The organism is Mesorhizobium sp. YIM 152430, from assembly GCF_029210365.1.
GTDB lineage: Bacteria > Pseudomonadota > Alphaproteobacteria > Rhizobiales > Rhizobiaceae > Aliihoeflea.
Window position 1 is genome coordinate 112058 of the sequence record NZ_JARGES010000055.1, and the last position, 57671, is coordinate 169728.

At 63.8% G+C, this 57671-nt stretch carries 51 protein-coding genes, 1 tRNA gene and 1 pseudogene (2 of these 53 running past the window's edge); 27 read left to right on the plus strand and 26 right to left on the minus strand.

The genetic code is table 11. The annotated features are described in order from the left end of the window. The 7 genes from PZ895_RS17105 to PZ895_RS17135 form a co-directional block, all read right to left on the minus strand. On the minus strand, positions 1-183 hold the beginning of the coding sequence (locus tag PZ895_RS17105; protein WP_275840193.1) for an SUF system Fe-S cluster assembly protein. It extends 186 nt beyond the left edge of the window; 183 of the gene's 369 nt are visible here — the first part of the coding sequence; the start codon lies at positions 181-183; its stop codon lies off the left edge, out of view. Positions 184-187: 4 nt separating this feature from the next. After that, a complete protein-coding gene (locus PZ895_RS17110; protein ID WP_275840194.1) occupies positions 188-1432 on the minus strand; it encodes a cysteine desulfurase in 1245 nt (414 codons plus the stop codon). A 4-nt stretch (positions 1433-1436) separates the two neighbouring features. Continuing rightward, positions 1437-2702, minus strand: a complete 1266-nt coding sequence (sufD, locus tag PZ895_RS17115) for a Fe-S cluster assembly protein SufD (RefSeq protein WP_275840195.1) — start codon at positions 2700-2702, stop codon at positions 1437-1439. A 14-nt stretch (positions 2703-2716) separates the two neighbouring features. Next, complete coding sequence (gene sufC, locus PZ895_RS17120; protein WP_275840196.1) at positions 2717-3472, minus strand: Fe-S cluster assembly ATPase SufC; 756 nt, start codon at positions 3470-3472, stop codon at positions 2717-2719. A 15-nt stretch (positions 3473-3487) separates the two neighbouring features. Continuing rightward, positions 3488-3865: a DoxX family membrane protein gene (locus PZ895_RS17125; RefSeq protein ID WP_345803536.1), complete on the minus strand. Its 378-nt coding sequence runs from the start codon at positions 3863-3865 to the stop codon at positions 3488-3490. Beyond that, complete coding sequence (gene sufB, locus PZ895_RS17130; RefSeq protein WP_275840197.1) at positions 3862-5370, minus strand: Fe-S cluster assembly protein SufB; 1509 nt, start codon at positions 5368-5370, stop codon at positions 3862-3864. Before sufB ends, PZ895_RS17125 begins: the two co-directional genes overlap by 4 nt. A gap of 146 nt (positions 5371-5516) precedes the next feature. Next, positions 5517-6671: a cysteine desulfurase family protein gene (locus PZ895_RS17135; protein ID WP_275840198.1), complete on the minus strand. Its 1155-nt coding sequence runs from the start codon at positions 6669-6671 to the stop codon at positions 5517-5519. 225 nt (positions 6672-6896) lie between these two features. Here PZ895_RS17135 and PZ895_RS17140 point away from each other — a divergent pair, with 225 nt between their 5' ends. Together PZ895_RS17140 and PZ895_RS17145 are read left to right on the plus strand one after the other, a co-directional pair. Beyond that, positions 6897-7571, plus strand: a complete 675-nt coding sequence (locus PZ895_RS17140) for an alpha/beta hydrolase (protein WP_275840199.1) — start codon at positions 6897-6899, stop codon at positions 7569-7571. A gap of 83 nt (positions 7572-7654) precedes the next feature. Beyond that, positions 7655-7834: pseudogene (locus PZ895_RS17145) on the plus strand (YegP family protein); the annotation flags it as partial. A gap of 97 nt (positions 7835-7931) precedes the next feature. On the opposite strand, the gene PZ895_RS17150 reads toward PZ895_RS17145, so the two are convergent. Further along, positions 7932-9038 (minus strand): anhydro-N-acetylmuramic acid kinase, encoded by a 1107-nt coding sequence (locus tag PZ895_RS17150; RefSeq protein ID WP_275840200.1) that lies wholly within the window; start codon positions 9036-9038, stop codon positions 7932-7934. A gap of 104 nt (positions 9039-9142) precedes the next feature. Here PZ895_RS17150 and tyrS point away from each other — a divergent pair, with 104 nt between their 5' ends. Continuing rightward, positions 9143-10396 carry a tyrosine--tRNA ligase gene (tyrS, locus tag PZ895_RS17155; RefSeq protein ID WP_275840201.1) on the plus strand — a complete coding sequence of 418 codons (1254 nt, stop codon included), beginning with the start codon at positions 9143-9145 and terminating at the stop codon, positions 10394-10396. 2 nt (positions 10397-10398) lie between these two features. On the opposite strand, the gene PZ895_RS17160 is transcribed toward tyrS, so the two are convergent. Beyond that, a complete protein-coding gene (locus PZ895_RS17160) occupies positions 10399-13755 on the minus strand; it encodes a DUF3971 domain-containing protein (RefSeq protein WP_275840202.1) in 3357 nt (1118 codons plus the stop codon). A gap of 98 nt (positions 13756-13853) precedes the next feature. Between PZ895_RS17160 and PZ895_RS17165 the strand changes: the two genes are divergently transcribed. Both PZ895_RS17165 and PZ895_RS17170 read left to right on the plus strand, forming a co-directional pair. Continuing rightward, positions 13854-14321, plus strand: coding sequence for a peroxiredoxin (locus PZ895_RS17165; protein WP_275840203.1), 468 nt, complete (start codon positions 13854-13856; stop codon positions 14319-14321). 282 nt (positions 14322-14603) lie between these two features. After that, positions 14604-15923, plus strand: a complete 1320-nt coding sequence (locus PZ895_RS17170; protein WP_275840204.1) for a M23 family metallopeptidase — start codon at positions 14604-14606, stop codon at positions 15921-15923. Positions 15924-16017: 94 nt separating this feature from the next. On the opposite strand, the gene prfB is transcribed toward PZ895_RS17170, so the two are convergent. The 3 genes from prfB to PZ895_RS17185 all read right to left on the minus strand — a co-directional run bounded on the left by prfB (position 16018) and on the right by PZ895_RS17185 (position 21091). Next, a protein-coding gene (gene prfB / locus PZ895_RS17175) for a peptide chain release factor 2 (protein ID WP_275840205.1) occupies positions 16018-17149 on the minus strand; the annotation gives its coding sequence in 2 pieces (ribosomal slippage) (positions 16018-17082 and positions 17084-17149; 1131 coding nt in all). A gap of 103 nt (positions 17150-17252) precedes the next feature. After that, the gene (locus PZ895_RS17180) at positions 17253-19703 is read right to left on the minus strand and encodes a penicillin-binding protein 1A (RefSeq protein WP_275840206.1); all 2451 of its coding nucleotides are present in this window, start codon (positions 19701-19703) and stop codon (positions 17253-17255) included. 179 nt (positions 19704-19882) lie between these two features. Continuing rightward, positions 19883-21091 carry an N-acetylmuramoyl-L-alanine amidase gene (locus tag PZ895_RS17185; RefSeq protein WP_275840207.1) on the minus strand — a complete coding sequence of 403 codons (1209 nt, stop codon included), beginning with the start codon at positions 21089-21091 and terminating at the stop codon, positions 19883-19885. 602 nt (positions 21092-21693) lie between these two features. On the opposite strand from PZ895_RS17185, the gene PZ895_RS17190 reads away from it, so the two are divergent. Continuing rightward, positions 21694-24498 carry an Rne/Rng family ribonuclease gene (locus PZ895_RS17190; RefSeq protein WP_275840208.1) on the plus strand — a complete coding sequence of 935 codons (2805 nt, stop codon included), beginning with the start codon at positions 21694-21696 and terminating at the stop codon, positions 24496-24498. Positions 24499-24537: 39 nt separating this feature from the next. Here the strand turns inward: PZ895_RS17190 and PZ895_RS17195 are convergent, their stop codons facing one another. Then, positions 24538-25638 carry an aminotransferase class I/II-fold pyridoxal phosphate-dependent enzyme gene (locus tag PZ895_RS17195; protein ID WP_275840285.1) on the minus strand — a complete coding sequence of 367 codons (1101 nt, stop codon included), beginning with the start codon at positions 25636-25638 and terminating at the stop codon, positions 24538-24540. 269 nt (positions 25639-25907) lie between these two features. Between PZ895_RS17195 and PZ895_RS17200 the strand changes: the two genes are divergently transcribed. The 6 genes from PZ895_RS17200 (at position 25908) to aat (ending at position 31073) form a co-directional block, all read left to right on the plus strand. Then, the gene (locus tag PZ895_RS17200) at positions 25908-27206 is read left to right on the plus strand and encodes a M48 family metalloprotease (protein WP_275840286.1); all 1299 of its coding nucleotides are present in this window, start codon (positions 25908-25910) and stop codon (positions 27204-27206) included. A 22-nt stretch (positions 27207-27228) separates the two neighbouring features. Beyond that, positions 27229-28029 (plus strand): DsbA family protein, encoded by an 801-nt coding sequence (locus PZ895_RS17205; protein ID WP_275840209.1) that lies wholly within the window; start codon positions 27229-27231, stop codon positions 28027-28029. 125 nt (positions 28030-28154) lie between these two features. After that, positions 28155-28589 (plus strand): type II 3-dehydroquinate dehydratase, encoded by a 435-nt coding sequence (aroQ, locus tag PZ895_RS17210; protein ID WP_275840210.1) that lies wholly within the window; start codon positions 28155-28157, stop codon positions 28587-28589. A 31-nt stretch (positions 28590-28620) separates the two neighbouring features. Further along, entirely contained in the window at positions 28621-29094 is a 474-nt protein-coding gene (gene accB / locus PZ895_RS17215; protein WP_275840211.1) for an acetyl-CoA carboxylase biotin carboxyl carrier protein, read from the plus strand. 8 nt (positions 29095-29102) lie between these two features. Then, entirely contained in the window at positions 29103-30446 is a 1344-nt protein-coding gene (accC, locus tag PZ895_RS17220) for an acetyl-CoA carboxylase biotin carboxylase subunit (protein WP_275840212.1), read from the plus strand. Positions 30447-30458: 12 nt separating this feature from the next. Then, entirely contained in the window at positions 30459-31073 is a 615-nt protein-coding gene (aat, locus tag PZ895_RS17225) for a leucyl/phenylalanyl-tRNA--protein transferase (protein WP_275840213.1), read from the plus strand. 7 nt (positions 31074-31080) lie between these two features. Here aat and PZ895_RS17230 read toward each other — a convergent pair whose 3' ends face one another. From PZ895_RS17230 to PZ895_RS17255, 6 genes are all read right to left on the minus strand, one after another. Next, positions 31081-31617, minus strand: a complete 537-nt coding sequence (locus PZ895_RS17230; protein ID WP_275840214.1) for a DUF2155 domain-containing protein — start codon at positions 31615-31617, stop codon at positions 31081-31083. Positions 31618-31689: 72 nt separating this feature from the next. Further along, a complete protein-coding gene (locus PZ895_RS17235; RefSeq protein WP_275840287.1) occupies positions 31690-32088 on the minus strand; it encodes an NADH:ubiquinone oxidoreductase subunit NDUFA12 in 399 nt (132 codons plus the stop codon). A 75-nt stretch (positions 32089-32163) separates the two neighbouring features. Then, a complete protein-coding gene (locus PZ895_RS17240; RefSeq protein WP_275840215.1) occupies positions 32164-32664 on the minus strand; it encodes a GNAT family N-acetyltransferase in 501 nt (166 codons plus the stop codon). 55 nt (positions 32665-32719) lie between these two features. Beyond that, complete coding sequence (gene gatB / locus PZ895_RS17245) at positions 32720-34222, minus strand: Asp-tRNA(Asn)/Glu-tRNA(Gln) amidotransferase subunit GatB (protein ID WP_275840216.1); 1503 nt, start codon at positions 34220-34222, stop codon at positions 32720-32722. A gap of 88 nt (positions 34223-34310) precedes the next feature. Then, positions 34311-34742, minus strand: coding sequence for a CBS domain-containing protein (locus tag PZ895_RS17250; protein ID WP_275840217.1), 432 nt, complete (start codon positions 34740-34742; stop codon positions 34311-34313). 88 nt (positions 34743-34830) lie between these two features. Next, positions 34831-35553 (minus strand): rhomboid family intramembrane serine protease, encoded by a 723-nt coding sequence (locus tag PZ895_RS17255; RefSeq protein WP_275840218.1) that lies wholly within the window; start codon positions 35551-35553, stop codon positions 34831-34833. Positions 35554-35904: 351 nt separating this feature from the next. On the opposite strand from PZ895_RS17255, the gene PZ895_RS17260 reads away from it, so the two are divergent. The 3 genes from PZ895_RS17260 to PZ895_RS17270 all read left to right on the plus strand — a co-directional run bounded on the left by PZ895_RS17260 (position 35905) and on the right by PZ895_RS17270 (position 38103). Continuing rightward, positions 35905-36528, plus strand: a complete 624-nt coding sequence (locus tag PZ895_RS17260) for a PAS domain-containing protein (RefSeq protein ID WP_275840288.1) — start codon at positions 35905-35907, stop codon at positions 36526-36528. A 130-nt stretch (positions 36529-36658) separates the two neighbouring features. Then, positions 36659-37270, plus strand: a complete 612-nt coding sequence (locus tag PZ895_RS17265) for a PilZ domain-containing protein (protein WP_275840219.1) — start codon at positions 36659-36661, stop codon at positions 37268-37270. Between the two features lie 221 nt (positions 37271-37491). Further along, positions 37492-38103: a transglutaminase-like cysteine peptidase gene (locus tag PZ895_RS17270; protein WP_275840220.1), complete on the plus strand. Its 612-nt coding sequence runs from the start codon at positions 37492-37494 to the stop codon at positions 38101-38103. A 90-nt stretch (positions 38104-38193) separates the two neighbouring features. On the opposite strand, the gene PZ895_RS17275 is transcribed toward PZ895_RS17270, so the two are convergent. Next, complete coding sequence (locus PZ895_RS17275; protein ID WP_275840221.1) at positions 38194-38718, minus strand: gamma carbonic anhydrase family protein; 525 nt, start codon at positions 38716-38718, stop codon at positions 38194-38196. 97 nt (positions 38719-38815) lie between these two features. Between PZ895_RS17275 and PZ895_RS17280 the strand changes: the two genes are divergently transcribed. Then, positions 38816-39547, plus strand: coding sequence for a hypothetical protein (locus tag PZ895_RS17280; RefSeq protein WP_275840222.1), 732 nt, complete (start codon positions 38816-38818; stop codon positions 39545-39547). Here PZ895_RS17280 and PZ895_RS17285 read toward each other — a convergent pair whose 3' ends face one another. Together PZ895_RS17285 and cysE are read right to left on the minus strand one after the other, a co-directional pair. Beyond that, positions 39548-39757 (minus strand): DUF3126 family protein, encoded by a 210-nt coding sequence (locus PZ895_RS17285; protein WP_024585360.1) that lies wholly within the window; start codon positions 39755-39757, stop codon positions 39548-39550. 97 nt (positions 39758-39854) lie between these two features. Beyond that, a complete protein-coding gene (cysE, locus tag PZ895_RS17290) occupies positions 39855-40685 on the minus strand; it encodes a serine O-acetyltransferase (RefSeq protein ID WP_275840223.1) in 831 nt (276 codons plus the stop codon). 100 nt (positions 40686-40785) lie between these two features. Between cysE and PZ895_RS17295 the strand changes: the two genes are divergently transcribed. After that, complete coding sequence (locus tag PZ895_RS17295) at positions 40786-41586, plus strand: enoyl-CoA hydratase-related protein (protein WP_275840224.1); 801 nt, start codon at positions 40786-40788, stop codon at positions 41584-41586. A 236-nt stretch (positions 41587-41822) separates the two neighbouring features. Further along, the gene (locus tag PZ895_RS17300; RefSeq protein ID WP_275840225.1) at positions 41823-43877 is read left to right on the plus strand and encodes a bifunctional diguanylate cyclase/phosphodiesterase; all 2055 of its coding nucleotides are present in this window, start codon (positions 41823-41825) and stop codon (positions 43875-43877) included. Positions 43878-43900: 23 nt separating this feature from the next. On the opposite strand, the gene PZ895_RS17305 is transcribed toward PZ895_RS17300, so the two are convergent. Then, positions 43901-44716, minus strand: a complete 816-nt coding sequence (locus PZ895_RS17305) for an IclR family transcriptional regulator (protein ID WP_275840226.1) — start codon at positions 44714-44716, stop codon at positions 43901-43903. Between the two features lie 119 nt (positions 44717-44835). Here PZ895_RS17305 and PZ895_RS17310 point away from each other — a divergent pair, with 119 nt between their 5' ends. The 7 genes from PZ895_RS17310 (at position 44836) to PZ895_RS17340 (ending at position 54162) form a co-directional block, all read left to right on the plus strand. Further along, positions 44836-46362 carry a M81 family metallopeptidase gene (locus PZ895_RS17310; protein WP_275840227.1) on the plus strand — a complete coding sequence of 509 codons (1527 nt, stop codon included), beginning with the start codon at positions 44836-44838 and terminating at the stop codon, positions 46360-46362. Between the two features lie 77 nt (positions 46363-46439). Beyond that, on the plus strand, positions 46440-48065 hold the full coding sequence (locus tag PZ895_RS17315; RefSeq protein WP_275840228.1) for an ABC transporter substrate-binding protein: 1626 nt from the start codon (positions 46440-46442) through the stop codon (positions 48063-48065). A 78-nt stretch (positions 48066-48143) separates the two neighbouring features. Next, the gene (locus PZ895_RS17320) at positions 48144-49085 is read left to right on the plus strand and encodes an ABC transporter permease (RefSeq protein WP_275840229.1); all 942 of its coding nucleotides are present in this window, start codon (positions 48144-48146) and stop codon (positions 49083-49085) included. Positions 49086-49114: 29 nt separating this feature from the next. Next, positions 49115-49969 (plus strand): ABC transporter permease, encoded by an 855-nt coding sequence (locus PZ895_RS17325; RefSeq protein ID WP_275840289.1) that lies wholly within the window; start codon positions 49115-49117, stop codon positions 49967-49969. Positions 49970-49972: 3 nt separating this feature from the next. Continuing rightward, positions 49973-51646: an ABC transporter ATP-binding protein gene (locus PZ895_RS17330; protein WP_275840230.1), complete on the plus strand. Its 1674-nt coding sequence runs from the start codon at positions 49973-49975 to the stop codon at positions 51644-51646. 29 nt (positions 51647-51675) lie between these two features. Next, on the plus strand, positions 51676-52836 hold the full coding sequence (locus PZ895_RS17335; protein WP_275840231.1) for a M20 aminoacylase family protein: 1161 nt from the start codon (positions 51676-51678) through the stop codon (positions 52834-52836). Between the two features lie 195 nt (positions 52837-53031). Then, a complete protein-coding gene (locus tag PZ895_RS17340; protein ID WP_275840232.1) occupies positions 53032-54162 on the plus strand; it encodes a M20/M25/M40 family metallo-hydrolase in 1131 nt (376 codons plus the stop codon). Positions 54163-54197: 35 nt separating this feature from the next. On the opposite strand, the gene PZ895_RS17345 is transcribed toward PZ895_RS17340, so the two are convergent. After that, a complete protein-coding gene (locus PZ895_RS17345; RefSeq protein WP_275840233.1) occupies positions 54198-54797 on the minus strand; it encodes an HD domain-containing protein in 600 nt (199 codons plus the stop codon). Further along, on the minus strand, positions 54797-55948 hold the full coding sequence (locus PZ895_RS17350; RefSeq protein ID WP_275840234.1) for a TauD/TfdA family dioxygenase: 1152 nt from the start codon (positions 55946-55948) through the stop codon (positions 54797-54799). The genes PZ895_RS17345 and PZ895_RS17350 overlap by 1 nt, the downstream gene beginning before the upstream one ends. Before the next feature lie 103 nt (positions 55949-56051). On the opposite strand from PZ895_RS17350, the gene PZ895_RS17355 reads away from it, so the two are divergent. Then, positions 56052-56927, plus strand: coding sequence for a LysR family transcriptional regulator (locus PZ895_RS17355; protein ID WP_275840235.1), 876 nt, complete (start codon positions 56052-56054; stop codon positions 56925-56927). Between the two features lie 384 nt (positions 56928-57311). Here the strand turns inward: PZ895_RS17355 and PZ895_RS17360 are convergent. Then, positions 57312-57401 (minus strand) — tRNA-Ser (locus PZ895_RS17360). A 155-nt stretch (positions 57402-57556) separates the two neighbouring features. Here PZ895_RS17360 and PZ895_RS17365 point away from each other — a divergent pair. Then, positions 57557-57671 carry the 5' portion of a glutaminase gene (locus tag PZ895_RS17365; protein ID WP_275840236.1) on the plus strand. It continues 857 nt past the right edge of the window, so only the first 115 of its 972 coding nucleotides appear in the window; the start codon lies at positions 57557-57559; the stop codon falls past the right edge of the window.

A 57671-nucleotide genomic window follows, 5' to 3' on the forward strand; every position in this document is an offset into this window, starting at 1 on the left:
CGACCGGTCGTCCTCGATGTCGATCCTGTAGATCAGGCCGAGTTCGTAGATGTCGGCCGGGATTTCCGGGTCATAGACCGTCTTCAGCGCCGACACGATGTCGTCGGTCAGCCGCGCGATCTCTTCCGCGGGAATGGCGGAAACACTCGTGTTTTCAGTGGTCGCTGCTGCATCGTCGGTCATGGCTTCACCCGAAGAAACTACGCGCCTTTTCAAGCGCTTCGGCGAGAGTGTCGATCTCGGCCCTGGTATTATACATGGCGAATGAGGCACGGCATGTCGAGGTCACGCCGAAACGCTTCAAAAGCGGCTGCGCGCAATGCGTGCCGGCGCGCACGGCAACGCCGGCGCGGTCTATGACCATCGACACGTCATGGGCGTGGATGCCCTGAAGTTCGAAGGAGACGATGGCGCCCTTGCCCGGCGCGTTGCCGATGATGCGCATCGAATTGATGCGCGACAGCCGCTCATGTGCATAGGCCGCAAGCTCGGCCTCATGCGCCGCGATCGCCTCGCGGCCGATGCCTTGCATGTATTCCAGCGCCGCGCCGAGCCCGATCGCCTGCACGATGGGCGGGGTGCCGGCCTCGAAGCGGTGCGGCGGCTCGTTATAGGTGACGTTTTCCTCCGTCACCTCCTCGATCATCTCGCCGCCGCCCTGGAACGGACGCATCTTCTCCAGCATTTCCTTGCGACCGTAGAGAATGCCGATGCCTGACGGGCCATAGACCTTGTGACCGGTGAAGACGTACCAGTCGCAGCCAAGATCCTGCACGTCGACGACGGTGTGGACCGCCCCCTGACTGCCGTCGACCAGGACCGGAATGCCGCGCGCATGGGCGATCCGCACGATCTCCTTGATCGGCGTCACGGTGCCGAGCACGTTCGACATGTGCGTGATCGCGACCAGCTTGGTCCGATCCGTCAGGCGCTTCTCGAATTCCTCGATGTGGAACCGGCCCTCGTCGTCGACCGGCACCCAGACGAGCTTGGCTCCCTGCCGCTCGCGAATGAAATGCCAGGGCACGATGTTGGAGTGATGCTCCATCACCGAAAGCACGATCTCGTCGCCCTCGCCGATATTCGGCATCCCGTAGCCATATGCGACCGTGTTGATCGCTTCGGTCGCGGACTTGGTGAAGACGATCTCATCGACGCTCGACGCGTTGAGGAAGCCGCGCACGGTTTCTCGCGCCGCTTCATAGGCGTCCGTCGCTGCATTGGACAGGAAGTGCAGGCCGCGATGGACATTGGCGTATTCGGACGAATACGCCTTCGCGATACGGTCGATCACCGCCTGCGGCTTCTGCGCCGACGCGCCATTGTCGAGATAGACCAGAGGCTTGCCGTAGACTTCCATCGACAGGATCGGGAAGTCGCGGCGGATCGCCTCGACGTCATAGGGCTTCAACGTTCCTGTCGGCGCATTCATGGGTTTACCCGTGATTCGCGAACCAGTCCTCGAGCCGCGCTTCCAGCGCCTCGACGATGGCCTCGTCGTCCAGTTCCTCGATGATTTCGCGCAGGAACGCCTTGACGAGCAGCCCGCGCGCCAGCTTCTCCTCGATGCCGCGCGCCATCAGGTAGAAAAGATGTGCGTGGTCGATCTCGGTCACCGTCGCACCATGTCCGCAGGCGACGTCGTCGGCGAAGATTTCCAGTTCCGGCTTGGTGGAAAACTCGCCGTCGTCCGACAGAAGCAGCGTGTTGCACGCCATCTTCGCGTCCGTCTTCTGCGCGATGCGGTCGACGCGGATCTGGCCCTGGAACACGCCATGCGCCTTGTCGGTGATGACGTTGCGGATGATCTCGGTCGAGGTCGTGTGCGGGGCCGCATGGTCGAGCACCATCGTCACGTCGCAATGGACGTCGCCGCCCAGAAGATTGACGCCGCGCAGGCGGAAATCCGAACCCTCGCCGGCCGCCACGACATGGACTTCCTGCCGCACGAGCTTGCCGCCGGTGTTCATCAGGAAGATCGTGACCCTGGCATCGGCGCCGATCCGCGCGCGGATCTGGCCGAGATGGGTCGCAGCCTTCGGCTGGTCCTGGATGATCAGCCAGTTGATCTCGGCACCGTCGCCGATCTCGACGTCGGTCACCGAACTGACCAGCGCATCGGCCGTGCCGGTCTGGCGCTCGACGATCGTCGCCTTGGTGCCCTTGCCGATCCGGGCGGCAAAACGCGCATGAACCTGTCCGCCGGAATGGACGTTCTGAAGCTCGATCGGCGCGGCGATCTCGGCGCCGTCCGGGATCGTCAGGTCGAAACCGTCGGAGACGAATGCGGCATTGATCGCGCCGACCGCATCGTCCGCCTTCAGCGGCGACAGATCGCCCGCGAGCGCGCCGCTCATCAGGCGGTCGGCGATCTTTTCGATCCGCACGCCATCGAGGCCGGCATGGGGCTGGGCGTTGCCGTCGATGACCGACAGAACCGACGAGCCATCGACCAGGGGCGCGATGGCTGCTGCATCGCCCGCGCCGCCATTCGCCGGAACGGACGCCAGCAGGCGGCGCAGATCGGTGTAGTGCCACGCCTCGACGCGGCGCGTCGGCAGGCCGGCCTTGAGGATCGCGGCGGCCTCGTCGCGCTTGGTCGCGACTTCCGGCGAGCCGGTCAGCGACGGACGGCGCGCGGCGAAACCTTCGATCAGGGCCTCCTCGGCGCTCGTCAGCTTGGGTGCTGCGTGAACGTTCATGTCAGCCACCCCGCTCAGGCCGCTTCGCCGATGATGCCGGCATAGCCGTCGCGTTCCAGTTCGAGCGCGAGCGACTTGTCACCCGACTTCACGACCTGGCCGCGCGAGAGCACATGCACCGAATCCGGCACGATGTAGTCGAGCAGGCGCTGGTAGTGCGTGATCACGACGAAGGCGCGATCGGGCGAACGCAACGAGTTGACGCCGTCGGCCACGATCTTGAGCGCATCGATGTCGAGGCCGGAGTCGGTCTCGTCGAGAACGCACAGCTTCGGCTCCAGAAGCTTCATCTGCAAAATTTCCGCGCGCTTCTTCTCACCGCCGGAAAAGCCGACATTGAGCGGGCGCTTCAGCATCGCCATGTCGATGTTGAGGCCGGCAGCGCTTTCCTTCACGCGCTTCAAGAATTCGGGAATCTTCAGATCGTCCTCGCCGCGTGCCTTGCGCTGCGAGTTCATCGCGACCTTGAGGAATTCCATCGTGGCGACGCCCGGTATCTCCATCGGGTACTGGAAGGCGAGGAAGATGCCCGACGCGGCGCGCTCGGCCGGATCCATTTCGAGGATGGATTCGCCATTGTAGAGAATGTCGCCTTCGGTGACCTCATAGTCCTCGCGGCCGGCGAGGATGTAGGACAGCGTCGACTTGCCCGAGCCGTTCGGGCCCATGATGGCCGCGACTTCGCCCTTCTGGACGGTCAGGTTCAGGCCGCGGATGATCTCGGTGCCGTCTTCGGCGATGCGGGCGTGCAGGTTCTTGATTTCAAGCATGTCGTCCTCTTGAGGCTAGTCTTGCCTTGTACCGTGATGCGCGCCCGCCACTGCGAGGAGGCCCGCCATGATTCCCAAATTCTTGGTGAAGAGCTGGAATTGGATCGAAGCCGCTTCACCGTCGAGCACCCAGAAAGGATGCAGATACCAGTTCACCACCGCCACATAGGCGATCAGTCCAAACGAAGCGGGCCACACCAGCCGCCCCGCGATCAACGCAATTCCCGCCGCCATCTGGGCGGCAGATACGAGGTAAACGAACGGCAATGGCCGCTCGAAACCCGCCCCCGAAAGCATCGCCACCATCGTGTCTGTCGCGCCGAGCTTCAGGATTGCCGATCCGGCAAAGAAAACACCGAAAGCGATGCGCGCGATGACGACCGCGGAAATCAGCCGACGCTGCCTTCAAGGCTGATGCCGATCAGCTTCTGCGCCTCGACCGCAAACTCCATCGGCAGTTCCTGGATCACGTCCTTGACGAAGCCGTTGACGATCAGCGCGATGGCCTCCTCTTCGGGAATGCCGCGCTGCATGACGTAGAAGAGCTGGTCTTCGGAAATCTTCGACGTCGTCGCTTCGTGCTCGAACTGGGCGGTCGCGTTCTTGGCTTCGATGTAGGGCACGGTATGCGCGCCGCAATCATTGCCGATCAGGAGCGAGTCGCACTGCGTGAAATTGCGGGCGTTGGTCGCCTTGCGATGCGCGGAGACCTGGCCGCGATAGGTGTTGTTCGAATGCCCGGCCGAAATGCCCTTGGAGATGATGCGGCTCGACGTGTTCTTGCCGAGATGGATCATCTTGGTGCCCGAATCGATCTGCTGGTGACCGTTCGAAACGGCGATCGAATAGAACTCGCCGCGTGAATCGTCGCCGCGCAGGATGCAGGACGGGTATTTCCAGGTGATCGCCGAGCCGGTCTCGACCTGCGTCCACGATATCTTGGAGCGATCGCCGCGGCAGTCGCCCCGCTTGGTGACGAAATTGTAGATGCCGCCCTTGCCGTCCTTGTCGCCCGGATACCAGTTCTGGACCGTCGAATATTTAATCTCGGCATCATCGAGCGCGATCAGTTCGACCACGGCCGCGTGGAGCTGGTTTTCGTCGCGCTGCGGTGCCGTGCAGCCTTCGAGATAGGACACATAGGCGCCCTCCTCGCAGATGATCAGCGTCCGCTCGAACTGGCCGGTGTTCTTCTCGTTGATGCGGAAATAGGTCGACAGTTCCATCGGGCAGCGCACGCCCTTCGGCACGAAGACGAACGATCCGTCGGTGAAGACCGCCGAATTCAGCGTCGCGTAATAATTGTCCGTCGTCGGCACGACCGAGCCGAGATACTTCTTTACAAGGTCGGGATATTCGCGCACCGCCTCGGAGATCGAGCAGAAAATGACGCCCGCCTTGGCGAGTTCTTCCTTGAAGGTCGTGACGACGGAGATCGAATCGAACACGGCGTCGACCGCGACACGGCCGGACTTGTAGACGTTGTCGTTGGCAAATCCGTCCTCGTCCTTCTGGACGCCGGCCAGGATTTCCTGTTCGCGCAGCGGAATGCCGAGCTTTTCATAGACGCGCAGAAGTTCGGGATCGACCTCGTCGAGCGACTTCGGGCCGGTCTGGTTCTTCGGCGCGGCGTAGTAGTGGATGTCCTGGAAGTCGATCTTCGGATAGTCGACGCGCGCCCAGGTCGGCTCTTCCATGGTCAGCCAGCGGCGATAGGCGCCGAGCCTCCATTCGAGCATCCATTCCGGCTCGTTCTTCTTTTCCGAGATGAAGCGAATGATGTCTTCGCTGAGGCCCTTGGGGGCCTTGTCCATCTCGATCTCGGTTTCGAAGCCGTATTTGTACTGGTCCACGTCGATCTTGCGGACCTGGTCGATGGTCTCCTGCACAGCAGGCATGAGCGCTCTCCATCCAGGCCGGGGTCAAGGCCCCGCAGTTGTCGATTTCGCATCCGCAGCAATGCCGCCGGGATGCGCGTTACATAGGGAGGATCGTCGGCAAATGCACCCCGCGGCGAGCCGATATCCTCGAAATTTCCTGGCCGTCAGGCGGCAGCCTTCCTGCGGCTCATAAACCCTTCAAGTGCGGTTGCGAAAGCCGCGATCTCTTCGTCGCCGGTCCAATGGCCTATCGAGACGCGAATGCCGCTGACATCCTCGCCATGGCCCATGGCCTTGAGCACCCGGCTGGCGCCCACCTTGCCGGACGAACAGGCAGACCCTGACGACACGGAAATGCCGGCGAGATCGAAGGCGATCTGCGCCGTCTCGGCCTTCACGCCCGGAATGCCGAAGAACACCGTATTGGGCAGACGCTCCGTCTTGTCGCCGAAGATGACCGCCTCGGGAACGCGCGCGCGGATCGCGGTCTCGATGCGGTCGCGCTTTGCGCGCAGGGCATCTGCCTGGGGCAGCACGGCGAGAGCGCTGCGCGCCGCGGCCCCGAAACCGGCGAGCGCGGCGTAATTCTCCGTCCCGGCGCGATGTCCGCGCTCCTGCCCGCCACCGGTGGCGATCGGCGTCGGCATCAGCACGTCGCTGTTGCCGACCAGCGCGCCCGCGCCCTTCGGTCCGCCGATCTTGTGCGCGGCGAGGATCAGGAAATCGGCGCAAAGCGCTGCGATGTCGAGGGAAATCCGCCCGCCAGCCTGCACCGCGTCAAGCACAAGCACGCCGCCGGCTTCGTGGACGATGGCGGCAATCTTCGCAGCCGGCTGGATCACGCCCGTCTCGTTGTTGGCCAGATGCACCGCGACGAGTGGCAGGCCCGTCGAGCGGTCATGTGCGTCGAGCGCAGTCTTCAGCGCATCGAGATCGAGCACGCCGTCGCTGCCCACCGGCAGTTCGACGATGTCGTCCATGGCAAAACGACCACCGCCGACGACGATCGTGTGATCGGTGGTCGACGTGTAGAGCCTTGAATAACGCAGCGGCGAACGGCCCATGCGCCAGTCCGGCGTCAGCACCAGCGCCACGGCCTCGCTCGCGCCCGACGTGAAGATCACATGATCCGGCTTCGCGTTGCACATGGCCGCGACGTCGCGCCTTGCCTCTTCGATCAGCCGCCTTGCCTGCCGACCCTCCGCATGGACGGAGGACGGATTGGCCGTCAGGTCGAGCGCAGCCACCATCGCCGTCTTCGCTTCAGGCAGAAGCGGCGCGCTGGCATTCCAGTCCAGATAGAAGCGGCGTCCGGTCATGGCGGCGGCGTCATATCCAATTCGTGGCGTTGGCGGCGGACGGCGTTATTTCCTTGAATTCGCAAGGCGAGCCGTCCTATCTACCCGCTTTGCGAAAAGCGGCGAACCCTCGCCACTTTTGAATAATTCTAAACTAGTTTCTATGGAGACGCCCGCCCCGCGTCAAGCCCGAACCACCAGTCCTGGGTTTTGCGGCGTCCATCGGCGGTTCAACTGGAGTATCCCATGCCCGAGGTCATCTTCGCAGGTCCGGCCGGACGCCTTGAAGGTCGCTATCAGCCCTCCAAGGAGAAGAACGCACCGATCGCGATCGTGCTGCATCCCCATCCGCAATTCGGCGGCACGATGAACAACAAGATCGTCTACGACCTCTTCTACATGTTCCAGAAGCGCGATTTCACCGTATTGCGCTTCAACTTCCGTAGCATCGGCCGCAGCCAGGGCGAGTTCGATCACGGCACGGGCGAACTTTCCGATGCGGCGGCCGCACTCGACTGGGTGCAGTCGCTCCACCCCGATTCCAAGAGCTGCTGGGTCGCGGGCTATTCCTTCGGCGCCTGGATCGGAATGCAGCTTCTGATGCGTCGCCCGGAGATCGAGGGCTTCATATCGATTGCCCCGCAGCCCAACATCTACGACTTCTCGTTCCTCGCGCCTTGCCCGTCCTCGGGCCTGATCATCCATGGCGATGCCGACCGCGTGGCGCCGCCCAAGGACGTGCAGACGCTCGTCGACAAACTCCACACCCAGAAGGGCATCACGATCACGCAGAAGACGCTACCCGGCGCGAACCACTTCTTCGCGCAGCACAGCGAGACGCTGATCGAGGACTGCTCGGACTATCTCGACCGGCGACTTGCCGGCGAACTGGCCGATCCCAAACCGAAACGCCTGCGCTGACCTGACGCAACGTCAACCACTCTCGACTTGGTGCCGGACTCATGACAGCTTCCGGTTGTCATCAGACAATCGAGGGGATCGCGATGCACAGGTTCGAGATCTACAAGGACAAGAAGGGCGAAACGCGCTTCCGCTTTCGCGCCGGCAATGGCGAGATCATGTTCTCGTCGGAGGGCTACAAGTCAAAGGCGTCGGCCGTCAAGGCCGTCGAATCGATCAAGAAGAATGCGCCCGAAGCCGCCGTGGACGACATGACGGCCGCCGCCAAGCCGGAAGCAGCAGCCAAGCCCGCGAAAGCCGCTGCCAAATCGGCCGCCAAGAAGGCAGCGCCGAAAAAGGTGACGGCCAAGGCCTGATGCTTCAATCCGACGCTGCGATCACGCCGCCCGTTGCCGGCCTGCGGCAACCTGTCGTGGTCGGCCAGGTGAGCGGCAGGCCGTGCAGGGAACGGACGGCGAGATAGGCCCAGGCTTCCGCCTCCATGGCATCGCCGTCGAGGCCGACATCCTCGGCTAGCAACACCCGCGCGCCTTGCGCCTCCGCACCCTTGCGCAGATCGGCGACGATGTGCGGATTCTTGCGCCCGCCGCCGCAGACGATCCAGCTCTTCGGCGCGGCCGGCATATGGTCGGCTGCCTTCAGGATCGCCTTTGCCGAAACGGCGGCAAGCGTGCGCGCGCCGTCCGCAAGCTCAAGTCCTGCCGCAGGTTCGAGCGAGAAGTCGTTGCGATCCAGAGATTTCGGGCCGGAGCGCGCGAAGAACGGATTGCCCAGATAACGCTCCACGACGCCGCTAACCACACCGCCTTCGCTTGCGATAATGCCGTTCTGGTCGAAAGGCACGCCGCCTTCGCGCGACACCCACTGGTCGATCAGCGCATTGCCCGGCCCGCTGTCGAACGCGACGGGCGGGCCTTCCGCGGCAACGAAGGTTATGTTGGAAATTCCCCCGATATTGACGAAGCAGACCGGTATTTCAGCACTGCGAAGCGCGGCTCCAAGGGCGGCATGATAGGCCGGCACCAGCGGAGCGCCCTGCCCGCCCGCCACCATGTCCGCCGCGCGCATGTCGAAGACGACGGGCGTTCCCGTCTCGCGCGCAAGCAGCGCGCCGTCACCGATCTGCACCGTCAACGCGTTTTCGGGTCGGTGCAAAACCGTCTGGCCGTGAAATCCGATCAGATCGACCGGGCCATGCTTTTCGACGAATGCCGAAACCGCGCGGGCATGACGAAGCGTCAGATCGCGCTCCAGATCGGCAAGATCGCCCGGCCGTTCCGCGCGCTGAGCGATGCCCTTCGCGACCTCGAGCGCCGCTTCGATCCGACGCCGAAACGCCGCGTCGTAAGGGACGAACATTGCCGGCCCGCGCGTCACCGATCGGTCGCCATCCGTCGCAACGACGGCAAGGTCGATCCCGTCCATCGACGTCCCGCTCATCAGGCCGAGCGCGCGCATGAGAGCCATGTCGGGGTCCATTCTTGTGATTCCGCCCGGCAAAATGCTAAAGCGGCGCGGTCCCGATTGCCAACGGCGATCGGACGTTTCGTTTCAACCAGAAAGAAAAGACCATGTCCGCCTTCAAGTCCGATTTCCTGCGCACGCTGTCCGAGCGCGGCTTCATCCACCAGATTTCGGATGAAACCGGTCTCGACGATCTGTTCGCCAAGGAAACCGTGACGGCCTATATCGGCTTCGACCCGACGGCGCCGAGCCTGCACGCAGGCGGCCTGATCCAGATCATGATGCTCTACTGGATGCAGAAGACCGGCCATCGCCCGATAGCGCTGATGGGCGGTGGAACCGGCATGGTCGGCGACCCATCCTTCAAGGACGAGGCGCGCAAGCTGATGACGCTGGAGACGATCGCGGACAACATCGCCTCGATCAAGCGCGTCTTCTCGAACTACCTGACTTTCGGCGACGGCCCGAAAGACGCCATCATGGCGGACAATGGCGACTGGCTGCGCAAGCTGAACTATCTCGACTTCCTGCGCGATGTCGGCGCGCATTTCTCGGTCAATCGGATGCTGTCTTTCGACAGCGTGAAGCTCAGGCTCGACCGCCAGCAGTCCCTGTCCTTCCTCGAATTCAACTACATGGTGCTGCAAGCCTACGACTTCGTCGAACTGAACAAGCGCTACGGCTGCCGGCTGCAGATCGGCGGTTCGGACCAGTGGGGCAACATCGTCAACGGCATCGATCTCGGCCACCGCATGGGCACGCCGCAACTCTACGCGCTGACGACGCCGCTTCTGACGACATCGTCCGGCGCCAAGATGGGCAAGTCGCTCAATGGCGCGATCTGGCTCAACCCGGACATGCTCTCCGCCTATGATTTCTGGCAGTACTGGCGCAACACCGAGGATGCCGATGTCGAGCGCTTCCTGAAGCTCTACACCACGCTGCCGATGGACGAGATCGCGCGGCTCGGCGCGCTCGGCGGCTCGGAGATCAACGACGCCAAGAAGGTGCTCGCGACCGAAGTCACGGCCATGCTGCACGGCCGCGAAGCCGCGGAAGCAGCCGCCGAGACCGCGCGCAAGACGTTCGAGGAAGGCGCGCTCGCCGAAAGCCTGCCAACGGTCGAATTGCCTGCGGCTGAACTTGGCGCGGGGATCGGCGTCCTCCAGCTCTTCGTCAAGGCCGGCCTTGCCGGGTCCAACGGCGAGGCGCGTCGTCATGTGCAAGGCGGTGCCGTTCGGATCAACGATGCGACGGTCAGCGACGATCGTCAGATGATCGGCGAGGCAGACGTGACGGCGGACGGAGTCATCAAGCTCTCGCTCGGCAAGAAGAAGCACATCCTCGTCCGCCCGGCCTGAGCCTATTCGGAAAACTCGAACACCGAGCGGAAAATGCCCGGCGCAATCGCGGAAAGCGGATTGATCTGCAACTGCGGCGCGTCGGTCGCCCCCGCGAGCTTGAAGGTGATCCCGATCAGTCCGCGGTCTCGGCCATTGCCGAGAATCTGCCCGATCAGCGGGATTTCGGCGAAAAGCCGGTTGATCCCATAGGCCGGCATGAAGGTGCCGGTCATCGACATGTTCCCGCTGCCGTCATAGACGGTGCCCTGGAAGGTCGAGCCGATATCCGGCCCGCGGATCACCCCGTTTTCCAGCGCCAGATAGCCCTTGCCCTGTTTGATGCCCGAAAAGGCACGGTCGAAGAAGACGCGCTGCACGTCGAGCCTGCCCTTGACGACATCGTTGAGCGAGCGCCCGCGCGTGTCGGAAGGCGTCGAGACGAGCGACGCCAGACGCGGCTCGTCCACCAGCCAGAACTCGCGCGCGGCGATCCTTCCGACCAGCGCCCCGCCTTCCGCGCCGCGCAGTTCGACGTTCAGGCGCCCGCCCTCCATGCGGCTGTAGAGATCGAGAAAGCGCAGCACCGCGCCCGCATCGCCTGTTTCTGCGCGCAGATAACGCCCGCCCTGGCCGATGCCGTGATTGACCTCAAGCTTCGCACCTGAGCCGGTCGTGGCGGTCGCCGACAGGTTTTCGATGGTCGCGCCGGCGCCCGAATATGCGATGACCACGTTGCGAAGCGTCTCGTTGCCGAAGCCGGTGACGTTTGCCACGTCGAGATCGAGACGGATCGGCACCGGATCGCCGCCGCCGCCGCTGGCAGCTTCGCTCGTCGCTCGCAAAGCCTTGATCAGCGAGCGCGCGTCGAGCGTTTCTCCCTTGACGGTGATCCCGTAGCCGCGTCCGCGTCGCACGATGTCGACACTGAACGCATCGCCGCGATTGAGCCGCACCTGCGGGAAGCTCGCCTTCGTGAGCCCCGCCTCGTCGAGCGAAACCTCTCCGCCGACCGCAAAGCTTTCGCCCTTGATGCCGAAGCCGTGCAGGAAGGTCTGGCCGCCATTGCGCTCCATCTGGAAGGCGGTGGTCGCGGCGATTCCCGCCCCCTTGGACCAGCCGATCCAGGGAAGGCTCAGCACCGAGCCGGAAAGATCGGCGGTGACCGACTGCCGTTCAGCGCTCGTCAGGTCGATACCGACATCGGCATTGCCGGAGAGCAGCATGGAAAGTGCGGGCAAAAGCTGGTCGCGCGCCGCGTCGTCGAGCTTCAGATCGACCTTGCGCGAGCGCTCGACCGTTTCGTCGAACGGCTCCGTCATGGCGATCGTCGCCGCGACGCCGTTCAGCTTCGCATTCACCTCGATCTGCGCATGGCTCGGGCGTACCCGCACCGTGCCATAAGCCTCGCTTACCGCCTGGCCCTGGAAAGGTTGCGCCAGCGCAATATCGGCGACGTCGAGTTCGACGTCGAAACCAACCGGAATGTCCCGCCCTTCCTCATTGAGCGGAAACTGCGCCTGCACCCGGCCCGCGACATGGCCGGAGATGTCCGACGGCGCGAAATCGAGATGACGCGCGGCATCGATCGGCTTCAGCGAAGCGAATTCCAGCGCCGCATCCGCATCGGCGTCGATATCGACGGACAGGTTTCCAACCAGCGGCTCGCCCCGCCTGATGTCCATTGAAAAGGCCGCATCCTTGCCGATGACCCATTTGCCGCTTTCGAGCTGCGCGCGCGTCGACGTCACGCCGACTTCGATGCGGTCGCCTCGAAAGCGCACATTCCCCACGCTGTCTTGAAGTTGAGGCAGTTCGCCGGCAAGGGTGACGGATGCGCCCGAGATCGCGAAAGAGCCCGAAACCTCGTCGGTGAAGGGAACGCCGTCGCCGAACCGGCCGGGCTGCGTATCCAGCCGGATCGCGCCGGTCTCGATCCGGCCGCCTTCGACATTGGTGGACGCCCAGCGTCTGGCACCCGGCGCCGCAAAGATCGGCCACACCGCCTTGGCATGTTCGACCTGGATGGCACGTGCATCGAGCGCGAGTGCAACGCCCGGACTTTTGCCGGGCACGAAGCCGATCCGCGCGTGCCCCGCGATTTGCCCCTCGCCGCTACGCAGATCGATATCTTTCAGATCCAGCACGCGACGAAAGGGATCGAACGTGCCGGCGATGCGCGTCTCGACGGCGATTTCCTCGTCGCCTTGAGGAAGTGTCAGCCGCGAGCCCTCCGAAACCAGTTCGAAGCGATAGCGCGCGGCATTCCCATCGCTTCGCGGCTCCGGTCCCACCGCGCCGTTGAACGACCAGGCGGTGTCCTGCGAGGCCAAGCGTAGACTGTCGATTTCGATCTTGTCGGCCCCGGTGACGGAATAGGCATTGAGCGTGCCGGACATGGTGACCGTGTCACGACCGATATCGATGGCGGCATTGTCGAAGCTGGCATCGATATCGAGCCTGTCGGCGGCCGATGAAAGGCTCTGCGCGCCCGACAGGCTGACCGTCAGGCCGCCGATGCGATGCGCCAGACCGATGCGTTCGGTTCCTTCGACGACCGGCGCGAAGCTCAGATCGAGGTCGAGCATGGCGATCCGGGTTCGCGCGTCGTCACGCTGCGCCCTGCCTTCGAAGACGATCGTGCGGTCGGCGATCTCCGCCGTACCCGACATTTCGAGCGCGTCTTCGGCCGTGTTTTCGAGTTGCGCGCCCACGATGCGCACCGATGTGCCGCGAACGCTGTCGAGCACGATGGTGACGTTGCGCAGTTTCAAGTCGCGCGCAGCGTTGCTTTCGACGAGATCGAAAACGCGATGAATGGCGGCGAAGATCGCCGGCGTGACGAGATCGGGATCGAGAAGGCCGTCGGGATTCCGCAGGCCCGCCAATGGTCCCGGCCCGCCCCGGTCGGGCAACTGGTCGACGACGAGGCGCGCATCGCTCAGCCGGGCATTGGCAAGCTGAAGGCGCCCTTCGAGCAGAGGCAGAAAACGGATGCCGAAGCGAAGAAGCCCGACATCGACGAAACTGTCGCCGGTCTCCGCGCCGGACAGGCCCGCACCCGCGATCTCGAGCGCAAGAAACCGGTCCGCGTCGATCCGCAACCGGACCGAACCGATCGTCGCGACGACATCGCCGCCGGCAAGGTCGGTGAGCACGGTCTGCGCTTCCTGACGCAGACGGTCGCCGCCGAACCCGGCCATCACCCCGCCGGCAACGAGAGTGACGAGAAGCAGGAGAACGCCCACTGCAAGCGTCGCGCCTCTCAGGAAACGCGAGAGCGGCGAACGACGGCGCACGGCGGACCGGCGCGGCTTTGCGCCGCGCAACAGGGCACGAGCATTCGCAGGCGTCTGTGGCCGATCGGGATGGTCGGTCAAGCGGCGTTCCGTCAATCGTGCGGCATCATGGACGAATCGTGTCCATCGACTATATCCACCGCTTCCCGGTCCCGTAACAGCAAAATGGAGGTCAAATCATGTCCGAACCCGTCGCAGGCGATCTGGCACCGGATTTCACCCTGCCCGGCGATGGAGCGACGACGATTTCGCTGTCCTCGATGCGAGGCAGCCCGGTTGTCCTCTTTCTTTATCCAAAGGACGACACCAGCGGCTGCACGGCGGAGGCGATCGACTTCACCCGCCTGAAGGACGCATTCGCCGCCATCGGCGTCTCGCTGATCGGCATGTCCCCCGACAGCCCGAAGAAACATGACAAATTCAAATCCAGGCACGAACTCACCGTGCCGCTCGCTTCCGACGAGGAGAAGACCGCGCTGCAAGCCTATGGCGCGTGGGTGGAAAAGAGCATGTACGGCCGAAAATACATGGGCGTCGACCGCTCGACCTTCCTGATCGACAAGGACGGGCGGATCGCGCGCGTCTGGCGCAAGGTGAAGGTTCCTGGCCATGCGCAGGAGGTTCTGGAGGCTGCGAAGACCCTTTGATTGAGGAACATTTTCACGCTCGCTGAATTAAGGCCACGACACCCCCGCGACGAATGGAGAAGGCAATGTTCAAGGGTTTGCTTCTGTGGCTGATCGGTATTCCGATCCCGATCATCATCCTCCTGCTTTTGATCTTCTGATCGATCGGCTGCGATTGATCCGCACTGTTTTCGGCTCCGCTTCGGCGGGGCCGTTTTCGTTTTGCCTCGGCCGTGAACCAGCCATTAACCCTAATGAGGCGTAATACTCCGACATCAGCCCAGCATTCTCGGAGACCGGACAGTGCCGAAACCTTCTGGCAATCGCCGCGAGCCGCACACCGTCATCATCGCCCGCGGCGACCGCATCCGCCACTTTCAGGTCCGGCCCTGGATCGTCGGCCTCGTCGGCTCGACTCTCGGCATTCTTGCGATCGGTTATCTGCTGGCGACGTCCTATCTGGTCCTTCGCGACGATCTGGTCGGCGCAACCGCCGCGCGCCAGGCACGGATGCAGCAGGCTTATGAGGACCGCATCTCGATCCTGCGCACCCAGGTCGACCGCATCACCAGCCGGCAGCTTCTCGATCAGCAGCTTGTCCAGGGCAAGGTCGCCGAGCTTCTCGCCCGCCAGAGCCAGATCACCCAGCGGCACGGCCAGATCAGCCCCATCATCGAACGCGCCATGGGCACGGCGGAGGCTCTGCCCGAGACGGCGCCCGTTCCGCAGGCACGTCCGGTCCTGCGCGCAGCCATCGGTTCCGGCAAGGCCGCCTCGATCTTCGCCAAGCTGACCGGCGAGACGACAACCGGCGAGGCCCCCGAAAGGCTCGGCAACGCCTTCTGGTCTCAAAGCGACGTGCCGGAAAAACCGGTGCCCGCCATCGCCCCCATCTTGATCGAGGAGGACACGGAAAGCGAGAAAAAGACCGACCTGTTCGATTCGCTCGGCGCATCGCTTGCCGCCATCGAGACGGAACAGTTGATGAGCATCGAGACGCTCACCTCGCAAACCTTCGAGACCGCTGACTTGATCCGCGAGGCGTTGACCGGGGCCGGGCTTGCCGTCGATGCCGCTTTCGGCTCCGATGAGGCGGGGGTCGGCGGCCCGCTCGTGGAAACCGACGAGGACAGCGCGTTCGAAGACCGCGTGCGCGAACTGGAAGAAGCGCTTGGCAATCTGGAGGCGCTGAAGGCTTCCGCTCGAGACTATCCGATCTTCAATCCTGCCCCCGGTCAGGCCGTGTCCAGCCCGTTCGGCGTCCGCCGCGATCCGTTCCTGCGCCGGCCGGCGATGCACGCCGGGATCGATTTTCGCGCCAGATCCGGCACCCCGGTCCTTGCGACCGGCGCCGGAAAGGTCGTCCGGGCCGGCTGGGCGGGCGGTTACGGCCGGCTGATCGAGATCGATCACGGCAATGGCTGGTCGACGCGCTATGCGCATCTGAGCCGCATAGACGTCAAGATCGGCGAAAAACTTGCCACTGGCGATGCAATTGGCGCCGTCGGCAGCACCGGCCGCTCGACCGGCCCGCACCTCCACTACGAAATCCGCCGCCATGGCAAGGCGACCGACCCGCTTCGCTTCCTGAAAGCCGGCAACCAGATCGCCGACCTGCTCTGAGAACCGAAGAACTGAAAAGGCCGGGAATTTCCTGGCCTTTTCGGCAACTGGATGCCGTCGTTGCAGGTCGCCCCAGGCCGAATATCGACGCAGCCTAGTCGATGTCTGCGATCGCTTCGCCCGCCGAACCGTCGATCTTGTGCGCGAGTGCAGCTTCCATGAAGTCGTCCAGTCCGCCGTCAAGCACGTCCTGCGGCGACGTGCTTTCGACGCCGGTCCGCAGGTCCTTGACGAGTTGGTAGGGCTGCAGGACGTAGGAGCGGATCTGGTGACCCCAGCCGATCTCCGTCTTCGACGCTTCGGTGGCGCTTGCCGCCTCCTCACGCTTTTTGAGCTCGGCCTCGTAGAGGCGCGCGCGCAGCATGTCCCAGGCTTTGGCGCGGTTCTTGTGCTGCGAGCGCTCCTGCTGGCACGCAACCACGATGCCCGTCGCGATATGGGTGATGCGCACGGCCGAATCCGTCGTGTTGACGTGCTGGCCGCCCGCGCCCGAAGCGCGATAGGTGTCGATGCGAACGTCCGATTCCGACACGTCGATCTCGATGGACTCGTCAATCACCGGATAGACCCAGACGCTGGCGAAGGAGGTGTGCCGACGGGCGTTGGAATCGTAAGGCGAAATGCGCACCAGGCGATGCACGCCCGATTCCGTCTTCAGCCAGCCATAGGCTTTCTCGCCCTTGATCAGGATCGTCGCGGACTTGATGCCGGCTTCCTCGCCGTCGTGAAGTTCGAGGATTTCGACCTTCATGCCGCGGCGCTCGGCCCAGCGCGTATACATGCGCAGAAGCATCGACGCCCAGTCCTGGCTCTCGGTCCCGCCGGCACCCGAATGAACTTCGAGATAGGTGTCGTTGCCATCGGCCTCGCCCGAAAGCAGGGTGTCGACCTGCCGGGCGGCGACCTCGCCGCGCATCGAGCGGATCGCGGCCTCGGCGTCCTGGATGATGGCCTGGTCGCCCTCCTCCTCGCCAAGCTCGATCAGCCCGACATTGTCGTCGAGAGACTGTGTCAGGCCCTTGATCGCGGTGATGGCGTCGTCAAGCGCCTGGCGCTCGCGCATCATTTTCTGCGCCTCCTGCGGATCATTCCACAGGTCGGGGTCTTCGGCACGGTTGTTCAGGTAATCAAGTCGCTTTACGGCCTGATCCCAGTCAAAGATGCCTCCTCAGCAGGGTTATGCCCTGCTTGATTTCGTCGATGAGATTTTCGGTCTCGGCGCGCATGGTGGCTCGCCTTTCATTCACTTGGAGGTTGGAAATCGGCGCGGAACATAGGGGCGGCCCACCGCGCTGTAAAGGCGGCGGACTGACCTCCTTCAATGTCCCGTCAGTAGAGACCGCCGCCCGATCCCGAGATCAGCGCCTCGCTGGCCTGCGGCGAGATTTCGCGCGCACGTTCGGCGGTCGCGCCATCCATGCCGATGACCCAGTAGCTGTCGGCGGGTCCGGTACCGGGCTTGAAGGCTTCCATGATGACGCCGCCCTCGCCCTGACTGGCGCGCATCCCGGTCTGGCGGTTGATGGCGATCTGCTGCATCCCTTCGGGCACGCGGAAGGCGACCGGCGTCTTGTCCTTCAGCACCTCGGCCATGAATTCCTTGTAGATCGGCGCCGCAAGCCCGCCGCCCGTCGCGCCATTGCCCAGCGTGCGCGGCTGGTCGTAGCCGACATAAAGGCCGACGACGAGGTCGGGCGTGTAGCCCACGAACCAGGCATCGCGCGAATCGTTGGTCGTGCCGGTCTTGCCCGCGATCGGATGGCCGAGTTCGGCAAGCGTGGTGGCCGTGCCGCGCTGGACGACGCCTTCCATCATCGAGGTGATCTGGTAGGCGGTCATCGGATCGAGAACCTGGTCGCGCTCGTCGATGAGTTCAGGTTCGGCCTGACCTTCCCACGTCGCCGCGTTGCAGCCGTGGCAGACGCGCTGGTCGTGCTTGAAGACGGTCTTGCCATAGCGGTCCTGGATACGGTCGACGAGCGAAGGCTGGATATAGCGTCCGCCATTCGCCATCACCGCATAGGCCGAAACCATACGCATGACAGTCGTCTCGCCCGAGCCCAGCGACATGGCGAGCACCGGCAGCATCTTGTCATAGACGCCGAAGCGCTCGGCATATTCGGCGACGATATCCATGCCCATGTCATTGGCGAGCCGCACGGTCATCAGGTTGCGCGAACGCTCGATGCCCATGCGCAGCGTCGACGGGCCGGCAAAATTGCCGCCATAGTTCTTCGGCTCCCACACGTCGTTGCCGATGCGGATCGTGATCGGCGCGTCGTCGACGACGGATGCGGGCGTGTAGCCATTGTCGAGGGCGGCCGCATAAAGAATCGGCTTGAAGGACGATCCGGGCTGACGCATCGCCTGCGTCGCACGGTTGAACTCGGACTGCGCGTAGGAGAATCCGCCGACCATTGCCAGCACGCGGCCGGTATGCGGGTCCATGGCGACCATCCCGCCGGCAACCTCGGGGACCTGGCGCAGAAGATAGCCGCCATCCGCCTTCGCTTCGACATAGACGACATCGCCGGCCTGGAGCACCTCGTCAATCGAGTTGGCGCGAACGCGCTGGCCGTCGACGGTGTGTCGCAGCGCCCATTCCATGTCGGCAACGGCGAGCGTCGCGGTCTCGCGATCCTCGACGAGTTCGCCCGAAGCCTGCCGCCGGGGCTGGAGACCAACGGTAACACCGCCCTCGCCCGTCTCCAGAACCACGGCGGGACGCCACTCCGGAACATCAGCTATTGCCGGAACCTCGCCGACCGCCACACCCCAGTCGTCGCCGAGTTCGATCTCCGCGACAGGTCCGCGAAAACCGCGCAGCGTGTCGTAGCGGATGAGCCCGTTCTGAAGCGCTTCACGCGCCTGGAGTTGCATTTCGGGGTCGAGCGTCGTGCGCACCGACAGGCCGCCTTCGTAAAGTGCGTTCTCGCCGTAGCGCGCGATCATCTCGCGCCGCACTTCCTCGGTGAAATACTCGCCGGCCTCCATATAGGTGCCCCCCCGGCGGGGGCTGACGCCCAGAGGCTCTTCCTTGGCCTTGGCAGCCTCTTCGGCTTCAACGAAACCGTTCGCGACCATCTGGTCGATGACCCAGTTGCGGCGCTCGATCGCGCGTTCGGTATGGCGGTAGGGATGATAGTTCGTCGGACCGCGCGGCAGCGCGGCCAGATATGCCATTTCCGAGATCGTCAGTTCGTTGACCGATTTGTCGAAATAGGTGAGCGCCGCACCGGCAATTCCGTACGACCCCAGACCGAAGAAGATCTCGTTCAGGTAGAGTTCGAGAATGCGATCCTTCGAATAGGCCTGCTCGATGCGAAACGACAGGATCATCTCGCGAATCTTGCGGTCATAGGTCTGGCTGGAATCGAGCAGGAAGTTCTTGGCGACCTGTTGCGTGATCGTCGACGCGCCGACCGGGCGCCGGCCCGTGCCGATGTTCTGGACGTTCGTCGCCACCGCGCGGAACAGGCTCAGAATGTCGATGCCGGGATGCTGGTAGAAATTCTTGTCCTCGGCCGAAAGAAAAGCCGCCTTCACGCGGTCGGGAATGGCCTGGACCGGGAGATAGAGCCGGCGTTCGCGCGCGAACTCGGCCATCAGCGCGCCGTCGGAAGCGTGGACGCGGGTCGTCACCGGGGGCTCGTAGCGCGCCAGCACCTCGTAATCCGGCAGATCCTTGGAGATCGTGCCGATGTAGAACGCCACGCCGGCGGCAACCACCAGCGCGAGCATCACACCGATGCCGAAGAAATACCCGATGAGACGAATCATGCCCGCTCCAGTCTGTCGTTCGATTCGGCGGCGCAGCAGGATCGGTCCTCGCCTGCGTCCACCGTTTCGCATCGTACCTGTCGTGCGCTTGTGGGCAAATTGCGGCGCTTTGCAAGTGCTCGTTGCTTTCGAGGATTAATCGACCGCGTGTTGCCGTCAAGCCACGATCGCGCGAGTGTTCAATCCACGGCGCCCAGCTTGGCGTCCGCGAACTGGCCGATCGCCGCGACGATGCCGGCCGACGCCTGCGCCCGCCATTCGACATCGCGCAATTGCTCCTCGTCGCGCGCGTTCGACAGATAGCCCAGTTCGACGAGCACCGACGGCACGTCCGGCGCCTTGAGAACCTGAAAACCCGCGAAGCGATGCGGGTTCTTGATCATCCCGATCTCGTCGGACAACTGCCCGACGAGCGCCTTGGCGAAGCGAAGCGAGAAACCGTCCGTCTCGCGGCGGACGAGATCGGTCAGGATGTCGGAGACCTCGTCGCCCGCATCCTGGACGGCAAAGCCGGCGATCTGGTCGGCAAGGTTTTCGCGCACGGCCTTGGCGGCGGATGCGGCGTCGGACGGCGAATCGGAAACCGTGTAGACGGTCGCGCCGCGAACGTCGCGATGGCGGATCGCATCGGCATGGATGGAGATGAAGAGGTCCGCCTCGTGCCGGCGGGCGATCTTCACGCGCTCGTCGAGGCGCAGGAACTTGTCGCGGTCGCGCGTGAGGTGAACGTCGTAGCGTCCGGTATCCTCAAGCGCCTTCTTCAGTTCCAGCCCGAAGGCAAGCGTGATCGTCTTCTCATAGACGCCGCTGACGCCCTTGGCACCACTGTCCGCGCCGCCATGGCCTGGATCGACGACGACGGTGAAGCGCCGTTCGGCAGGCTGTTCGGCGGCATCCGTACCTGCGGTCGTCGCGATCTGTTCGGCCAGCGCCGCCTCGAATTGGCGATCCGAACCGGCGACGATGTCGATGACGACCCGATGGCCGGGCTCATTCTCGTTCTTCACGATCTCGACGTTCTCGACGACGAAGGCGTCCTCACACGTCAAAACCAGCCGTGATCTCGAATCGCCGGCAGCGCCGAACGCGATGTCGGTCACGAGGCCGCGCGGCTTCACGGGTTCGTCTTCGTGCCGGTATTCGACATCACCCAGTTCGAGTACGAGACGATGCGGCGCGCGCACGAGGAACCAGCGCAGGTCGGGGCTTTGCGAAACGTCGATGACGATGCGGGCGCGCGACGCGTCGCCGACCACGCGCAGACCCTCGACGCGCAAAGACTCGGCCTGCGCGACAAGGCTGAAGAACGAGACGAACAGCACGGCTAATGCGGCCGGCATGAATCCGCGAACCCGATCATGGCTGGCTGTGAAGAGCATTTTCGGCATCGTCTCGCCCGTCCTGCTTCGAAGCGGTCGCTTGGCGACAAGGATGCCTTGAGTGGTAGCCCGACGTGGTTAATCAATCCTTGTTCGAACCCGGCCGCATCGTCCGATTCTGCATTGGCTGGGGTGAAAATTAAGTTTCGGAAATCAGGGTTGCCTTGGAAGCCGTCAAATCATAAAAGCATGGCAGGACATTTGCGACGTCCGTAAAAGGTTGCGCTGACGCGCAAGCGGCGGAATTTTCCTCCCTCTCCTGATGCGGTGCATCTGTCCGAACAGAATTCTTCGGCATGTCGGCTCAACCCCGTGCCGTTTGGAAAACGGCTGGGATGATCCCGTGCCGGCTCTTGAACGAGCAAATCGCAGTTGGTCCGGCGACCGCCGGGCCTTGGTTCAGAAAGGATCCGCAGGCTGTAGCATGGCTTCCGACACAATCAGGCTCTCGACCGCATTTGACCGCGCCTTAACGGCAGCGGGCGGCCAGCCTCTCGCGTCACGCCAGCAGTCTCGGCTCCCCCTTTTATCCGGCACGACATTCCCGCCTCCACGGCGCGGCGCTACCACGACCTCCCCTCGGGCGGTGCGTGCCGGGGAGACTCATCAAAATGCCCAACAAAATGCTTATCGATGCCTCCCACCAGGAGGAGACGCGGGTCGTCGTCGTTCGCGGCAACCGCATTGAAGAGTTCGATTTCGAATCCCAGGATAAGAAGCAGCTCAAAGGCAATATCTATCTGGCCCGCGTAACGCGGGTCGAGCCTTCGCTTCAGGCGGCTTTCGTGGAGTATGGCGGCAATCGCCACGGCTTCCTCGCCTTCTCTGAAATCCACCCCGACTATTACCAGATCCCCGTCGCCGACCGGCAGGCGCTGCTGCGCGCAGAAGCGGAAGCTGCCGCCAATTCGGACGATGACGAAGAGGACGAGGATGGCAATGGCCGCAATCGTCGCCGTCGCCGTTCGGGCAAGAGCCGCGACCGCGCCAGCCAGAAGACATCGGCCGACACGAACGACGGCGAGGAGAACGAAGCCGCGGACGAGGCATCCGGCGAAGAGGAAGCCGGTCAGGCGATGGCCGAAAGCGTGGCTTCGGACGTCGTTTCCGAAGAGGCGCCGGCAGCCGAATCCGACGACGACGACCTTCGTCCCGGCCGCAACGGCGATAACGGCCATGACGACGAACAGATCGAATCCGTCGGCGCCGAGGATGCGATCGAGGAAGCGGCCGCGCGCCGCCGGCCCGTCCGCAAACACTACAAGATTCAGGAAGTCATCAAGCGCCGGCAGATCCTGCTCGTCCAGGTCGTCAAGGAAGAGCGCGGCAACAAGGGCGCGGCGCTGACCACCTATCTCTCGCTCGCCGGCCGCTATTCGGTGCTGATGCCGAACACGGCGCGCGGCGGCGGCATTTCCCGCAAGATCACCAATGCGGCCGACCGCAAGCGCTTGAAGTCCGTCGTGGAGGATCTGAACGTGCCTGACGGCATGGGCGTCATCCTGCGCACGGCCGGCGAGAGCCGCACCAAGGCCGAGATCAAGCGCGACTACGAATATCTGATGCGCATGTGGGAAAACGTGCGCGGCCTGACCTTGCAATCGACCGCGCCCGCCCTCGTCTACGAGGAAGGCTCGCTGATCAAGCGCTCGATCCGCGACCTCTACAACAAGGACATCGACCAGATCATGGTCGCCGGCGAGGACGGCTATCGCGAGGCCAAGGACTTCATGCGTATGCTGATGCCCAGCCACGCCAAGATGGTCCAGCCCTATCGCGATTCGGTTCCGATCTTCGCACGCAACGGCATCGAGGCGCAGCTCGACAAGATGGTCCAGCCGCAGGTGACGCTGAAGTCCGGCGGTTACGTCATCATCAACCAGACCGAGGCGCTGGTTGCCATCGACGTCAATTCGGGCCGCTCGACGCGCGAGCACTCCATCGAGGACACCGCGCTCCAGACCAATCTGGAAGCGGCCGAGGAAGTCGCCCGCCAGTTGCGCCTGCGCGATCTTGCCGGCCTGATCGTCATCGACTTCATCGACATGGAGGAGAACCGAAACAACCGGGCGGTCGAGAAGAAACTCAAGGAGTGCCTGAAGAACGATCGTGCCCGCATCCAGGTCGGCCGTATCTCGCATTTCGGCCTTCTGGAAATGTCGCGCCAACGCATCCGTGCCTCGGTGCTCGATTCCACCATGCAGCCCTGCCCGCATTGCGGCGGCACCGGCCATGTGCGCTCCGAATCGTCGGTCGCCCTGCTCGTCGTCCGTGCGATCGAGGAATATCTGCTCAAGGATTCGCGCTGCCACATCACGGTGCGCACGCCGGCCTCGACCGCGCTCTACGTGCTCAATCACAAGCGCGCCACGCTCGCCGACCTCGAGCGCCGCTTCGATCTGACGATCACCATCGAGGCGGACGAGGAGGTCGGCTCGCAATATTACGTTATCGCGCGCGGCGCTCAGATCGAGCGCCCGGAAGGCTACAAGGCTCCGACCCTGCCGGCCGCCGCCCCGACGGTGGACGACGAGGCGGAAGCGGCCAAGGACGAAGCCGCTGCTGCCGCGGCAGCCGCTCTTGCCGATGCGGACGACGAGGACGGCGACGTCGTGGCCAAACCGCAGCCCGTCGCAGAGCGCGACACCGCTCACTCCACGTCGGACGAGGACGGCAATCGCGATCGCAAGAAGCGCCGCCGTCGTCGTCGTCGCGGACGTGACCGCGAGACCAACGGCGAAGCCGGCCATGTCGAGACGGCGGCCGCCGACCTCGGCGACGAGGAGGCCGCCGATGCGGCAGCAGCAATCGGCGCGGACGATAGCCAGGATGAGGACAGCGAGGCCGGCCGCAAGAAGCGCCGCCGCGGCAAGCGCGGTGGACGTCGCAATCGCCGCGACGATGCCGAAGTTTCGGCCGAAACGACCCCGAGCGGGGCAAGCGAAGGTGATGCGGCGAACGACGTCGACAGCGAGGCGATGACGGCTGTCGAGGCCGCCGCTTCCGTCGAACCCGTTGCCGATGAGGCCGTCGCTGCCGAGGAACCCCCGGTCGAAGACGCTCCGAAGCCGAAGAAGGCCCGTGCGCCGCGCAAGAGCCGCGCCAAGGCCGCGACGGGCGATGCCGTTTTGGAACCGGCCGCTCCCGAAGCGGCAGCCGCCGTGGCGGACAATTCGGAAAAGCCGACGCCGAAGAAGCGCGCCCCCCGCCGCAAGAAGGTCGCCGAGGAGGCCGCCGCAGTGCCCGAAATCGCCACGGCCGAAATCGCAGCCGAGCCGATTTCCGCTCCCCAGACCGTCAAGCCGGCTGCACCGGTCGCCCCTGTCGTCCAGTCGCTCACCCCCGAGGGCGAGGTGACGACGCCGGAGGACAAGCCGCGACGGCAAGGCTGGTGGCAGCGCAAGGGGTTCTTCTAGAATCAAGTGAAAAAGCCGGCGATCTTGCCGGCTTTTTTCTTATCCGAGCCATCGGGTCAGGCGGCGGATCGCCTCTGCGATGTCGTCACTGCTGCCGGCATAGGAAAACCGCATGTAGCGATTGCCCTCGAACGGATCGAAGTCACGCCCCGGTGTCGCGGCGACGCCCGCCTCGTCCAGCATCGTCGCCGCGAACGCCATGCTGTCGTTGGAATGCCGCGTGACGTCGCAATAGGCGTAGAAGGCGCCGTCCATCGGTGCGGCGAAGGCAAGGCCGAGCCGGGGCAGCGCCTCGGCAAGCATCGCGCGGTTGGCGAGATAGCGCTCGCGAACGGCGTCCAGTTCGTCGGTCGCCTCGAAGGCGCGTGCGGCTGCGATCTGCGACAGGTCGGGCGCGGAGATGTAGAGGCTTTGCTGGATGCGCTCGAGGGCGCGCACGAGTCGCTGCGGCGCGACCATCCAGCCGATCCGCCACCCGGTCATGCAGTAATATTTGGAGAAGGAGTTGATCACCGTCACGTCGTCGTCGAAGGTGAGCGCGGTGACGTCGTCGGCCGTGTAGCAGAGCCGGTGATAGATTTCGTCCGAGATGGTGCGGATGCCCATGTCCTTCGCCGCCTCGACGAGGGCCTTGAGTTCGTCGGCAGGGATCACCGCACCGCTCGGGTTCGCCGGGCTGGCGAAGAGCAGACCCTTGAGCCCTTCCTTGCGATGAACGCGCTCCAGCGATGCGGCTGTCAGCCAGGCCGCGCCCTCGAGGTCGATCTCGACGACCTCGATTCCGAGCGCCTTCATGATGTTGCGGTAGGCCGGATAGCCCGGAACGGTGATGGCCACCTTGTCGTCCGGATCGAACATGGCAAGGAAGGCGAGGTTGAAGCCGGCCGAGGACCCGGTCGTCACCACCACGCGGTCCGCCGGCACGTCGAGCCCGTAATGGTCGCGATAGTGGCCGGAAATCGCCTGCCGCAATTCCGCTCTTCCGAGCGCGTCCGTATAGCCGAGGGCGCCGGCCGCGAGTGCCTGGGTGGCCGCCTCGCGAACGCTCCGCGGCGCAGGGTCGGAAGGCTGGCCGACCGCGAGCGACACCACCCTTCGCCCCGCCGCACGCAACGCATTGGCGCGCGCGAGCACATCCATGGCATGGAACGGCTCGACGTCGGAGCGGCGGGAAACGAGGATCGGCGACAAGGCTGGCAACTCCGGCAGTCGGTCAGGGGCCGCACAAATGCCCGATTGATATGGGGATCACAAGTCCACGAGCCGCACCGGTCCGTGCTTTTCATCGCCGCCCGGCTCGACTAGGGATAGACACGTTCGTCTAGGGAATCGCCATGTTTCTGTCCGCCAGACGCGTCTGCAAGTCCCTTCTGACCGGTCTTGTCGCCGCTCAGATCGCTTTCGCGCCCATGTCTTCGGCGCACGCGCAACGCAGCGTACCGGTCGTCCGCGATGCCGAGATCGAGGCGCTGGTGCGCGACTATGCACGCCCGATCCTCGAGGCCGCCGGCCTTTCGCGCTCCGGTATCGAGATCATTTTGGTCAACGATCCAGCCTTCAACGCCTTCGTCGCCGGCCGGCGCATGTTCATCAACACCGGCGCCCTGCTCCAGTCCGAGACGCCGAACGAGATCATCGGCGTAATCGCGCATGAGGCGGGGCACATCGCCGGCGGCCACCAGCAGCGCCTGCGCGACCAGCTCGAAGCCGCGCAGACCATGGCCGTCGTCGCCGGCCTGATCGGCATCGGCGCAGCCGTCGGCGGCGCGGCCAGCGGCACCGGCGGCCTGGCGCAGGCAGGCGCCGGCCTTGCCATTGGCGGTGGCGAAGTCGCGCGGCGCGGCCTCTTGAGCTACCAGCGCACCGAAGAGATCACGGCCGACCGCTCCGCCATCACCTATTTGGAGAAGACCGGCCAGTCGGCCCGCGGCATGGTCCGCACCTTCGAACGCATGGCGAGCGGGCTGGCGCTGGCGGGCCGCCAGATCGACCCCTACCAGATCAGCCACCCGCTGCCGCGCGAGCGCATCCAGAACGTTCAGGAACTGGCGCTGGCCAGCCCCTACTACAATCGTGAAGATCCGCCCGCGCTGCAAAGGCGCCACGACATGATGCGCGCCAAGATTGCGGCACACACGCAAGGGCAGTCCGCCACGTCGCGGCTCTTTCGCGACACGCAAGGGATCGCCGCGCGCTATGGCGATGCGATCGTGACCCATCTTTCCGGCTCCCCCTCGGCCGCCTTGCAAAAGGTCGATGCCCTGGTCGCGGCCGAGCCGAACAATCCCTACTTCCACGAACTGCGCGGCGAAATCCTGATCCGCGCCAACCGGCCGCAGGACGCCGTTAGCGCCTTCGAGCGCGCCGCCAGGCTCGACGCCTCGAATTCCGGCTTCATGCAGTTCGGCCTCGGCCAGGCACTGCTCGCCGCCGGCGGGCCCGATGCCGCAAGCCGAGCGGTAGACGCCTTGACGCAAGGGCTGGCGCGCGCGCCGGAATATGTCACCGCCTATCGCTATCTGGCGCAAGCCTATGGCCAGATGGGGGAAATCGCCGAAGCGGAGCTTGCGACGGCGGAAGGTCACTATTACAGCGGCAATTTCCGCGAGGCGCGCCAGTTCGCCGCGCGCGCCCAGTCGCGGCTGATGCCGGGCTCGCCCAGCCATGTGCGTGCGCAGGACATCATCAATCAGAGGCCGGCCAATTGACCGGCCGCAAGAAGGAACCGAAATGAACGCTTTGATCCCTGCCGCCGCTCTCGGTGCCGTCATCGCCCTAGCAATGGGCGCTGCCGGCTATGTCGCCGGCTCGTCGTCGACGGCTTCAGTGCCGGTCGCTGCCACCGGAGCGGCATCGGCCGCACCGGACCGCGCCGCGGTCGAGGCGATCGTGCGCGACTATCTCGTCGCCAATCCGGAGATCATGATCGAGGTCCAGCAGGCGCTCGAAACACGCCAGGCCGAAACGCAGCGCCTCGCACAGACCGAAATCATTCGCTCCGCCGAAAACGAAATCTTCAACGCCGCTTATGACGGCGTCATCGGCAATCCCGACGGTGATATCACCATCGTCGAGTTCTTCGATTACAATTGCGGCTACTGCAAGAGAGCATTGCAGGACATGGAAGCCTTGGTCGAGGCCAATCCCGACCTGCGCTTCGTCTTGAAGGAGTTCCCGATCCTCGGGCCGGACTCGCAGCGCGCCCATATCGTCTCCATGGCCTTTCGCAACCTGCTGCCCGAAAATTACGGCGCGTTCCACAGCGACCTTCTCGCCGGCGAAGCCCGCGTGACGGAGGACGAGGCGATCCTTGCCGCCGTCTCGCACGGTGCGGACGAGGCAACCCTGCGTCAGGAGATGCAGAACCCCGACATCATCGCCGCCTTCCAGGCGACCTACGCGCTGGCCGAGCAGCTCTCCATCACCGGCACGCCATCCTACGTGGTGGGCAACGAAGTCGTCTTCGGCGCCATGGGTCAGGAGGTATTGGCCGAGAAGATCGAGCAGGTTCGGGCCGAAAACCCTTCCTGATCAAGTTTTCGACATGTTTGTCGCCTGTTGAAGCTGTCCACACGCCTCGCAGCCTTTGCGTTGCGGAACAAGGCGACTATAGAGGGTGCGTCGCGCAGAAAAGCGCGCCGCGTGGAAATGTCCGAATGCCCAAGAACATCCTGATCCTCAACGGCCCGAACCTCAACATGCTTGGCAAGCGCGAGCCCGGAATCTACGGGTCCAAGACGCTTGCAGACATCGAGGTCGATTGCCGTACCGCAGCGGAAAGACTGGGATACGGGCTCGATTTCCGCCAGTCCAATCTGGAAGGCGAACTGGTCACCTGGATTCAGGGCGCGCCTGACCACGCGGTCGGACTCGTCATCAATCCTGCCGGATATGGCCACACCTCGATCGCCATGCACGACGCGCTGCGGCTCTTGTCGATGCCGATCGTCGAGGTCCATCTGTCCAATATCCATGCACGCGAGGAATTCCGTCACAAGACCATGGTGGCGCCGGTCGCAACCGGCATGATCTGCGGCTTCGGCCCGATCGGCTACACCCTGGCGCTACAGGCACTTGCCGCCCGGCTTTGACCGGAGAAAACCAAGAAAAAGGGCGAAATCAATGTCGACCAAGAAAGCCGGCGTAGACCAGCAACTGATCCGCGACCTGGCGGGCATCCTGAACGATACCAATCTGTCCGAGATCGAGATCGAACAGGACGATCTGCGTATTCGCGTGTCGCGTCAGGCCCCGGCGCCGGTTCAAGCCTACGCGCCCGCCATTGCGCCTGCTCCGGCCAATCATCCGGTGCCCGCCGCCACCGAGGACCGGCCTGCCGCTCCGGGAGCCTCCGACCCGGCGCGCAATGCGGTTCCCTCTCCGATGGTCGGCACCGCATACCTGTCGCCGGCGCCCGGCGCCCGTCCCTTCATCGAAGTGGGCCAGGCGATCAAGGAAGGCCAGACGCTCCTCATCATCGAGGCGATGAAGACGATGAACCAAATTCCCGCGCCGCGATCCGGCAAGATCACCGCGATCCTTTGCGAGGACGCGCAGCCGGTCGAATTCGGAGAGCCGCTGGTCGTGATCGAATAGGAGCGACCATGTTTCAGAAGATCCTCATCGCCAATCGCGGCGAAATCGCGCTCCGCATCCTGCGCGCGGCCAAGGAACTCGGCATCCAGACCGTCGCCGTCCATTCGACGGCGGACGCCAACGCCATGCATGTGCGCCTTGCCGACGAGAGCGTGTGCATCGGGCCGCCGCCCTCGCGCGACAGCTATCTGAACATCCATCAGATCGTCGCTGCCTGCGAGATCACCGGCGCCGACGCCATTCATCCGGGCTACGGCTTCCTGTCCGAGAATGCCAAATTCGCCGACATCCTCGCCGCCCACAACATCACCTTCATCGGCCCTTCGGGCGACCATATCCGCGTGATGGGCGACAAGATCGAGGCCAAGCGCACCGCCAAGCGCCTCGGCATTCCGGTCGTTCCCGGGTCCGAGGGCGGCGTGACGGATGAGGGCGAAGCCAAGCGCATCGCCGCCGATATCGGCTACCCCGTCATCATCAAGGCATCGGCCGGCGGTGGCGGACGCGGCATGAAGGTCGCGCGCTCGGAGGACGAACTGTCGGTCGCTCTCCAGACCGCGCGCTCCGAAGCCGGCGCCGCCTTCGGCGACGACGCCGTCTATATCGAGAAATACCTCGAAAAGCCGCGCCATATCGAGGTGCAGGTGCTCGGCGACGGCCGCGGCAACGCCGTCCATCTCGGCGAGCGCGACTGCTCGCTCCAGCGGCGCCACCAGAAGGTATGGGAAGAAGCGACCTCGCCCGCCCTCAACGCCGCCGAGCGCTCCAAGATCGGCGAGACGGTGTCGAAGGCGGTCGGCGATCTCGGTTATTCCGGCGCCGGCACGATCGAGTTTCTCTACGAGAACGGCGAGTTCTACTTCATCGAGATGAACACCCGCCTGCAGGTCGAGCATCCGGTGACCGAAGCCATCACCGGCATCGATCTCGTCCACGAGCAGATCCGCGTCGCCTCCGGCAGCGGCCTGTCGGTCACGCAGGACGACATCCGCTTCAACGGCCACGCCATCGAGTGCCGCATCAATGCCGAGGACGCGCGCACCTTCGTGCCATCGCCCGGCACGGTGACGACGTTCCACACGCCGGGCGGGCTTGGCGTGCGCGTCGATTCCGCCGTCTATTCGGGCTACAAGATCCCACCCTACTACGACAGCCTCATTGGTAAACTCATCGTACATGGCCGCAACCGCGTCGAGTGCATGATGCGCCTTCGCCGCGCGCTCGACGAGTTCGTCGTCGACGGCATCAACACCACTTTGCCGCTCTTCCGCGACCTCGTCGGCAATCCGGACATCGCCAATGGCGACTACGACATCCACTGGCTGGAGAAGTATCTGGCCCAGAAGCCCTGAGGGCGCCATAGGATGAGCCGGCCCTTCGCTCCCGGTTTCACGATCCCGACCGACCTCCTGCTGCGTGCCTATGCGGCAGGAGTCTTCCCCATGGCGGAAAATGCCGGCGATCCGGAAATCTTCTGGGTTCGCCCGGAAATGCGCGGCATCCTGCCGCTCGACGATTTCCACACCCCGCGCAGCCTCGCCAGGACGGTCCGTCGCGCGCCGTTCGAAATCCGTTTCGACACCGATTTCGAGGCCGTCATCGCCGGCTGCGGCGCCGCCCGTCCCGGCCGCCCCAACACCTGGATCAATCTGCCGATCCGCGCCGCCTACGCGCGTCTCTTCGCCATCGGCCATTGCCACACGGTCGAGGCATGGAAGGATGGCGCGCTCGTCGGCGGACTCTACGGCGTGACGCTCGGGCGCGTCTTCTTCGGCGAAAGCATGTTCAGTGTCGAACGCGATGCCTCGAAAGTCTGTCTCGTCGCGCTGGTCGAACGGCTTCGCGACCGGGGCTTCGACCTCCTGGACACGCAGTTCACCACCGAGCACCTGAAGCGATTCGGCGCGATCGACGTGCCGCGGCGCAAATACGAGACGATGCTGGAAAAGGCTCTGGACGGCGAGCCGGCAATCTTCTGAGAGCCGTTCAGCCTTCGGCTGATTCAGGCGCCGGCACGTCGGACTGCTGCTTGCAGGCTTTCAGCCAGACGTCGTAGACGGCGTGCTCGACGGCGTTGAGTCCGGGGCTTTCGGCAAACATCCAGCCCGAGAAGATGCGCCTGATCTTGCGGTCGAGCGTGATCTCGTCGACCTCGATGAACCCGTCGGTGCGCGGCTCCTGCCCCTCGCCGGACGAATAGCAGACGCGTGGCGTCACCTGTAGCGCGCCGAACTGGACGGTCTCGTCGACATAGACGTCGAAGGAGATGATGCGCCCGGTGATCTTGTCGATGCCGGAGAACTCGGCGACCGGATTGGTCACGCGCTGGATCGGCACCTCGGTCGGCGCCTCTTCCATCGGGATGTCCTCGAAGGAACCGCCCTCGGCGGGCGCTTCCTCGTAGATGAACTCGTCGTCCGGCGGCAAGTCGAACTGGAGGTCCTGCGCGAACGAATTGCCCGGAGCGGCAAGCCCGGTTGCAAAGACGAGTCCCGCGATTGCCCCTGCCAGTCTCGATGTCATCCTTGAAGCCCTGTTAGCTGAGTCGCGACCGGTCCGGCCTAGCCGTCGATTGTGGCGATTGTGGCCTCGCCGTCAGTTGCCAGGCGTCCAGGCGTCGTAGTCGCCGGTCACGCGCGGACGCTGCTCCTGCGTGACGATCGAGCCTTTCGGCCGGTAGGCGAAGCTCGTGCCCGTCATGTTCGGCAGATGCGGCTTTTGCCACTCCTTTGGCCGGTAGTTGTCGTCCTGCGGCGGCGTGTCGACGCGGTGGTGCATCCAGCCATGCCAGCCGGGCGGGATCATGCTGGCTTCCGCATAATCCTTGTAGATCACCCAGCGCCGCGTGCGCCCTTCGGTGTCGACGCCGCCCTCGTAATAGAGATTGCCGAACTCGTCCTCGCCCACCGGCTTGCCGTGCCGCCAGGTATGGAAGCGCGTGCCCAGCGTCTGGCCGTTCCACCAAGTGAAGAACTGCGTGAAGAAGGTTTTCAGTGACATTCGCACATCCGCAACTGGGTACCCGATCTTCCCCGCCTTATGGCGTTCCGGGCTGCCGATGACAAGAGCTCACTCCGCCCACATGATCGGCCGCTCGTAGATATCGGCGGGGATGCCGGAATCGGGCCGCCCGCAGCTCGCCGTCCGTCCGACCTTTGCGAAACCCTGCGCCAGATAGAAGGCGACGGCCTTCGCATTCGCTTCCTCGACCTCGAGCCGGATCTTGTCCGCATCGGGAAAGCAGCCCTCGATTTCGTCCAGCAGCAACCCGCCGATGCCGCGGCCCTGGCTTTCCGGACGGACATAGAGCTGATGCAGCATCACCGTCTTGCCCTCGTCGACCGCCGTCGCATAGGCGACACCACCGACCGCCGTCCCGTCATCGGCGACGAGGAACTCCGACAGGGGCGCCTCCAAGCGTTTCTCGAGTGCCGCCATCGAATGCCATTCGGCAATGATCTCGTCGACGCGCGCCTCGCCGTAGATGGCATCATAGGTCGCGTGCCATGTCTCGGCGAGAAGCGACTGCACCGCCTTCAAGTCGCGTTTCGAGGCGGTGCGGACGAACATCAATTTGTCCAATGACGCACGATGTTTCCCGAAAACCGGCTGCCACTTTTCGGCATCATGCGTCGATCCCCAGCCGCGCCTTGACGAGGTCGTTGACCGCCTGCGGGTTGGCCTTGCCGCCGGTCGCCTTCATTACCTGGCCGACGAACCAGCCGGCCATGGTCGGCTTGGCACGCGCCTGTTCGACCTTGTCGGGATTGGCCGCGATGACGTCGTCGACGGCCTTTTCGATGGCGCCGGTGTCGGTCACCTGCTTCATGCCGCGCGTTTCGACGAGCTGGCGCGGATCGCCGCCTTCGGTCCAGACGATCTCGAAGAGGTCCTTGGCGATCTTGCCGGAGATCGTGCCTTCCTTGATAAGTTCGATGATCGCTCCAAGCTGGTCGGGTGAAACGGGCGAATCGGTGATGTCCTTGCCGGCCTTGTTGAGCGCTCCGAGCAGGTCGTTGATGACCCAGTTGGCGGCGGCCTTGCCGTCGCGGCCCTCGGCGACCTTCTCGTAATAGTCGGCGATCGCCTTGTCGGAAACGAGGATCGAGGCGTCATAGACGGAAAGGCCAAGGGTTTCGATCAGCCGCGCGCGCTTGTCGTCGGGCAGTTCGGGCAGGTGCGCGGCGAGCGCGTCGACATAGGCCTGGTCGAATTCGAGCGGCAGAAGGTCCGGGTCGGGGAAATAGCGGTAGTCGTGCGCTTCTTCCTTGGAACGCATCGAGCGCGTCTCGCCCTTGTTGGGATCGAAGAGCCGCGTTTCCTGGTCGATCGAGCCGCCGTCTTCGAGGATGGCGATCTGGCGCCGCGCTTCGGATTCGATCGCCTGGCCGATGAAGCGGATGGAGTTGACGTTCTTGATCTCGCAGCGCGTGCCGAAGGGCTCGCCTGGACGGCGCACCGAAACGTTGACGTCGGCGCGCAGCGAGCCCTCGTCCATATTGCCGTCGCAGGTGCCCAGATAGCGCATGATCGTGCGCAGCTTGGTCACATAGGCTTTGGCCTCGTCGGCCGAGCGGATGTCCGGCTTGGAGACGATCTCCATCAATGCCACGCCCGAGCGGTTCAGATCGACATAGGACATGGTCGGATGCTGGTCGTGCAACGACTTGCCGGCGTCCTGTTCGAGGTGAAGGCGCTCGATGCCAACCTCGATCTCCTCGAACTCACCCTTTTTGTCCGGGCCGACCGAGACGAGCACCACGCCCTCGCCTACGATCGGCTGCTTGAACTGCGATATCTGGTAGCCCTGCGGCAGGTCGGGATAGAAATAGTTTTTCCGGTCGAAGACCGAACGGTGGTTGATCTGCGCCTTGAGGCCGAGCCCGGTGCGGATCGCCTGCTTGACGCATTCCTCGTTGATCACCGGCAACATGCCCGGCATCGCCGCATCGACGAGGCTGACATTGGAGTTCGGCGCCGCGCCGAATGTCGTCGACGCCCCGGAAAAGAGTTTCGATTGCGACGAAACCTGCGCGTGGATTTCCATGCCGATGATGATTTCCCAATCGCCGGTCGCCCCGGAGATCAGGCGCTTGGGATCGGGCGTGCGGGTATCAATGAGCGTCATCGTCTGCCTGGCGTTCGCGATGGTCGGAAGTGTTCCGGTTCGCTAGACCAATCGCGCGCGCGAGGCAAGGTTTTCGCAGGCCGTCGGCTCAAGCCGTGGCGATATACTGGCGGATCTCGTCGGCCTCGCGCTCCACGTCCTCGATGCGCTGCTTGACCACGTCGCCGATCGAAACGATGCCGGCAAGCTTGCCCTCGCGTTCGACGGGAAGGTGACGGAAGCGCCCGCGTGTCATCAGTTCCATCACCTGATTGACCGTATGGCCCTCCTGGCAGGTCTTCACCTTCGAGGTCATCGCACTCGACACCGGCTCATCCAGCGCCACGGCGCCGCGCAGCCCGATCTGGCGAACGATGTCGCGCTCGGAGAGGATGCCGGCGATCTTGTCGCCCGGCTTGGTGACGACCACTGCGCCGATCCGCTTTTCGCCGAGAAGCTGGGCAGCCTGAGCCAGCGACATCTCCGGTTCCACCGTCACAACGTCGCGGCCCTTGGCGTCCAGAATTGCCTTTACCGTCATGCGCACCTCCTTTTCGGCATTTGATGGCATCGTGCGCCGCGCTTCGATGCTTTTCAAGCGCGGAGGCATCACGGGACATGTCGTGTTGTCAGCGGCGATCAAAAAGGGCGAGGCCGAAAAATCCCGCCAGGAGCCCGCCAATATGCGCCTCCCAGGCGATCTGGCCGATGCCGGGCGCGATGGAGCCGAGGCCCATTGCCAGGTTGATGACGAACCACACGAGAAGGAACATGAAGGTCATGCGGTGACGCAGCACGACGCCGACCGGCAGAATCGGGCCCGTGAAAGCCGGCTTGCCCGCGAATCGGTCGATCTGGAACGCGAAGCGCGCCGCAGCGCCCATCATGCCCGAGATCGCCCCCGACGCACCGACGACCGGCGTCGGATCGCCCGAATGGAGCACATAATGCAACCCGACGGCGGCAAGGGCGGTGAAGCCCCAGAAGGCGATGAACCGCGCCGCGCCGATCCGATGGGCGAGCGGCGAGCCGAACGCCGCCAGCCACACCATGTTCACCGCCAGATGCGCGATCCCGCCATGCAGAAAGGCATAGGTGACCGGTCCTGCAAAGGCATAGGCGTCGATGATGTACTGCCCCGAATAGCGGATCGGGATGAAGGCGAAGCGTGCGATGATTCCGATGTCCTGCGGCTCGGACAGCACGAGCATTCGCACGGCATGGATGCCGACGCAGACCGCGATCAGCCCGATGACGACCGCAGGCAGGTTGAAGATCGGCTCGTATCGTGGTGGCGGCGTTTCCCGCCAGTCTTCGTCGGAAGGGCTATCGATCGGGCGTGGCTGGTCCATCGTGGCTCTCTTGGGCGTCAGCCCGCACATAGAGGCCAAGGGCGCCGACCGCCAGTGCAGGGTCAAAAAGAAAGCCGTTCGAAGGGATCCCTTCGAACGGCCAATCGAGCCCCCTGCTCTCGCAGCGCGACTGGAGTTGCGCTGGCTATCTGCTTCCCGTGCCCCGAAGTTCTCACGAGCCACCCACGCTGGCAATGTCAACCTTTCGTTAACCTTAACGTCCTCGAGAAGCGTTAAGAACTCCTAACGGGGCTGGCACGTCCCCTGCATCCTTGGCCATGTGAAGACCATCTGGTGGCTCGATTCGTCCCAATCCGGGACGCTTCGGCGAGAAAACGGGAGCAGGCATTGATGAAAATGGACGGCACGATTGCGATGTTCCGGTATTGGGACATGCTGCGCGCCGGCCGCCCTGCCCCGTTTCGCACGGAAATCGACCCGACCGCGATCAAGGGACGCCTGCCGGATACCTTCATTCTCGAATTCGACACGGCCGCCGAATTGCGGTTCCGGCTCGCGGGCACCAATGTATGTGCGGCATTCGGTCGCGAGTTGCGCCATCTGGCATTCGCCGAAATCTGGCGACTGGAGGACCGCAATGCGGTCGACGCTCTTGGCAAGGCGACCCTGACGCAGGGCGCGGTGGTGCTGGCGCAGGCGCACGGCAGGAGCCGCCAAGGTCGCCCTGCAGGCTTCGAGTTGTTGCTGTTGCCGCTCGACGCCGGTCCGGGGCGCCCTCGCGCCATGGGCCTCGCCACGCCATTGGAGCGCCCCTTCTGGCTCGGCGCGCATCCACTGGCCACGCTCGAACTCGACGAGGCGCGCCTGATCGATCCAAAGGCAATGCCGGCGCTCGACTTGGGCAAGCGGACGCCGAGCCTGGCCCCGCAGGATCTCGAACCTGCGGAAGGCGACCGCACCCGGCGCGTCCGCCATCTCGTCGTTCTCGACGGCGGAAAGTCGCAGGACGGCTGAAACGGCATCGAAACCTCGTTCACAGCGCGCCTTCGACCAATTCGAATTACAACATGTTAACGACTGTGGCGCTATTTTTGTCACAGTCAGTCGGACATGTCCGACGGAATTGGCGGGGGCTGAGGCGAAGATGAGTTCAGCGGCGTTGCAAGTCGCTCCGACACGAAACGAACGGCGCGGTTTCCAGCGCGTTCGCGTCAAGATCTATGGTCGCTTCATGCTCGAGGACCGTTCCGAGCACCCCTGCCAAGTCATCGACATGTCGCCCGGCGACGTCGCGATCCGTGCCGACCGCCCTGGCGAGCCCGGCGAGCGTGTGATCGCTTATCTGGATCACATCGGCCGCATCGAGGGCGTGGTGACGCGCCTGACAGACGACGGCTTCGCGATGACCGTCATCGCCTCGGAACGAAAGCGCGAGAAACTCGCCGCCCAGCTTACCTGGCTCGCCAACAAGCACGAACTCGACCTGCCCGAGGATCGTCGCCACCAGCGCGTCGCGCCGCGCAATCCGATCACGGTGCTTCAGCTTGGCGACGGGCGGCAATATCGCTGCCGCATCGTCGATCTTTCCCTTTCCGGCGCAGCAGTGGAAATCGAGGTGCGGCCCGCGCTTGGCGTCCAGGTCACGCTCGGCGCCATGCGGGGTCAGGTCGTTCGCCACTTCCAGGACGGCATCGCCATCGAGTTCGCTGCATTGCAGCGCGAGGAAACGCTGGAAGCCGCCTTCTCCGACCGCTGATCGAATGCTCCGAAAGGAACGAAAGGGCTGGCGCCACGCTGGCCCTTTTTTTCGTTCATGCTCCTGCGAAACCCATGGTTACCGGCTGGTGAAAAAAATATTCGCAATTTGAATAAGTATTGATTCAAATACTGTTTTGATTTTACTACAAACTACACTTGACTTTTCGCGCAGAATAAATCCGTACCTGTCATTGTCTCTCCAAACGGGGAGACGATACGATGGGGAATTCGAAGTATAGCAAAGTCGCGCTGGCCTTGGCAGGTCTTTTTGCCATGGTCGCGACGACCGCCGCCGCACAGCCTTTCATGCATGTCGGCGGCCTGACCACGCAGCCTGTCGGCCACTATGATTTCTGTCAGCGGAAGCCGGCCGAATGCCAGCCGACCGCGGATGCCGACGCGCCGACGGAACTGAGCCGCGAATTGTGGGCCGAAATCGTCAATGTCAACAACATGGTCAATCTGGCCGTGCGCCCGCGCACCGACATGGAAATGTGGGGTGTCGAGGAATACTGGTCCTATCCGGTCAACGGCTATGGCGATTGCGAGGACTATGCGCTCGAAAAGCGCAAGCGCCTGATCGAGAAGGGCGTGCCGGCTTCGAACCTGTTGATGACCGTCGTTCGCCAGCCCAATGGCGACGGTCACGCGGTCCTCGTCGTCCACACCTCGATGGGTGACTTCGTCCTCGACAATCTGGAACTGCGCGTCCTGCGCTGGAACGAGACCGAATACAGCTTCCTGAAGCGCCAGTCGTCGCGTCATGCCGGAATGTGGGTCGGCATCAATGACGACCGTGACATTCTGGTCGGCAGCGTCGCTGCCCGCTGATTTGTGGGGATAGCCCGGTCGAGCCCCCTACTCCCCGTCCGTTCGACCTGGCTGGAGCCGGTTCTTCCCCGAGAACCGGCTCCAACTTTTTCAGTCGATGCGCTTCATGCCCTTGGTGAAGCGCTTGCCATTGGCGACATAGCTCGCCGACGAAGCGCGCAACGCATCCTCGTTCGACAGCGTGCGGATAGCCTTGGCGGGCGAGCCGACGATCAGCGAATTGTCGGGAAACTCCTTGCCTTCGGTGACGAGCGCCCCGGCGCCGACCAGCGAGTTCCTGCCGATCCTTGCACCGTTGAGGATGATCGCACCCATGCCGACCAGAGAATTGTCGCCGATCGTGCAGCCGTGCAGAATCGCGCGATGGCCGATGGTGCAGCCCTTGCCCACGGTCAGCGGGTAGCCCGGATCGGTGTGCATCATCGTGTGTTCCTGCACGTTGGAATCGTCGCCGATCTCGATGCGTTCATTGTCGCCGCGCAGCACGGCCCCGAACCAGATGCCGACATTGCTCCCGAGCGTCACCTTGCCGATCACATGTGCATCCGGCGCGATCCAGTTGGTGTCGCGATCCTCGAATTGCGGCCCGACGCCGTCGAGTTCATAGACCGGCATTGTTTTCCTCCAGGCGGTTGCTTTACGCCGCGTTTACCATGTTCACGCAAGGATGGAACCGCCGATCCGGCAGGCGAACACTCCCGAACCGAGCGCGATGACCGACTTCACACGTTTCGACAATGCGACCATCGAGGAAGTCGGCAACGGCTTCATGGTGAAGATTTTCTATATCTTCGTTGCGCTGGCACTGCTTTCGATCGGCATCAGCTATGCCGGCAAGACCTTCGGCAGCGCGATCGCGCTTGCCGGCCACACGGACGATCGGACGATTCAGGGCGTGGTGATCGATGGGGAGATGATCGCGGTCCCGGCCAACATGATCCGCTTTGCGAGCGACCGCCGGTCCGGCGAGGCGAGACGACTCGACCTTTATCTTTCCTGGCCGCGCCTCGAAGGCTATTCCGAAGACGAGCGCGCCCTCTTCAATCATGCCGGCGAGGATCATCGCATCGTCTTCGCCAGCTTCGAGCCGCGTTCGATGCCGCTCGACATGTCGAGCCGGCTGACGCCGATCTATCGTCTCCTGATCGAAGAGCCGGGGGAGCCGGCGGAAGCCGGGCTTGTCGCCCATCGCTTCATCGCGGCATCGGGCTATGGCGACGAGATCCTGATCGTCGACCCGACGCGTTTCGCCGCTCCCTTCGTGGCGCGCTGCCTGACTGGAGCGGAAGCCGATACCGCGCTGGCGCCTTGCGAGCGCGATATCGATGTGGGTGCCAATCTGTCGCTGCGCTACCGCTTCCCGCGGGCGCTGCTCGAGGACTGGAAGGCGCTGGATGCCGGGATGCGTGCCTTCGCCGCGAAGGCACTGCAACCGGCGACGTGATCAGGCCAGATCGACGTCGAGGATCGCCATCGAGAAGTTATAGGACAGTTCCCCGTCATCCTCGTCCTTGAAGATGATTCCCAGGAACTCGTCGCCGACATAAAGTTCGCAGGAATCGTCCTTGCGCGGGCGTGCCTTCACTTCGAGTTGCGGGTTCTGGAACGTCCGCTTGAAATAGGCGTCGAGCTTTCGGATTTCTTCCGGTTTCAATGGGATTACTCCGGTCCTGGTTGGAAAGAGAGGGGCTTCTGGCACGCACTCGACGGGCATGTAAAGCCAAAAGCGCCCCTTTCAACCCGGCGTCGGGTCAACCTTGCGAGGCTTGCGGGTTGAGAAGCTGGTCCATTGCCCGTGAGGGTTCCTCGCAACCCGCCTCGCCTACGATCCGGGCCGGCACGCCGGCGACGGTCTTGTTGTTGGGCACCGATTGAAGCACGACGGAGCCTGCCGCCACTTTCGTGCAATGACCGATCTCGATATTGCCGAGAATCTTCGCGCCCGCGCCGATGAGAACGCCATGACGGATTTTCGGATGCCGATCGCCCCCCGCCTTGCCTGTCCCGCCGAGCGTCACGCCATGCAGAATGGAGACGTCATCCTCGATGACGGCCGTTTCGCCGACCACCAGGCCCGTCGCGTGGTCGATGAAGATGCCTTTGCCCATGACGGCGGCGGGGTGGATGTCGGTTTGGAAGATCGCGGACGAACGGCTTTGCAGATAGAGCGCGAAATCCTTGCGTCCCCGCCCCCAAAGCCAATGCGCGAGCCGGTGCGTCTGGATCGCGTGAAATCCCTTGAAATAGAGGATCGGCATAAGGAACCGGTCGCAGGCGGGGTCGCGGTCGAAATACGCCTGGATGTCGACCCGCACGATCGAACTCCAGTCGGGATTGTCGCGCAGCATCGCCTTGTAGGTCTGCCGGATCAGGTCTGCGCCGAGATCCTGATGATGCAGACGCTCCGAAAGGCGATGGATTACCGCCTCCTCGAGACTGTCCTGGTTGAGGATGGTTGCGTAAAGAAATGCGGACAACAGCGGATCGGCGGCGACCGCATCGGCGGCTTCCTGGCGCACGGCGCTCCAGATCGGATCGACCGGCTGAACCTGCTGGCTGCGCGCCTTCATCGAGATGGTCATCGGCTTCCCCTGTTGTCGGCCTTGGCAGTCGTGAAATTCTAGTCCACACACGGCGCGGTTTGAACTCAGATTTCCTTAACTTGGCTTCAGGTGGCGTAAATTGTCCGAGATTCAAGACGGTTTGGTAAAGCCCGGCTTTCATGTCAACCGATCGGGCCATGTCGTTTCGCTCCAGATGGCGCGTCCCGACAAGAAGAACGCGCTCACCGAATCCATGTGGCTTGACCTCGCGCTCATTTTCGAGACGCTCGGTCGCGCGAACGACGTGCGCGCCATCGTTCTATCGGGCACCGGCGGCAATTTCTGCGCCGGGGCCGACATCGCCGAGTTCGACACTGCACGCCGCGGCCCGCGCGCGGCAACCTATGAGGCGGCGAATTCCCGTGCCTTCCGGGCGGTTCGAGACTGCCCGGTGCCGACGATCGCTGCGATCGATGGCATCTGCTTCGGCGGCGGTTTCGGGCTTGCTGCCGCCTGTGACCTTCGCATCGCCTCGCCGGGAGCCCTTTTCAGCGTGCCTGCGGCCAGGCTCGGCCTCGCCTATCCCGTGGATGCCATGGCCGACATCGTCCATGCACTCGGCCCCCAACTCTCTCGCTACATGACGTTTTCGGCCGGAAGACTCGATACTCCGACGGCGCTGACCCTCGGCTTCCTCCTTGAAGTCACCGACCAGCCGCCTGCGATCGACCGCGCCCGGGAAGTCGCGGAGACGATTGCCGCCAACGCGCCCCTGTCGGTCCGCGCGTCCAAGGCCGCCATCGCTGCGGTCCTGACGAACGATCCGGCCGACATTGCGCGGGCCGGCGAACTTGGCAGCGCGACCTTTTCCAGCGGCGACTATGAAGAAGGCCGTATCGCCTTCCGGGAAAAGCGCAAGCCGTCCTTCACGGGTAGCTAGGATGCGTTGATAGCCGGGTGCGCCGAAGGCAAACCCGCGCCGAGGGCTTCGGTCTGCGGCACCTCGGCGCTCAAGAACCTGTCTTCCTGGACGCGTCTATATCCAGATATCGAAACAGACCAGTTCAGCATTTACTTACCACACGAGGGTGTGATCGACGTGCGATAACGTCATTATCACACTTGTTAACCACCCCGCGTCTATCGTTTGGCTTCGACTGCATCGAGGGTGGTGACGTGCTGGAAGTAATCTCTTGTCTCGTCTACGAGCATGACTATCGGTTTGTGCTTTTGGCCGCCGCCATCTGCGTCGCCGGTTCCGTCATGTCGATGCGGCTCTTCGCGCGAACCCGGCGCACCACGGGCGCCCGACGCGCCAATTGGCTGTTCCTTGCCGGCGTGGTGTCCGGCAGCGCGATCTGGACGACCCATTTCGTCGCGATGATGGGCTATTCGCCGGCGCTCCAGCATGTCTACGACCCGGCGATCACGCTGATATCCCTCTTTCTGGCGATCGGTTTTTGCACCATCGGCATGGTGATTGCGGCAAGCACGCGCACCAGCCCTCTGATCGAGGTCGGCGGCGCCGTGCTCGGCCTCGGCATCGCCGTCATGCACTATACGGGCATGAGCGCGATGCGGGTGACCGCGGCGATGAACTGGGACACGACCCTCGTCGCGGTGTCGATCCTTCTGGGGGCGTCGTTCGGTGCAATTGCCATGAACCGCATCGCGCGTCCGGTCACGCGCTTTTGCCGCTACGGCGGCGCTCTGGCACTGATCCTGGGCATCGTGTCGATGCACTTCACCGGGATGGGCGCCCTGACGCTCGTGCCCGACCTGTCCATCGCCGTGCCGGAAAAAGGCATTTCGGACAGCCTGATGATCCTCGGTGTCCTCGCCGTCATGTCGCTGGTCATGGGCACCGGCCTGTCGAGCTACCTCATCGACAATCACAACGAAGTCGAAGCCGTCCAGCGCTATCGCCAGCTCGCCCTGCATGATGCCGTGACCGGCCTGCCGAACCGCCATCATCTGACCAGCAAGCTCGCCGAGATCATCGGCGGAGATTATGATGACACCTCGCGCGTCGCGGTGATCGGCATAGACCTCGATCGCTTCAAGGACATCAACGACGTGCATGGCCACGCGGCCGGCGACATGGTTTTGAAGATCATCGCCGAACGCCTGTCCGACTGCCTTCAGGAAGGGGAGTTCCTGGCCCGCGTCGGCGGCGACGAATTCGTCGCGGTCAAGACGAAGCTCTATCAGAAGGGCCAGGCGCTCGAATTCGCCACCCGGCTTCACGGTGTCGTCTGTCGGCAGATTGAAGACGACGCGCGCATCCTGACCGTTGGCGCCAGCCTCGGGGTTGCGTACTACCCCGACGATGCCCCGGACGCGCCGGCGCTGCTGACGCGCGCCGATCTCGCGATGTACCGCGCCAAGCAGTCGGCCTTCACCAGCATCTGCCGCTACGATTCCTCAATGGACGAAGCGAACCGGACGCGCTCTGCCCTTTCGCTGGAACTGCGCCATGCCGTCGAGCGCAACGAGCTGGAACTCTATTTCCAGCCGCAGAACGACGTCGCGTCGGGCGATCTGATCGGCTTCGAGGTGCTGGTCCGCTGGAACCATCCGCAGCGCGGCCTGGTCTCGCCGGTGGACTTCATTCCGCTGGCCGAGGAGACCGGGATGATCCTGCCGATCGGCGAATGGGTTCTGCGCGAATCCTGCGCTGAGGCCGCACGCTGGGATAAGCCGTACAAGATCGCCGTCAACGTCGCCTCGGCGCAGATTTCACAGGCCGACCTGCCCGCACTGGTCGACGAAATCCTTGCCAAGACCGGCCTGCCCGCCTCGCGACTGGAACTCGAAATCACCGAGTCGAGCATCATCGAGGACCACCACCATGCCCTTGCCGTCGTGCGCAAGCTGAAGGCCAGGGGCGTCAAGATCGCGATGGACGACTACGGCACGGGCTACTCGTCGCTTTCGACCCTCCAGAACTTTCCGTTCGACAAGATCAAGATCGACCGCTCCTTCATTTCCGACATCGACACCAGCGCACAGGCAATGGCGATCGTGCGCTCGACGATCATCCTGGCCGAGAGCCTGCAAATCCCCGTCTTGGCCGAAGGAGTCGAGAGTGCCTCGCATCTGCGATTCCTGCGCGATCAGGGCTGCCATGAGGCGCAGGGCTATTTCTTTGGCAAACCCGTGCCGCTCGCAAGCATCCAGTCGCTCGTCACCTCGACCGTGATCCAGATGCCCCTGTTGAAATCGGCATGAGACGGATTCGATTTCGCAACATCCTATCGTAAACGATTGATCGCATTGGCGGCCTCGACCGCCAACGGCGCGAAGCGGCTGCGAAACGCGTCCGGTGTCCATTCGCTGAGAGAACCGGCGACATGAATCGCTCCGAGCGGGCGCCCGCCCGGTCCCAGAACGGCGACGCCAATCGCCACTTCGCCGACCAGCACTTCCTCGACCGTCAGCGCATAGCCGGTTTGGCGCGCTTCACGCACCATTTCCCGAACTCCGCCGGGCGTCGTGATCGTCTTGTCGGTGAATGGCCGGCGGTCCGAGCGGGCAATGATGTCGTCGACCTGCGCGTCGGTCAGATGCGCCATGATTGCCCGCCCGCCCGACGTGCAGAAGGTCGGCACGGAATGGCCGACCAGCGTCGCGAAAAACGTCTCCCGCTTGCTTTGCAACCGTGCGGCATAGACGACGCGCAGATCGTCGAACAGGCTGAGGTCGACGCGCTCGCGTGCGTTCTTGCGCAGGTCGAGCAGAACCGGTGTCGCCCGCTCGATCAACTTGTTCAACCGCAGATAATCGACCGTGTGGTCCAGCACCCGGATGCCCGGAAGATAGCCCCTGCCCGTCTCGTCGCGCTCGATATAGCCGAGCGCGCGCAAAGTGTGGATGACGCGCTGCGCAGCGCTGCGCCCGGTTCCGCTCGCTTCCGCGATTTCGTTGAGGCTGAGCGGCTGTTCGGCCTTGTGAAACACCGACAGGACATGAAGTGCGCGGGCGATCGACTGGACGAACAGCGGATCGTCCATCTGCGCCTGGTCGAGCGGCCGCGCTCCGTCCTCTCCGCTGATGATGCTGCGATTCATACCTGCCCTTGAATGCCGGTTGACGGCGCGTCATACCATCACTACCGTTGAATTGCGATATATCTGTATCGCCTGTCGATACCAACTTTCGTCGGATGCTCCAACCGCACAGGACCTCAATGTCGAAGCGCGTGGCGATTGCCGGTTTTCTGCACGAAACCAACACTTTCGCGCCGTCGCGCGCCGCTTACGGGAATTTCGAGCAGGGCGGCGGCTATCTGCCGATGAGCCGCGGCGCGGAAATCACGCACCGCTGTAGCGGCGTCAACCTCGCCATCAGTGGTTTCGTCGACTATGCGAAAAGGGCCGGCTGGGAACTCGTGCCGCTGCTCTGGACCGGCGCCATTCCCTCGGCCCATGTCGAGCGGGACGCCTATGAGCGCATCGCCGGCGAAATCGCCGACCGTCTGCGCGCGGCGGGCGAGATCGACGGACTTCTTCTCGATCTTCACGGCGCGATGGTCGCCGAGCATCTGGACGATGGCGAGGGCGAACTTCTGAAGCGCCTGCGCGCGATCGTCGGCCCGCAAATCCCGATATCGGCCAGCCTCGACCTCCATGGCAACGTCACGCGCGACATGGTCGACGCCGCCGACATTCTCGTCGCCTTCCGCACCTATCCGCATGTCGACATGGCCGAAACCGGACTGCGGGCGGCCGAGCAACTCGACCGCCTGATGGCGCGCGGCAGGCCCTTTGCCAAGGCGTTCCGGCAGTTGCCGTTCCTGATCCCGATTCCGTGGCAATGCACGACGATCGAGCCGTCTAGGTCGCTATATGCCCAGATCGAGCGCGTCGAAGGCGGCAACGTGTCCAGCGCCTCGATCCTCACCGGCTTTCCGGCTGCGGATTTCGAGGATTGCCGGCCTTCGATCCTGGCCTATGCCGGGACGCAGGGCGAGGCGGACGCTGCCGCAGATGCGCTCGAACGCGCCTTCCTGGAGCGCGAGGGCAGCTTCGCCGGCAAGGCTTACGCGCCGCTCGAAGCGATTGCCGAAGCGGAACGTATTGCAGTCTCCGTCACACGGCCCGTCATCATTGCCGACACGCAGGACAATCCCGGAGCCGGCGGCGATTCCAACACGACCGGCATGTTGCGCGCGCTTCTTGAGAAAGACGTTCGAAACGCCGCCATCGGCCTCATCGTCGATCCCGCATCCGCAGCGCGGGCCCATGCGGCCGGCGAAGGCGCCGATATCGAACTGGCGCTCGGCGGCCAGTCCGGCATTCCCGGCGACGCACCGTTCAAGGCCACCTATCACGTTGACCGCCTGTCGGACGGCCGCTTCAAGGCCACCGGCCCTTATTACGGCGGCGCTGACATGAATCTCGGGCCTTCCGCCTGCCTCACCATCGACGGCGTGCGGATCGTGGTCTCCACCTACAAGGCCCAGATGGCGGATCGCGAAATGTATCGCTTCGTCGGGATCGAACCGGAAGACCAGGCGATCCTGGTCAACAAGAGTTCGGTCCATTTCCGTGCCGATTTCGAGCCGATCGCCGAAGCCGTTCTCGTGGCGACGGCACCCGGACCGATGGCGCTCGATCCGGCTGACCTTCCCTTTACGCGGCTGAAGCCTGGCCTCAGGCTGTCGCCGAACGGCCCCGCCTTCCAACCCGCGGAGGCTGCCCGACGCGCCGGCTGACCACGCGCGCTTCTACCAAAGCCGGCGTCAAGACCGGCATCCTGAACATTGGCGAAATCAATCGAAGAGGGTTACCGATGACATTCATTCCAAATGGCTTTTCCGGCTCGCTCCTGGCGAAGAGCCGTTCCATCGCGCTCGCAGCCGCGCTTGCTGCCTCCACGGCCATCGTGCCGGCCGGCACCGCGCTTGCACAGGACGGCGAGACGATCACCGCCGTCATGCATTCGGGTCTGCGCGTGCTCGACCCGATCATCACCACCGCTCACATCACCCGCAATCATGGCTACATGATCTATGACGTTCTGATCGCCATGGACGAGAATTTCGAGGTCCATCCGCAGATGGCCGAGTTCGAGGTCTCCGACGACGGCTTGACCTACACCTTCACGCTGCGCGACGGCCTGATGTTCCACGACGGAGAGCCGGTCACGGCTGCCGACGCCGTCGCCTCGCTCAACCGTTGGGGCGAGCGCGATTCGGGCGGACAGTTGATCTTCGACGTCACCGAAAGTCTCGAAGCCAGCGACGACAAGACAATCACCTGGACGTTGAGCGAGCCCTTCGCGCCGCTTCTCGACATCGTCGGCAAGCAGTCGGCCGTCCCGCCCTTCATCATGCCCGCGCGCGTCGCCGAAACGCCGTCAAGCGAGGCGATCACCGAATATGTCGGCTCCGGCCCCTTCACCTTCGTCGAAGAGGAGTTCGAACCGGGCGTTTCCGTCACCTATGCCAAATTCGAGGACTATGTGCCACGCGAGGAACCCGCGAACTGGATGTCGGGCGGCAAGGTCGTCAATGTCGACCGCGTCGTCTGGACCACGATGCCGGACGCGCAGACGGCGATGAACGCTCTGGTTTCGGGCGAGATCGACTATCTCGAACAGAGCCAGATCGACCTTCTGCCAATCCTGGAGGCGAGTCCCGACGTCGTCGTCGAGGTGCGTGATCCGCTCGGCTACCAGACAATGGGCCGCATGAACTTCAAGCATCCGCCCTTCGACGACGAGAAGATCCGCCAGGCCGCGCTGATGGCGATGGGCCAGGAATCCGTTCTGGCGACGCTCATCGGCAATCCTGAATATTACTCGCTTTGCGGCGCCATCTTCGGCTGCGGCACGCCGCTGGCATCCGAAACCGGCAGCGAGACCTTGAAGGCCGGCGGCGATCCCGAAGGCGCCCGCGCGCTTCTGGAGGAAGCGGGATACGACAACACGCCCGTCGTCCTGATGCAGCCGACCGACGTGACCACGCTGACGGCCCAGCCCGTCGTCGCGGCCCAGCAGCTTCGCGAGGCCGGTTTCAATGTCGACATGCAGGCGATGGACTGGCAGACCCTCGTCACCCGCCGCGCAAGCCAGGCAGCGCCGGCGGATGGCGGCTGGAACATCTTCTTCACCAACTGGATGGTCCCGGAGATTTCCTCCCCGCTGATCAACCCGATGGTGAATGGGCGCGGCGACGACGCCTGGTTCGGCTGGCCCGAAGATGCCGATCTGGAAGCCCTGCGCGACGAGTTCATCGCGGCTGACGATGCGGAAACGCAGGCCGAGGTCGCCGAGCGTATCCAGGCGCATGTCATTGAAACGGTGAACTACGTACCGCTCGGGCAATATCTGACCGTGCAGGCACGCCGCTCCAACATCGTCGACATGATCCAGTCGCCGGTTCCCGTCTTCTGGCAGATCGACAAGTCGGAATAGCGGCCTCCACCGCCTGGAGCTCCCGGCATTTGACGCCGGGAGCCTTCACGTTCCAGTCTCGTGAGGATCATTGAGCCCATGCTCGGTTATGTCATCCGGCGCATCCTCGCCGTCATTCCCGTGATGGCGATCGTCGCGGTTTTCGTATTCCTGCTTCTGCGCCTGACGCCGGGCGACCCAGCGGCCATCATCGCCGGCGATTCCGCCACGCCCGCCCAGCTCGAACGCATCCGTGAATCGCTCGGTCTCGCCGATCCGCTCCATATCCAGTTCGTCACCTGGATGGGCCAGCTATTGCAGGGGGATCTCGGCACGTCGATCATTTCGAACCAACCGGTCACGCGCCTGATCGGCCAGCGCATCTGGCCGACGCTTCAGATAGGCACGCTGACGATCCTCCTGTCGGTTCTGATCGCCGTCCCGCTCGGCGTCCTTGCCGCATGGCGGCACCGGACCTGGATCGACTACGCCGTGATGACCTTTTCGGTCCTTGGCTTTTCCATCCCGGTCTTCGTCATCGGCTATCTCTTCATCAAGCTCTTCGCGATCGACCTGCGCTGGCTGCCTGTGCAGGGCTATACATCGCCCTCCCAGGACCTTCAGGGCTTCCTGTCCCGCGCCGTCCTTCCCTGCCTTACGCTTGCCACTATCTATATCGCGCTGATCGCCCGCATGACCCGTGCCAGCCTGCTTGAAGTGCTCGGCGAGGATTATGTCCGCACCGCCCGCGCCAAGGGGGTCAAGGAGCACATCGTCCTCTTCCGCCATGCCCTTCGCAATGCAGCCGTGCCGATCATGACTATCATCGGCACCGGCTTCGCTCTTTTAATCTCCGGCGTGGTCGTGACGGAAAGCGTGTTCAACATTCCCGGCATCGGCCGCCTGACGGTCGATGCGATCCTGGCGCGCGACTACCCCGTCATCCAGGCGATGATCCTCCTGACGAGCGCAATCTACGTCTTCGTCAACCTGCTGATCGACCTTTCCTACACGCTCTTCGACCCGAGGATTCGCTACTGATGGCCGCTCACCCGCAACCGACCTCCGCCATGCAGGTCGTGCTCGGCGCGATCCAGCTTCCGCGCAACTGGCGGCTGGGTTTCGGCCCGATCCTCGCGGCCATCGTGCTCGTCCTGATCGTCATTGCCACCGCGTCGGCCTATCTCTACGTGCCGCACAATCCGATGAGCATGGACGCCCTCCAGCGCTTGAAAGGCCCGAGCGAAACCTACTGGCTCGGAACCGATCCATACGGCCGCGACCTCTTTTCGCGCGTCATGGTTGGCGGCCAGGTTTCGCTTCTGATCGGCATCGGCGCGGCCATCGTTTCGGTCATCATCGGCCTCCTGATCGGTCTCGTTTCCGGCTTCTTCCGCCTGGCCGACGCCATCATCATGCGCATCATGGATGCGCTGATGGCGATCCCGTCGATCCTGCTCGCCATCGCGCTGGTCGCGCTCAACGGGCCGAGTATCTGGTCGGTGATCTTCGCCATCACCATTCCGGAAATCCCGCGCGTGGTGCGGCTCGTGCGCTCCGTCGTCCTGTCGGCGCGCGAGGAACCCTATGTCGAAGCCGCGATCGCGCTCGGCTCGTCCATGCCGAAGATATTGTGGAAGCACCTGATGCCGAACACGCTCGCCCCGCTCATCGTCCAGGGCACCTATATCTGCGCCTCGGCGATCCTGACCGAAGCGATCCTCTCCTTCCTCGGCGCGGGCGTTTCGACCGAAATCCCGACTTGGGGCAACATCATGGCCGAGGGTCGCCTGTTCTTCCAGATCAAGCCGGAACTCATCTTCTGGCCGGGCCTGATGCTGTCGCTGTGCATCCTTTCGATCAACCTTCTCGGCGACACCGCGCGCGATCTGCTCGACCCGCGTCTCAAGAAGCGGGAGGCTTAGCCGATGCTGTTTCGCAATCGCCAGTTCGACGACAAGCCGGTCGCGCTCGAAATCCTCGGGCTTTCGGTCGCCACCTCCGGCATCGATCGCGTTCCCATCCTGAACGCGATCGACGTCACCATTCGCCAGGGCGAAACCGTCTGCCTCGTCGGCGAGAGCGGCTCGGGCAAGTCGGTCACCTCGCTCGCCGTCATGGGCCTGCTGCCCAAGGGCGCGCTCGACGTGATCGCCGGCCGCATCGAGCTTGAAGGCCAGAACCTTCTCGATCTCAACGCCTCGCAAATGCGCGAACTGCGCGCCCAGCGCATTTCGATGATCTTCCAGGAGCCGATGACCGCGCTCAACCCGGTAATGAAGGTCGGCGACCAGATCGAGGAAGTGCTCGACAGCCACACCAGATTGCCGGCGAAGGAAAAGAAGCGCCGCGTTGTCGACATCATGCAGCAGGTGCATCTGCCGGATGTCGAGCGCATCTACGGCTCCTATCCGCACCAGCTTTCCGGCGGCCAGCGCCAGCGCATCATGATCGCCATGGCACTGATCCTGGAGCCCAAGCTTTTGATCGCCGACGAGCCGACCACCGCGCTCGACGTGACGACGCAGAACCAGGTCCTGAAGCTGATCGCTGAATTGCAAGAAAGCCACGGCACCGCCGTCCTCTTCATCACGCACGACATGGGCGTCGTCGCCGAGATCGCCGACACCGTCTATGTCATGCGCAATGGCGAGATCGTGGAAAGCGCCGCGGTTGAGATCCTGCTGCGCGCGCCGCAAAAGGATTATACGCGCCGGCTGCTCGAAGCCGTTCCGAGCCTTGTCCCGCGCGACGCGCGCCCGGCAAGCTGGGCCGATCCCGTGCTGTCGGTCGACGGCCTGACCAAGATCTACGACACGCGCGGCTTCTTCAAGAAGGGCCGCGAAACGCGGGCTGCGCAGGACGTGAAGTTCCGCATCAAGCCCGGCCGCACGCTCGGCATCGTCGGCGAGAGCGGATCAGGCAAGTCCACCGTCGCGCGTTGCGTGATGCGGCTGATCGATCCGACGGAAGGCCGCATCAGGGTCGGCCAGACCGATATCGCCAAGCTCGGCCGCAGCGAATTGCAGCCGCACAGGAAGCACATCCAGATCGTCTTCCAGGACCCGTTCCGCTCGCTCAACCCGCGCTGGACGGTCGGCGACAGCCTGATCGAGGGGCCGTTGAATTTCAGCCAGTCGCGCAAGGAAGCCCTCGACCATGCGCGCGAACTGATGGAACTCGTCGGCCTGCCCGCCGATGCGCTCGGGCGCTATCCGCACCAGTTTTCCGGCGGCCAGCGCCAGCGCATCGCCATCGCCCGCGCCATCGCCATGCGGCCGGACATTCTGGTCGCCGACGAGGCCGTGTCGGCGCTCGACGTCTCGGTTCAGGCGCAGGTTCTGCAACTGCTCGACGAATTGCAGGAAAAGCTCGGCATCGCGATCCTCTTCATCACCCACGATTTGCGCGTCGCCGCCCAGATCTGTGACGAGGTCGTCGTCATGCAGCATGGCCGCATCGTCGAGCACGACACCGCCGAAAACGTGCTGTCGCAGCCGCGCCACGACTATACGCGCGCGCTGATCGAAGCGGCGCCCGGCCGCCATTGGGACTTCGCCAATTTCAGGGAGTTGTCCCTGCACCAGACCGAGACGGCCTGACCGCCGCCCCAGCATTAAAGGAGACCGACATGCCGACATTGCCGCGGATAGCCGAATACGCCGACGAACTCACCGCCATCCGGCGCGACTTCCACGCCAATCCCGAGATCGGCTTCGAGGAGACGCGGACCGCCGGCATCGTCGCCGAAAAGCTGAAATCCTGGGGCATCGAGGTCCACACCGGCATCGGCAAGACCGGCGTGGTCGGCGTCCTTCAGGGCAAGGGCGGCAGCGAGCGCGCGGTCGGCCTTCGCGCCGACATGGACGCGCTGCCGATGGACGAGGAGACCAACCTTCCCTGGCGCTCGACCGCGCCCGGCAAGTTCCACGGCTGCGGCCATGACGGCCACACGACCATGCTGCTCGGCGCCGCGCGCTACCTCGCCGAAACGCGCGACTTTTCCGGCAAGGCCGTCTTCATCTTCCAGCCGGCCGAAGAAGGCCTCGGCGGCGCCCGCGCCATGCTTGCCGACGGCCTCTTCGACAAGTTTCCGTGTGACGAAATCTACGGCATGCACAACAATCCGATGGCCGCCCCCAATAAGGTCGGCGTTAAGCCCGGACCGGCCATGGCGGGCTCCACCTTCTTCGATATCTACGTCAAGGGCGTCGGCAGCCATGGCGCGATGCCGCACCATTCCAAGGACCCGATCGTCGCGGTCACCTCGCTTGTCCAGTCGCTGCAATCGATCGTCAGCCGCAACGTTCCGGCGGTAAAGCCCGCCGTCCTGTCGGTCACGCAGATCCATTCCGGCTCGGCCTATAATGTCGTGCCCGACAAGGCGGTCATCTGCGGCACGATCCGGTATTTCGACGACGAGGTGAAGGATTTGATCCACGCCCGCATCCGCGACATGTGCGAGGGCTATTCGAAGATGTTCGGCATCGAGGTCAAGCCGGATCTGCGCGAGATTTTCACCGTGCTGATGAACGACGACAAACTTTCCGAAACCTATCTCGAAGCGGCATCCGACATCGTCGGAATCGACAACATCACCAACGAGAACGAGCTTGTGATGGGCTCGGAGGACTTCGCCGACATGCTCAAAGCCGTGCCCGGCGCCTATTGCACCATCGGCCATGGCGGCGACGTGCCGGTTCACAATCCCGGCTTTATCTTCGACGATGCGATCCTTCCCGTCGGCGCCAGCGTCATGGCCCGCATCGTCGAAAAACGCCTGCCGCTTTGATCTGAGGGACCCCCACCCTTTATCCCTCCCCACAAGGGGGAGGGAGACCTGCACGCCGCGTTTCCATTTCGGCTTCGAGCCTGGCTGACGGAAAGAGCGCAACGTGAATGCCCTCCCTCCCCCTTGTGGGGAGGGATAAAGGGTGGGGGTCCCCTTCGAAAAAAACCGTCAAACACGCGATGCCAAGGTGACCCCATGAACATCAACGCCCTGCCCTTCGACGCCGACGCCATCCTCAACGGCCTCAAGCCCTGGATCGAGTGCGAAAGCCCGACCTTCGATGCTGCCGCCGTCGACCGGATGATGGACCTTGCCAGCTACGACCTCGCCGCCGCCGGCGCCGAGATCGAGCGCATTCCAGGCCGCATGGGCTTCGGCGGATCGGTGCGCGCGCGCTTTCCGCACAAGGATTTCGGCAAGCCCGGCATCCTGATTTCCGGCCATCTCGACACGGTTCACCCGGTCGGCACGCTCGAAAAGCTGCCCTTCCGCCGCGAAGGCAACAAGGCTTACGGCCCCGGTATTCAGGACATGAAGGGCGGCAATTTTGTCGCCGTCGAGGCCATCCGCCAACTGGCGCTCGCCGCCATCGACTGCCCGCTGCCGGTCACCGTTCTGTTCACGCCCGACGAGGAAGTCGGCACGCCGTCGACGCGCGAACTGATCGAGATGGAGGCGCGCAAGAACAAGTATGTGCTCGTGCCCGAACCCGCCCGCCCCGACGGCGGAGCCGTCACCGGCCGCTACGCCATCGCCCGCTTCAACCTGAAGACCGAGGGGCGCCCGAGCCATGCCGGCTGGGCGCTCGGCGAAGGCCGCTCGGCCATCGCGCTGATGGCGAAGAAGCTGCTCCAGGTCGAGAAGATGACCACCGACGACTGCACCTTCTCGGTCGGCGTCATCCATGCCGGCCAGTGGGTCAACTGCGTCTCGTCAGAATGCCGCGCCGAAGCCCTTTCCATGGCCAAGCGCCAGGCCGATCTCGACCGCGGCGTCGAGGCGATGCTCGCCATGGCGACCGAGGAGAACGACGTCCGCTTCGAGGTCACCCGCGGCGTCACCCGTCCCGTCTGGGAGCCCGATGCGGGCACGATGGCGCTTTACGAAATCGGCCGTCAGGTCGCCGCCGACATCGGCTTCGACCTGACCCATGGCAGCGCCGGCGGCGGATCGGACGGCAATTTCACCGGCGCGCTCGGCATTCCGACACTGGATTCCATCGGCGTGCGCGGCGCGGGCCTGCACACATTGAACGAGCATATCGAAGTCGACAGTCTCGTCGAGCGAGCGCGCCTGATGGCCGGGCTGCTGATGCGCCTCGAATAGGGCGAAAGCCCCTCGCGCCCGATTGCCAGAACATCCTAGACGGCTTGGCTGTTGCAATGGGCATCGACCACGCGCTGCACCATCGGGGCGTAGTGGGCGAAACCGGGTGTCTCCATGTCCGCGATCTTGCCGGCATCGTCGAGATGCCGGACCCGGACGATCTCGTTGACGTTGGGATTGCGTTCGAACGCCCTGACTTCGTCGGCATTCATCGGCCCGCCCTGGAGCTTCAGCGAATGGATCGACGCCGCCGACAATTGCCCGAAATAGGCGGGATCGGTGGCACAGATATAGCGCTTCGCAGCGACGTGGTGGCGCACACAATCGACAACGAGGCTCGGGAAGAAGCGCTCCAGCACCGCTGCGCCTGCCTCCTCGTGATGTTTGTCATGAGTGTCGTCCATCGAAAACGTGCCGAACTCGCTGGTGAAATGGCCGATATCATGCAGCAACGTCGCGACGATGATGATTTCCGGCTCGCCCTGCCGTTCGGCAAGATAGGCCCCTTGCAGCATGTGTTCGGCCATCGTCACGGGTTCGCCGAGATATTCCTCGCCGCCGCGACGCTCGAAGATGTCGGCCAGAAACGCGACGATCGTTTCCGGCGTCAGCTTGTCGGGATCGGGCTTCGTCATCAGGCCGCCTTCCGCTCTTCACTTTCGATTGCGGCGAGCGTCGAACGCAGGCCGTCCTTGTCGGCGTAGCAGCCTTGCAGCCACCGCGAACCGGCGCCCGAATAGCCCTTGCGGGCATGGAGGACGCGCGTGTTGTCGACGATGAAGGATTCGCCCGGCGCCAGTTTGAACGTGACCTCCATTGAAGCGTCGTCGATGATCTCGCCCAGGCGTCGGTAGGCCGCATAGTAGCCGGCCATGTCTTCGAACGGAACGTCGGTGATCGCCGCGGCCGACCGGTTGTTGAAGCGGATGCCGACGAGTTCTCCATCGGGCGCAAGCTCGATCATGGGGCGGCGCGATTGCAGACACACCCCGGAACTGCCCGCATATTCGAAACGCGCGCACCAGCGCGTCAGGAGATCGAAGCCGCGCGGGTTCTCGTCGCGCAGGCGTTCGGCAGCCCGGAACCCGTCCACCACCATGTTCTCGCCCCCCTCGGCCGAGTTCTCGAGGCAGTAGAGAATCTGCAATGTCGGCACCGGGTCGCGATAGGGATTGTCCGTATGCGCCTGCAAACCGAGCCCGGTATAGGCCAGGTTCGACGGGTTCACCTCGGTGCGCACCTCGAAATGACGGCCGTAATTGGTTTCGCGGACATAACCGAACAGGTCCGCAACCTTGAACAGCGCTCCGTTTTCCACCGGGCCGCCGGTGAGCTTGCCGAAGCCGAAGCGACGCACGCCGTGAAGCCAATGGGCGAGCGCCTCGCGGTCGCTGCCGACCGCAGTAAAATCGGCGATCGGAATGTCTGCGCCGAGCATCGCATCCCAGGTTTCGATCTCCGGCGCGGTCCAGCCGATGCCGCGCTCGACCTTGCCGTCATAGGCATGGCCGGCAAGCCAGCCCAGATCGAAAGCGACGTCCTTTCCCTCGGGCTCGAACCGCACATGAATCTGTCCCGCCTCGATCCGGGCCGAGGCGATCCGTGTATCGGCGGGAATGTCGCCAAGCGTGATCAGCCGCTGACCGTTGCCGGGCGCACGCGTCGCCTCGTCCCACGCATTGTCGCGCAGCCAGATGGCATGAAAGCGCCGGCGCCCCCTGACGGGCAGATCGAGCGCCAGCGCATCGCCGCCGTCCAGGATTTCGATAGGGGTCGTGCCGGGCATGGATCGCTCCTTTGCGGGATTGACGATTGACTGCACGAACCTTGACACGGGCTCCGGTATAACCACAAACAATCATATTCGATGATATGACCCCAAATCGATTATGTCTCTGGATCGACATCAACTGCCGCCGCTCGAATGGATACGCGTTTTCGAGGTGGCTGCGCGGCTCGGCAGCTTCACGGCCGCGGCCAACGAGTTGGGGCTGACGCAGGCCGCGGTCAGTCAACGCATCCGAAACCTGGAACTTCACCTTGGCGCTCAGCTCTTCACGCGCCAGGCACGCGGCGTCATCCTCTCGACCCAAGGCGAATCGTGGCTGCCCCATGTGCAGGACGCGCTGGCCCAGCTCCTGCACAGCGCGGCAAATCTGTTCGAGCAGCCGCGCCGCAAGATCACCATCGCGGCTTCCGGCTCGGTGATCGAACTCTGGATCGTCCCGCGTCTGGGCGAAATCGCGCGCCGTCTGCCCCATGTGCAGCTTTCGCTGGAGACCATTCAGCATATGCCGGACTATCAGCGTCTCGAAGCCGATTTCGAGGTTCGTTTCGGCACGGGCAACTGGCCGGACCGCGAGGCGAGGCAACTCTTCAAGGAGGAACTGGCCCCGATGGCGTCGCCAGCCCTGCTTTGCGATCCGTCAAGATCCTGGCATGACCATCCGCGTATCGCCACGTCCGGCCCAAGGGCAGGCTGGCGTGACTGGGCGAGCGCGATGGCCGAGCCTGCGCCATCCGTACCGACGCTCCGCTTCGACACCTTCGTTCAGTCTTTGAGAGCCGCCGAGTCCGGCGCCGGCGTTCTGCTGGCATCCTTGCCGCTGTGCAGCGACGCGATCACAGCCGGAAGCCTGCGGCGACTGACGGAACGGACCCTGCGGATGGAGACAGGCTATTGGGTAACCTGGCCGAAAGATCGACCGCCCTTCGCCGAACGAGCGCCCTTGATCCAGTGCCTCGCCCCGACCATCGGACCATGATCCGTCGAACCAGCTTCGAAGGTGGCGTCTGAGCCGATCAGCGGGGAGCGGACCGAAGATCGCGAGCAGCCCGTCATTTTCCTAGCGATCGGCCACCCCAGAGCCTTCCTTTTGACCGCCCTGCGCCTTCGTGTCGGTCTCCGTCACCGGATTAACTCGCAAACGGGACGACCCCATGAGCGCCGCAACTCACTGGAAATGCAAGGATGTTTTACGTCGTCCCGTGACCATCGAGGGGCGCTCGAAGAAAGACGCAGGCCATTCGGAGACCCATTCCGCGTCAAGCGCCCAGTCTCCGAAGGGCGGATGGCCCTGCCAACGCCCTTTGAAACAAAAAGAAAAAAGCCCCACTCGGGGACCGTGGACGGGTTCGGCTTCTGAATGTGGCGGAGGGAGTGGGATTCGAACCCACGGAGACATTGCTGCCTCGCCGGTTTTCAAGACCGGTGCCTTAAACCGCTCGGCCATCCCTCCACTGCTGATGAATGCAGCAGCAGGCATTTAGGTGATCCGGCCCGCAGCGGTCAACATCTGCGTTCGCCCCTTGCGACACCCGGCGCCAGCGCTATGTTGCCGTTCCTATCGGAGAACACGGTCGCGATGGATGCGCGGCCTTTCAAGGGGCGGGCATGACGGCTGGGAGCAAGACGGACATCGACCACGAGCTTTTGAAGAAGGTGGTCGAAGGGATCGCTGTCGAGATCGGCAATGCAACCGAATGGGGCAAGGCGGCCGACTACATTC

Excerpts from the sequence above, each read along its gene's own strand:
- PZ895_RS17110 (WP_275840194.1), bottom strand. The coding sequence starts at position 1,432 with ATGAATGCGCCGACAGGAACGTTGAAGCCCTATGACGTCGAGGCGATC.
- sufD (WP_275840195.1), bottom strand. The coding sequence starts at position 2,702 with ATGAACGTTCACGCAGCACCCAAGCTGACGAGCGCCGAGGAGGCCCTG.
- sufC (WP_275840196.1), bottom strand. The coding sequence starts at position 3,472 with ATGCTTGAAATCAAGAACCTGCACGCCCGCATCGCCGAAGACGGCACC.
- sufB (WP_275840197.1), bottom strand. The coding sequence starts at position 5,370 with ATGCCTGCTGTGCAGGAGACCATCGACCAGGTCCGCAAGATCGACGTG.
- PZ895_RS17135 (WP_275840198.1), bottom strand. The coding sequence starts at position 6,671 with ATGACCGGACGCCGCTTCTATCTGGACTGGAATGCCAGCGCGCCGCTT.
- PZ895_RS17140 (WP_275840199.1), top strand. The coding sequence starts at position 6,897 with ATGCCCGAGGTCATCTTCGCAGGTCCGGCCGGACGCCTTGAAGGTCGC.
- PZ895_RS17150 (WP_275840200.1), bottom strand. The coding sequence starts at position 9,038 with ATGGCTCTCATGCGCGCGCTCGGCCTGATGAGCGGGACGTCGATGGAC.
- tyrS (WP_275840201.1), top strand. The coding sequence starts at position 9,143 with ATGTCCGCCTTCAAGTCCGATTTCCTGCGCACGCTGTCCGAGCGCGGC.
- PZ895_RS17165 (WP_275840203.1), top strand. The coding sequence starts at position 13,854 with ATGTCCGAACCCGTCGCAGGCGATCTGGCACCGGATTTCACCCTGCCC.
- PZ895_RS17180 (WP_275840206.1), bottom strand. The coding sequence starts at position 19,703 with ATGATTCGTCTCATCGGGTATTTCTTCGGCATCGGTGTGATGCTCGCG.
- PZ895_RS17185 (WP_275840207.1), bottom strand. The coding sequence starts at position 21,091 with ATGCCGAAAATGCTCTTCACAGCCAGCCATGATCGGGTTCGCGGATTC.
- PZ895_RS17190 (WP_275840208.1), top strand. The coding sequence starts at position 21,694 with ATGCCCAACAAAATGCTTATCGATGCCTCCCACCAGGAGGAGACGCGG.
- PZ895_RS17195 (WP_275840285.1), bottom strand. The coding sequence starts at position 25,638 with ATGGATGTGCTCGCGCGCGCCAATGCGTTGCGTGCGGCGGGGCGAAGG.
- PZ895_RS17200 (WP_275840286.1), top strand. The coding sequence starts at position 25,908 with ATGTCTTCGGCGCACGCGCAACGCAGCGTACCGGTCGTCCGCGATGCC.
- PZ895_RS17205 (WP_275840209.1), top strand. The coding sequence starts at position 27,229 with ATGAACGCTTTGATCCCTGCCGCCGCTCTCGGTGCCGTCATCGCCCTA.
- aroQ (WP_275840210.1), top strand. The coding sequence starts at position 28,155 with ATGCCCAAGAACATCCTGATCCTCAACGGCCCGAACCTCAACATGCTT.
- accB (WP_275840211.1), top strand. The coding sequence starts at position 28,621 with ATGTCGACCAAGAAAGCCGGCGTAGACCAGCAACTGATCCGCGACCTG.
- accC (WP_275840212.1), top strand. The coding sequence starts at position 29,103 with ATGTTTCAGAAGATCCTCATCGCCAATCGCGGCGAAATCGCGCTCCGC.
- aat (WP_275840213.1), top strand. The coding sequence starts at position 30,459 with ATGAGCCGGCCCTTCGCTCCCGGTTTCACGATCCCGACCGACCTCCTG.
- PZ895_RS17230 (WP_275840214.1), bottom strand. The coding sequence starts at position 31,617 with ATGACATCGAGACTGGCAGGGGCAATCGCGGGACTCGTCTTTGCAACC.
- PZ895_RS17240 (WP_275840215.1), bottom strand. The coding sequence starts at position 32,664 with ATGTTCGTCCGCACCGCCTCGAAACGCGACTTGAAGGCGGTGCAGTCG.
- gatB (WP_275840216.1), bottom strand. The coding sequence starts at position 34,222 with ATGACGCTCATTGATACCCGCACGCCCGATCCCAAGCGCCTGATCTCC.
- PZ895_RS17250 (WP_275840217.1), bottom strand. The coding sequence starts at position 34,742 with ATGACGGTAAAGGCAATTCTGGACGCCAAGGGCCGCGACGTTGTGACG.
- PZ895_RS17255 (WP_275840218.1), bottom strand. The coding sequence starts at position 35,553 with ATGGACCAGCCACGCCCGATCGATAGCCCTTCCGACGAAGACTGGCGG.
- PZ895_RS17260 (WP_275840288.1), top strand. The coding sequence starts at position 35,905 with ATGAAAATGGACGGCACGATTGCGATGTTCCGGTATTGGGACATGCTG.
- PZ895_RS17265 (WP_275840219.1), top strand. The coding sequence starts at position 36,659 with ATGAGTTCAGCGGCGTTGCAAGTCGCTCCGACACGAAACGAACGGCGC.
- PZ895_RS17270 (WP_275840220.1), top strand. The coding sequence starts at position 37,492 with ATGGGGAATTCGAAGTATAGCAAAGTCGCGCTGGCCTTGGCAGGTCTT.
- PZ895_RS17275 (WP_275840221.1), bottom strand. The coding sequence starts at position 38,718 with ATGCCGGTCTATGAACTCGACGGCGTCGGGCCGCAATTCGAGGATCGC.
- PZ895_RS17280 (WP_275840222.1), top strand. The coding sequence starts at position 38,816 with ATGACCGACTTCACACGTTTCGACAATGCGACCATCGAGGAAGTCGGC.
- cysE (WP_275840223.1), bottom strand. The coding sequence starts at position 40,685 with ATGACCATCTCGATGAAGGCGCGCAGCCAGCAGGTTCAGCCGGTCGAT.
- PZ895_RS17305 (WP_275840226.1), bottom strand. The coding sequence starts at position 44,716 with ATGAATCGCAGCATCATCAGCGGAGAGGACGGAGCGCGGCCGCTCGAC.
- PZ895_RS17310 (WP_275840227.1), top strand. The coding sequence starts at position 44,836 with ATGTCGAAGCGCGTGGCGATTGCCGGTTTTCTGCACGAAACCAACACT.
- PZ895_RS17315 (WP_275840228.1), top strand. The coding sequence starts at position 46,440 with ATGACATTCATTCCAAATGGCTTTTCCGGCTCGCTCCTGGCGAAGAGC.
- PZ895_RS17320 (WP_275840229.1), top strand. The coding sequence starts at position 48,144 with ATGCTCGGTTATGTCATCCGGCGCATCCTCGCCGTCATTCCCGTGATG.
- PZ895_RS17325 (WP_275840289.1), top strand. The coding sequence starts at position 49,115 with ATGCAGGTCGTGCTCGGCGCGATCCAGCTTCCGCGCAACTGGCGGCTG.
- PZ895_RS17330 (WP_275840230.1), top strand. The coding sequence starts at position 49,973 with ATGCTGTTTCGCAATCGCCAGTTCGACGACAAGCCGGTCGCGCTCGAA.
- PZ895_RS17335 (WP_275840231.1), top strand. The coding sequence starts at position 51,676 with ATGCCGACATTGCCGCGGATAGCCGAATACGCCGACGAACTCACCGCC.
- PZ895_RS17340 (WP_275840232.1), top strand. The coding sequence starts at position 53,032 with ATGAACATCAACGCCCTGCCCTTCGACGCCGACGCCATCCTCAACGGC.
- PZ895_RS17345 (WP_275840233.1), bottom strand. The coding sequence starts at position 54,797 with ATGACGAAGCCCGATCCCGACAAGCTGACGCCGGAAACGATCGTCGCG.
- PZ895_RS17350 (WP_275840234.1), bottom strand. The coding sequence starts at position 55,948 with ATGCCCGGCACGACCCCTATCGAAATCCTGGACGGCGGCGATGCGCTG.
- PZ895_RS17355 (WP_275840235.1), top strand. The coding sequence starts at position 56,052 with ATGTCTCTGGATCGACATCAACTGCCGCCGCTCGAATGGATACGCGTT.